The sequence below is a fragment of the Streptomyces cinerochromogenes genome (genome assembly GCF_014648635.1).
Classification (GTDB): domain Bacteria; phylum Actinomycetota; class Actinomycetes; order Streptomycetales; family Streptomycetaceae; genus Streptomyces; species Streptomyces cinerochromogenes.
On record NZ_BMRM01000004.1, the window covers coordinates 396,037 to 453,707 of the forward strand.

At 72.5% G+C, this 57,671-nt stretch carries 44 protein-coding genes, 6 tRNA genes and 1 riboswitch (2 of these 51 only partly in view); of the genes, 25 read left to right on the top strand and 25 right to left on the bottom strand.

Annotation, left to right across the window (positions count from 1 at the left end):
• Window positions 1-10, bottom strand: the beginning of a protein-coding gene (locus IEZ20_RS10880) for a histone-like nucleoid-structuring protein Lsr2 (RefSeq protein ID WP_189296896.1). It extends 308 nt beyond the left edge of the window; the window shows 10 of its 318 coding nt (coding positions 1-10); its start codon is at window positions 8-10; its stop codon lies off the left edge, out of view.
• A gap of 311 nt (window positions 11-321) precedes the next feature.
• Here IEZ20_RS10880 and purS point away from each other — a divergent pair, with 311 nt between their 5' ends.
• The 7 genes from purS (at window position 322) to purM (ending at window position 7,742) form a co-directional block, all read left to right on the top strand.
• Entirely contained in the window at window positions 322-585 is a 264-nt protein-coding gene (purS, locus tag IEZ20_RS10885; RefSeq protein ID WP_189296898.1) for a phosphoribosylformylglycinamidine synthase subunit PurS, read from the top strand.
• The gene (gene purQ / locus IEZ20_RS10890) at window positions 582-1,262 is read left to right on the top strand and encodes a phosphoribosylformylglycinamidine synthase subunit PurQ (RefSeq protein WP_189296900.1); all 681 of its coding nucleotides are present in this window, start codon (window positions 582-584) and stop codon (window positions 1,260-1,262) included. Before purS ends, purQ begins: the two co-directional genes overlap by 4 nt.
• On the top strand, window positions 1,259-3,517 hold the full coding sequence (gene purL / locus IEZ20_RS10895; RefSeq protein ID WP_189296902.1) for a phosphoribosylformylglycinamidine synthase subunit PurL: 2,259 nt from the start codon (window positions 1,259-1,261) through the stop codon (window positions 3,515-3,517). The genes purQ and purL overlap by 4 nt, the downstream gene beginning before the upstream one ends.
• A 107-nt stretch (window positions 3,518-3,624) precedes the next feature.
• Entirely contained in the window at window positions 3,625-4,422 is a 798-nt protein-coding gene (locus IEZ20_RS10900; RefSeq protein WP_189296904.1) for a maleylpyruvate isomerase family mycothiol-dependent enzyme, read from the top strand.
• 36 nt (window positions 4,423-4,458) lie between these two features.
• Window positions 4,459-4,911 carry an META domain-containing protein gene (locus IEZ20_RS10905; RefSeq protein WP_189296906.1) on the top strand — a complete coding sequence of 151 codons (453 nt, stop codon included), beginning with the start codon at window positions 4,459-4,461 and terminating at the stop codon, window positions 4,909-4,911.
• Between the two features lie 201 nt (window positions 4,912-5,112).
• A complete protein-coding gene (purF, locus tag IEZ20_RS10910; RefSeq protein ID WP_189296909.1) occupies window positions 5,113-6,642 on the top strand; it encodes an amidophosphoribosyltransferase in 1,530 nt (509 codons plus the stop codon).
• A gap of 32 nt (window positions 6,643-6,674) precedes the next feature.
• Window positions 6,675-7,742 carry a phosphoribosylformylglycinamidine cyclo-ligase gene (purM, locus tag IEZ20_RS10915; protein ID WP_189296911.1) on the top strand — a complete coding sequence of 356 codons (1,068 nt, stop codon included), beginning with the start codon at window positions 6,675-6,677 and terminating at the stop codon, window positions 7,740-7,742.
• A 75-nt stretch (window positions 7,743-7,817) separates the two neighbouring features.
• Here purM and IEZ20_RS10920 read toward each other — a convergent pair whose 3' ends face one another.
• Together IEZ20_RS10920 and IEZ20_RS10925 are read right to left on the bottom strand one after the other, a co-directional pair.
• The gene (locus IEZ20_RS10920) at window positions 7,818-8,069 is read right to left on the bottom strand and encodes a DUF3073 domain-containing protein (RefSeq protein WP_189296913.1); all 252 of its coding nucleotides are present in this window, start codon (window positions 8,067-8,069) and stop codon (window positions 7,818-7,820) included.
• A 290-nt stretch (window positions 8,070-8,359) separates the two neighbouring features.
• Window positions 8,360-9,466 carry a Leu/Phe/Val dehydrogenase gene (locus IEZ20_RS10925; RefSeq protein WP_189296915.1) on the bottom strand — a complete coding sequence of 369 codons (1,107 nt, stop codon included), beginning with the start codon at window positions 9,464-9,466 and terminating at the stop codon, window positions 8,360-8,362.
• A 201-nt stretch (window positions 9,467-9,667) separates the two neighbouring features.
• Here IEZ20_RS10925 and IEZ20_RS10930 point away from each other — a divergent pair, with 201 nt between their 5' ends.
• Entirely contained in the window at window positions 9,668-10,510 is an 843-nt protein-coding gene (locus tag IEZ20_RS10930; protein ID WP_189296917.1) for a DUF8083 family protein, read from the top strand.
• A gap of 518 nt (window positions 10,511-11,028) precedes the next feature.
• Window positions 11,029-11,235 (top strand): developmental transcriptional regulator BldC, encoded by a 207-nt coding sequence (gene bldC / locus IEZ20_RS10935; protein WP_003949541.1) that lies wholly within the window; start codon window positions 11,029-11,031, stop codon window positions 11,233-11,235.
• Between the two features lie 372 nt (window positions 11,236-11,607).
• Here bldC and IEZ20_RS10940 read toward each other — a convergent pair whose 3' ends face one another.
• The 3 genes from IEZ20_RS10940 to hrpA form a co-directional block, all read right to left on the bottom strand.
• A complete protein-coding gene (locus IEZ20_RS10940; protein ID WP_189296919.1) occupies window positions 11,608-11,826 on the bottom strand; it encodes a DUF6274 family protein in 219 nt (72 codons plus the stop codon).
• Between the two features lie 643 nt (window positions 11,827-12,469).
• Window positions 12,470-12,544: transfer RNA gene (locus IEZ20_RS10945), tRNA-Asp, on the bottom strand.
• 94 nt (window positions 12,545-12,638) lie between these two features.
• On the bottom strand, window positions 12,639-16,583 hold the full coding sequence (hrpA, locus tag IEZ20_RS10950; RefSeq protein WP_189296921.1) for an ATP-dependent RNA helicase HrpA: 3,945 nt from the start codon (window positions 16,581-16,583) through the stop codon (window positions 12,639-12,641).
• 88 nt (window positions 16,584-16,671) lie between these two features.
• On the opposite strand from hrpA, the gene IEZ20_RS10955 reads away from it, so the two are divergent.
• Complete coding sequence (locus IEZ20_RS10955) at window positions 16,672-17,748, top strand: ABC transporter permease (protein WP_189296923.1); 1,077 nt, start codon at window positions 16,672-16,674, stop codon at window positions 17,746-17,748.
• Here IEZ20_RS10955 and IEZ20_RS10960 read toward each other — a convergent pair.
• The 7 genes from IEZ20_RS10960 to IEZ20_RS10990 all read right to left on the bottom strand — a co-directional run bounded on the left by IEZ20_RS10960 (window position 17,745) and on the right by IEZ20_RS10990 (window position 22,622).
• On the bottom strand, window positions 17,745-18,068 hold the full coding sequence (locus tag IEZ20_RS10960; protein WP_189296925.1) for a hypothetical protein: 324 nt from the start codon (window positions 18,066-18,068) through the stop codon (window positions 17,745-17,747). The genes IEZ20_RS10955 and IEZ20_RS10960 overlap by 4 nt on opposite strands.
• Window positions 18,069-18,140: 72 nt before the next feature.
• Window positions 18,141-19,739 (bottom strand): hypothetical protein, encoded by a 1,599-nt coding sequence (locus IEZ20_RS10965; RefSeq protein WP_189296927.1) that lies wholly within the window; start codon window positions 19,737-19,739, stop codon window positions 18,141-18,143.
• Between the two features lie 185 nt (window positions 19,740-19,924).
• Entirely contained in the window at window positions 19,925-20,584 is a 660-nt protein-coding gene (locus IEZ20_RS10970) for a histone deacetylase (RefSeq protein ID WP_189296929.1), read from the bottom strand.
• A gap of 119 nt (window positions 20,585-20,703) precedes the next feature.
• Window positions 20,704-20,777 (bottom strand) — tRNA-Phe (locus IEZ20_RS10975).
• Between the two features lie 24 nt (window positions 20,778-20,801).
• Window positions 20,802-20,876 (bottom strand) — tRNA-Asp (locus IEZ20_RS10980).
• Window positions 20,877-20,912: 36 nt separating this feature from the next.
• Window positions 20,913-20,985: transfer RNA gene (locus IEZ20_RS10985), tRNA-Glu, on the bottom strand.
• An 80-nt stretch (window positions 20,986-21,065) separates the two neighbouring features.
• Window positions 21,066-22,622, bottom strand: coding sequence for a metallophosphoesterase family protein (locus IEZ20_RS10990; RefSeq protein ID WP_189296931.1), 1,557 nt, complete (start codon window positions 22,620-22,622; stop codon window positions 21,066-21,068).
• Between the two features lie 60 nt (window positions 22,623-22,682).
• On the opposite strand from IEZ20_RS10990, the gene IEZ20_RS10995 reads away from it, so the two are divergent.
• From IEZ20_RS10995 to IEZ20_RS11015, 5 genes are all read left to right on the top strand, one after another.
• Window positions 22,683-23,033, top strand: coding sequence for a metallopeptidase family protein (locus tag IEZ20_RS10995; protein WP_189296933.1), 351 nt, complete (start codon window positions 22,683-22,685; stop codon window positions 23,031-23,033).
• A 345-nt stretch (window positions 23,034-23,378) separates the two neighbouring features.
• Window positions 23,379-23,909: a hypothetical protein gene (locus tag IEZ20_RS11000; RefSeq protein ID WP_189296934.1), complete on the top strand. Its 531-nt coding sequence runs from the start codon at window positions 23,379-23,381 to the stop codon at window positions 23,907-23,909.
• Window positions 23,910-24,124: 215 nt separating this feature from the next.
• Window positions 24,125-26,314 carry a DEAD/DEAH box helicase gene (locus IEZ20_RS11005; RefSeq protein WP_189296936.1) on the top strand — a complete coding sequence of 730 codons (2,190 nt, stop codon included), beginning with the start codon at window positions 24,125-24,127 and terminating at the stop codon, window positions 26,312-26,314.
• 103 nt (window positions 26,315-26,417) lie between these two features.
• A complete protein-coding gene (locus tag IEZ20_RS11010) occupies window positions 26,418-27,923 on the top strand; it encodes an amino acid permease (protein ID WP_189296937.1) in 1,506 nt (501 codons plus the stop codon).
• 99 nt (window positions 27,924-28,022) lie between these two features.
• A tRNA-Lys gene (locus tag IEZ20_RS11015) sits at window positions 28,023-28,095 on the top strand.
• 16 nt (window positions 28,096-28,111) lie between these two features.
• On the opposite strand, the gene IEZ20_RS11020 is transcribed toward IEZ20_RS11015, so the two are convergent.
• Both IEZ20_RS11020 and IEZ20_RS11025 read right to left on the bottom strand, forming a co-directional pair.
• On the bottom strand, window positions 28,112-28,711 hold the full coding sequence (locus tag IEZ20_RS11020; protein WP_189296939.1) for a TetR/AcrR family transcriptional regulator: 600 nt from the start codon (window positions 28,709-28,711) through the stop codon (window positions 28,112-28,114).
• 68 nt (window positions 28,712-28,779) lie between these two features.
• Window positions 28,780-29,439, bottom strand: coding sequence for a TetR/AcrR family transcriptional regulator C-terminal domain-containing protein (locus tag IEZ20_RS11025; RefSeq protein WP_229896010.1), 660 nt, complete (start codon window positions 29,437-29,439; stop codon window positions 28,780-28,782).
• Window positions 29,440-29,594: 155 nt separating this feature from the next.
• Here IEZ20_RS11025 and IEZ20_RS11030 point away from each other — a divergent pair, with 155 nt between their 5' ends.
• The gene (locus IEZ20_RS11030) at window positions 29,595-30,221 is read left to right on the top strand and encodes an NADPH-dependent FMN reductase (protein WP_189297072.1); all 627 of its coding nucleotides are present in this window, start codon (window positions 29,595-29,597) and stop codon (window positions 30,219-30,221) included.
• 16 nt (window positions 30,222-30,237) lie between these two features.
• Window positions 30,238-31,656, top strand: coding sequence for a DHA2 family efflux MFS transporter permease subunit (locus tag IEZ20_RS11035; protein WP_189296941.1), 1,419 nt, complete (start codon window positions 30,238-30,240; stop codon window positions 31,654-31,656).
• Between the two features lie 100 nt (window positions 31,657-31,756).
• On the opposite strand, the gene IEZ20_RS11040 is transcribed toward IEZ20_RS11035, so the two are convergent.
• Together IEZ20_RS11040 and IEZ20_RS11045 are read right to left on the bottom strand one after the other, a co-directional pair.
• Window positions 31,757-32,383: a GTP cyclohydrolase II gene (locus IEZ20_RS11040; RefSeq protein ID WP_189296943.1), complete on the bottom strand. Its 627-nt coding sequence runs from the start codon at window positions 32,381-32,383 to the stop codon at window positions 31,757-31,759.
• Window positions 32,384-32,536: 153 nt separating this feature from the next.
• Window positions 32,537-33,067 carry a MarR family winged helix-turn-helix transcriptional regulator gene (locus IEZ20_RS11045; protein ID WP_189296945.1) on the bottom strand — a complete coding sequence of 177 codons (531 nt, stop codon included), beginning with the start codon at window positions 33,065-33,067 and terminating at the stop codon, window positions 32,537-32,539.
• Window positions 33,068-33,131: 64 nt separating this feature from the next.
• Between IEZ20_RS11045 and IEZ20_RS11050 the strand changes: the two genes are divergently transcribed.
• Window positions 33,132-34,262: a dihydrofolate reductase family protein gene (locus tag IEZ20_RS11050; protein ID WP_189296947.1), complete on the top strand. Its 1,131-nt coding sequence runs from the start codon at window positions 33,132-33,134 to the stop codon at window positions 34,260-34,262.
• Between the two features lie 167 nt (window positions 34,263-34,429).
• Here IEZ20_RS11050 and IEZ20_RS11055 read toward each other — a convergent pair.
• Window positions 34,430-34,503 (bottom strand) — tRNA-Met (locus IEZ20_RS11055).
• 124 nt (window positions 34,504-34,627) lie between these two features.
• Here IEZ20_RS11055 and IEZ20_RS11060 point away from each other — a divergent pair.
• From IEZ20_RS11060 to IEZ20_RS11070, 3 genes are all read left to right on the top strand, one after another.
• A complete protein-coding gene (locus IEZ20_RS11060; protein WP_189296949.1) occupies window positions 34,628-35,899 on the top strand; it encodes a PP2C family protein-serine/threonine phosphatase in 1,272 nt (423 codons plus the stop codon).
• 157 nt (window positions 35,900-36,056) lie between these two features.
• Window positions 36,057-36,223, top strand: a riboswitch (cyclic di-AMP (ydaO/yuaA leader).
• A gap of 9 nt (window positions 36,224-36,232) precedes the next feature.
• On the top strand, window positions 36,233-37,270 hold the full coding sequence (locus tag IEZ20_RS11065) for a M23 family metallopeptidase (protein WP_189296951.1): 1,038 nt from the start codon (window positions 36,233-36,235) through the stop codon (window positions 37,268-37,270).
• A 73-nt stretch (window positions 37,271-37,343) separates the two neighbouring features.
• On the top strand, window positions 37,344-38,288 hold the full coding sequence (locus IEZ20_RS11070; protein ID WP_189296953.1) for an aldo/keto reductase: 945 nt from the start codon (window positions 37,344-37,346) through the stop codon (window positions 38,286-38,288).
• A gap of 19 nt (window positions 38,289-38,307) precedes the next feature.
• On the opposite strand, the gene IEZ20_RS11075 is transcribed toward IEZ20_RS11070, so the two are convergent.
• The 4 genes from IEZ20_RS11075 to IEZ20_RS11090 all read right to left on the bottom strand — a co-directional run bounded on the left by IEZ20_RS11075 (window position 38,308) and on the right by IEZ20_RS11090 (window position 43,369).
• Window positions 38,308-39,624, bottom strand: a complete 1,317-nt coding sequence (locus IEZ20_RS11075) for a PrsW family intramembrane metalloprotease (RefSeq protein WP_189296955.1) — start codon at window positions 39,622-39,624, stop codon at window positions 38,308-38,310.
• Between the two features lie 42 nt (window positions 39,625-39,666).
• Window positions 39,667-40,503: a tRNA (guanosine(46)-N7)-methyltransferase TrmB gene (gene trmB, locus IEZ20_RS11080; RefSeq protein WP_189296957.1), complete on the bottom strand. Its 837-nt coding sequence runs from the start codon at window positions 40,501-40,503 to the stop codon at window positions 39,667-39,669.
• A 39-nt stretch (window positions 40,504-40,542) separates the two neighbouring features.
• Window positions 40,543-41,754 (bottom strand): L-2-hydroxyglutarate dehydrogenase, encoded by a 1,212-nt coding sequence (lhgD, locus tag IEZ20_RS11085; protein WP_189296959.1) that lies wholly within the window; start codon window positions 41,752-41,754, stop codon window positions 40,543-40,545.
• 190 nt (window positions 41,755-41,944) lie between these two features.
• The gene (locus tag IEZ20_RS11090) at window positions 41,945-43,369 is read right to left on the bottom strand and encodes an NsdA family TPR-like regulatory protein (protein WP_189296961.1); all 1,425 of its coding nucleotides are present in this window, start codon (window positions 43,367-43,369) and stop codon (window positions 41,945-41,947) included.
• A gap of 724 nt (window positions 43,370-44,093) precedes the next feature.
• Here IEZ20_RS11090 and IEZ20_RS11095 point away from each other — a divergent pair.
• Together IEZ20_RS11095 and IEZ20_RS11100 are read left to right on the top strand one after the other, a co-directional pair.
• The gene (locus IEZ20_RS11095; protein WP_189296963.1) at window positions 44,094-46,169 is read left to right on the top strand and encodes an asparagine synthase-related protein; all 2,076 of its coding nucleotides are present in this window, start codon (window positions 44,094-44,096) and stop codon (window positions 46,167-46,169) included.
• 178 nt (window positions 46,170-46,347) lie between these two features.
• The gene (locus IEZ20_RS11100) at window positions 46,348-49,773 is read left to right on the top strand and encodes an AfsR/SARP family transcriptional regulator (RefSeq protein ID WP_189296966.1); all 3,426 of its coding nucleotides are present in this window, start codon (window positions 46,348-46,350) and stop codon (window positions 49,771-49,773) included.
• Here the strand turns inward: IEZ20_RS11100 and IEZ20_RS11105 are convergent.
• The gene (locus IEZ20_RS11105; protein WP_189296968.1) at window positions 49,760-51,694 is read right to left on the bottom strand and encodes a sigma-70 family RNA polymerase sigma factor; all 1,935 of its coding nucleotides are present in this window, start codon (window positions 51,692-51,694) and stop codon (window positions 49,760-49,762) included. The genes IEZ20_RS11100 and IEZ20_RS11105 overlap by 14 nt on opposite strands.
• 413 nt (window positions 51,695-52,107) lie before the next feature.
• Window positions 52,108-52,893, bottom strand: a complete 786-nt coding sequence (locus IEZ20_RS11110; protein ID WP_189296970.1) for a TetR/AcrR family transcriptional regulator — start codon at window positions 52,891-52,893, stop codon at window positions 52,108-52,110.
• A 377-nt stretch (window positions 52,894-53,270) separates the two neighbouring features.
• On the opposite strand from IEZ20_RS11110, the gene IEZ20_RS11115 reads away from it, so the two are divergent.
• Complete coding sequence (locus tag IEZ20_RS11115; RefSeq protein WP_189296972.1) at window positions 53,271-54,647, top strand: NAD(P)/FAD-dependent oxidoreductase; 1,377 nt, start codon at window positions 53,271-53,273, stop codon at window positions 54,645-54,647.
• 132 nt (window positions 54,648-54,779) lie between these two features.
• Window positions 54,780-56,441 carry an ATP-binding SpoIIE family protein phosphatase gene (locus IEZ20_RS11120; RefSeq protein WP_189296974.1) on the top strand — a complete coding sequence of 554 codons (1,662 nt, stop codon included), beginning with the start codon at window positions 54,780-54,782 and terminating at the stop codon, window positions 56,439-56,441.
• A 120-nt stretch (window positions 56,442-56,561) separates the two neighbouring features.
• Here IEZ20_RS11120 and IEZ20_RS11125 read toward each other — a convergent pair whose 3' ends face one another.
• A protein-coding gene (locus IEZ20_RS11125; protein ID WP_229896011.1) for an MFS transporter crosses the window boundary here: on the bottom strand, window positions 56,562-57,671 show its 3' portion. Its footprint extends 180 nt past the window's final position; 1,110 of the gene's 1,290 nt are visible here — the last part of the coding sequence; its start codon lies beyond the right edge, outside the window; it ends in the stop codon at window positions 56,562-56,564.

The following is a 57,671-nucleotide window of genomic DNA, read 5'->3' on the forward strand; positions in this document are numbered from 1 at the left end:
TTTGCGCCACGAATATCGGTCCCTTCGTGCGGCACGTCGTTACAGCTCAGCGCCGTCGACATGCCGAGTATCGGCTATTGCCAATTCATTTGTACAGTGCCCGGCAATGCAAAGTGAAGCCCGACTAAATCCGTCCGCGTGTCCGGGCGCAATAGGTGCTGACGGGCGGACTGTGGAACTTTCCCAGAACTTTTCGCGGGCGCGCGGCTTCGACACCCGATCGTGATGCGCCTCACGTACTTTCCTCCAACTCTACTCGCGTAGAAATTTTGTGCGGGTAGTCTGAAGGGACCTGCTCAGCACCACACACCGGGAGTGCCAGTGGCACGCGTCGTAGTCGACGTCATGCTCAAGCCGGAGATCCTCGACCCCCAGGGCCAGGCGGTCCAGCGTGCGCTGCCGCGCCTGGGATTCGAAGGGATCTCGGACGTACGTCAGGGAAAGCGTTTCGAACTGGAAGTTGACGGGCCGGTCGACGATGCCGCGCTCGCCCGGATCCGCGATCTTGCGGAATCCTTCCTCGCCAACACCGTGATCGAGGACTTCACCGTCCGTATCGACGAAGTCGCGGAGGCGGCCAAGTGACCGCTCGTATTGGCGTCGTCACTTTCCCGGGCAGCCTGGACGACCGGGACAGCCAGCGGGCGATCCGTCTCGCGGGCGCCGAGCCGGTCGCCCTGTGGCACAAGGACAAGGACCTCAAGCAGGTCGACGCGGTCGTCCTGCCCGGCGGTTTCTCCTACGGCGACTATCTGCGGGCCGGTGCCATCTCCCGGTTCTCGCCGGTGATGGAGTCCGTGATCGAGCAGGCGAAGGCCGGACTGCCGGTCCTCGGCATCTGCAACGGCTTCCAGATCCTCACCGAGGCCCACCTCCTCCCGGGCGCGATGCTCGGCAACGACCACCTCCACTTCATCTGCCGCGACCAGAAGCTGCGGGTGGAGAACGCGGAGACCTCCTGGACCGGCGACTACCGCGCCGGCCAGGAGATCCACATCCCGCTGAAGAACATGGACGGCCGGTACGTCGCCGACGAGTACACGCTGGACAAGCTGGAGGCGGAGGGCCGCGTCGTCTTCCGGTACCTGGACTTCAACCCGAACGGCTCGCTGCGGGACATCGCCGGCATCACCAACGAGGCGGGCAACGTCGTCGGCCTGATGCCGCACCCCGAGCACGCCGTCGAGCCGCTGGTCGGTACGGGCCGTACCGACGGGCTCCCGTTCTTCACCTCGATCCTCAAGAAGCTGGTCAACGCATGAGCCGGACGCCTCTGGACACGGTCGAGCACGCGACCGCGACCCCCGACGTCGAGCTGCCCTGGGCCGAACTCGGCCTGAAGAAGGACGAGTACGAGCGGGTGGTGGAGATCCTCGGCCGCCGCCCGACCGGCGCCGAACTCGCCATGTACTCGGTCATGTGGTCCGAGCACTGCTCGTACAAGTCCTCCAAGGTCCACCTGCGCCAGTTCGGCGAGAAGGCGCCGCAGAGCGACGCCCTCCTCGTCGGCATCGGCGAGAACGCCGGTGTCGTGGACGTCGGCCAGGGCTACGCGGTCACCTTCAAGGTCGAGTCGCACAACCACCCGTCGTACGTCGAGCCCTACCAGGGCGCGGCCACGGGTGTCGGCGGCATCGTCCGCGACATCATCGCGATGGGCGCCCGCCCGGTGGCCGTGGTCGACCCCCTGCGCTTCGGCGCGGCCGACCACCCCGACACCAAGCGCGTCCTGCCGGGTGTCGTGGCGGGCATCGGCGGCTACGGCAACTGCCTGGGCCTGCCCAACATCGGCGGCGAGGTCGTCTTCGACGCCTGCTACCAGGGCAACCCGCTGGTCAACGCCGGTGCCATCGGTGTGATGCGGCACGAGGACATCCACCTCGCCAAGGCCTCCGGCGCGGGCAACAAGGTCATCCTCTACGGCGCCCGGACCGGCGGCGACGGCATCGGCGGCGCGTCCATCCTGGCGAGCGAGACCTTCGACGACGCCAAGCCGAGCAAGCGACCCGCCGTCCAGGTCGGCGACCCCTTCCAGGAGAAGCTCCTCATCGAGTGCACCCTGGAGGCGTTCCAGGAGAAGCTGGTCGTCGGCATCCAGGACCTGGGCGCGGCGGGCCTGTCCTGCGCCACCTCCGAGCTGGCCTCCAACGGCTCCGGCGGCATGCGCGTGACGCTGGACGACGTCCCGCTGCGCGACTCGACCCTGTCTCCTGAGGAGATCCTCATGAGCGAGTCGCAGGAGCGCATGTGCGCGGTCGTGGAGCCGGACAAGGTCGACCGCTTCCTGGAGATCTGCGAGAAGTGGGACGTCATCGCCACCGTCATCGGTGAGGTCACCGACGGCGACCGGCTGGAGATCTTCTGGCACGGCGAGAAGATCGTGGACGTCGACCCGCGCACGGTCGCCCACGAGGGCCCGACCTACGAGCGCCCGTACGCCCGCCCCGACTGGCAGGACGCCCTCCAGGCCGACGACGCCGGCAAGCTGCCCCGCCCGGAGACGGGCGAGGAGCTGAAGGACCAGGTCCTGAAGCTGGTGGGCTCGCCGAACCAGGCGTCGAAGAGCTGGATCACCTCCCAGTACGACCACCTCGTGCAGGGCAACACCGTCCTCGCCCAGCCGGAGGACTCCGGCATGATCCGCGTGGACGAGAAGACCGGTCTCGGCGTCGCGATCGCGACGGACGGCAACGGCCGCTACGCCAAGCTGGACCCGTACACCGGCGCCCAGCTGGCCCTGGCCGAGGCCTACCGGAACGTCGCGGCCACCGGCGCCAAGCCGCTCGCCGTCTCCGACTGCCTGAACTTCGGCTCCCCCGAGGACCCGGCGGTGATGTGGCAGTTCGCCGAGGCCGTGCGCGGTCTGGCCGACGGCTGCCAGCAGCTCGGCACCCCGGTGACCGGCGGCAACGTCTCGCTCTACAACCAGACCGGCGAGGCCGCCATCCACCCGACCCCGGTGGTGGCCGTGCTCGGCGTGATCGACGACGTCGCCCGCCGCACCCCGGTCGCCTTCCAGGAGGAGGGCCAGCTGATCTACCTCCTCGGCGACACCCGGGAGGAGTTCGGCGGCTCGGCCTGGTCCCAGGTGATCCACGACCACCTGGGCGGTCTGCCCCCGGCGGTGGACCTGGAGCGGGAGCGCCTGCTGGCCGAGATCCTGATCTCCGCCTCCCGCGACGGCATGATCGACTCCGCGCACGACCTGTCCGACGGCGGTCTGGTCCAGGCGGTCGTGGAGTCGGCGCTGCTCGGCGGCAAGGGCGCCCGTCTGGTCGTCCCGGACGGCCTGGACGCCTTCACCTTCCTGTTCTCCGAGTCGGCCGGCCGCGCCGTCGTCGCCGTGCCGCGCTCGGAGGAGGTCCGCTTCAACGACATGTGCGGAGCACGGGGCCTGCCGGTGACCCGCATCGGTGTCGTGGACGGCGACGCGCTGGAGGTCCAGGGCGAGTTCACCCTCTCCCTGGAGGAGCTGCGCAAGGCCCACGAGGAGACGATCCCGGCGCTGCTCGCGTAAGCGCCGTACGGTCCTACACCTGCGAAGGCCCTGCCCGGACACGTGTGTCCGGGCAGGGCCTTCGGTCCCCCGACGGCGCGGTCGCCGTCGGGCATAAGGTCGTCGGCATGCCACCGGCCAAGAAGCGTGCCCGCAGCTACGACCCCGCCAGGACCCGAGCCGCCGTCCTCGCCCAGCTCGCCCACGTCCGGGAGGCCGCCCGCGGCCTCGCCCCCGAGCAGCTCGCCCTGCCCACCCGGCTCGGCGACTGGACCGTACGGGACCTGATCGCGCACATCGGCATGGCGGTCACCGCCGTCCACCGGGCCCTGGAGCGGCCGGCCCCGCCCAAGCCGACCGTCACCGTGGCCGAGTGGCCCTTCTCCACCGGGCGGCACGCCGCCGACATCGACGCCTTCACCCGGGGCCTCACCGACGCCCACCCGGACCTCGACGCCTACCTCGCCGACGTCGACCACAGCCTGCGCGCCCTGCTGGAGGAGCACCCCGGCAGCCGGGTGCTGGACACCAGCGCGGGCGCCCTGCCGCTGGCCGACTACCTCGTCACCCGCGCCGTCGAACTCGTCGTCCACACCGACGACCTGAACGCCGCCGTCCCGGGCCTCGACGTGCCGTACGACCGGCAGGCCCTGGCCGCCGCCACCCGGCTGCTCGCCGACGCCCTCGCGGTGAAGGCACCCGGCGGCTCCACGGAGGTGCGTGTGCCGCCGTACGCCGTCGTGCAGTGCGTCGAGGGGCCCCGGCACACCCGCGGCACCCCGCCCAACGTCGTGGAGACCGACCCGCTCACCTGGATCCGGCTGGCCACCGGCCGGCTGGCCTGGCCGGACGCGCTGGCCGGGGCGAAGGCCAGCGCGAGCGGGGAGCGGGCGGACATCGGGGGGTTGCTGCCCGTCATGTCGTAGCCGGAACCCGGGTCCGCCGGGCTACGTCGAATCATCATGAACCGGTACAAGCAGCGCGCAATCCTGGCGGTGGCCGTCGTGCTCCTCCCCCTCGCGATGGCCTGTGGCAGCGGCAAGGGGGACAGTGGGACGGTGAGCGTCCAGCAGCCGGTGACCGGGGTCGACTGGCGGGTCGACGGCATCACCGTCGGCGGTACGACCCGGCACGCGCCCGCCGCCGCCCGCCTGCGCATCGAGGACGGCAGGGCGGCCGGCAACCTGGGCTGCAACCAGTTCAGCGCCCGGGCCACCGTGCTCGGCGACCGGATCACCGTCGGTGACCTGCGGACGACCAGGATGGCCTGCGGCGAGGAGCGCATGGACTTCGAGCGCGCCCTTGCCCGCATCCTCACCACCGGCACCCTCGTCGCGCGGACCGAGGCCGCCGGGCTGACGCTCACCGACGGCGACGGCGACCGCGTCCACCTCAGCCGTGGCGCCCCCGAATGATGTGCGACACCTCACTCACGGAAGCGGCAAAGACGTCCGTGACCGGCCCGTACCGGACGCCCGGGGGCGCCGCCAGTCGCTGATTCGCCGCTGTGACCTGCGCAAACACAGAATCCACCAAGGTGATCGACACCGGTCGGGCCGGGGCGGGCGCGCATCCCCAATTCGGACCAGTGGTCGACCTCGCCTACACTCGGTGGCGTGCCACGTGGTGACGGTCGACTCAATCACGATCTGCTTCCCGGCGAGAAGGGCCCCCAGGACGCTTGCGGCGTCTTCGGCGTCTGGGCTCCGGGTGAAGAGGTCGCAAAGCTCACGTACTTCGGGCTCTACGCCCTCCAGCACCGGGGTCAGGAATCCGCGGGAATCGCGGTCAGCAACGGCTCCCAGATCCTCGTCTTCAAGGACATGGGCCTGGTCTCCCAGGTCTTCGACGAGACCTCGCTCGGTTCGCTCCAGGGTCACATCGCGGTCGGACACGCCCGCTACTCGACCACCGGTGCCTCCGTGTGGGAGAACGCCCAGCCGACGTTCCGTGCCACCGCGCACGGCTCGATCGCGCTCGGCCACAACGGCAACCTGGTCAACACGGCGCAGCTCGCCGAGATGGTCGCCGCACTCCCGAACGACAACAACAGCCGCTCCGCCCGGGTCGCGGCCACCAACGACACCGACCTGCTGACGGCCCTGCTGGCCGCGCAGGTCGACGAGGACGGGAAGCCGCTCACCATCGAGCAGGCGGCCCACCAGGTCCTCCCGAAGGTCCGGGGCGCCTTCTCCCTCGTCTTCATGGACGAGCACACCCTCTACGCCGGCCGTGACCCGCAGGGCATCCGTCCGCTGGTCCTGGGCCGCCTGGAGCGCGGCTGGGTGGTCGCCTCCGAGTCCGCCGCCCTCGACATCGTCGGCGCCAGCTTCGTCCGGGAGATCGAGCCGGGCGAGTTCATCGCCGTCGACGAGAACGGCCTGCGCAGCTCGCGATTCGCGGAAGCGAAGCCCAAGGGCTGTGTCTTCGAGTACGTGTACCTGGCCCGCCCGGACACCGACATCGCCGGCCGGAACGTGTACCTCTCCCGCGTGGAGATGGGCCGCCGACTGGCCAAGGAAGCGCCCGTAGAGGCCGATCTGGTCATAGCGACCCCGGAGTCCGGCACCCCGGCCGCCATCGGTTACGCGGAGGCCTCCGGCATCCCGTTCGGCGCCGGCCTGGTGAAGAACGCCTACGTCGGCCGGACGTTCATCCAGCCCTCGCAGACCATCCGCCAGCTGGGCATCCGCCTGAAGCTGAACCCGCTGAAGGAAGTCATCAGGGGCAAGCGCCTGGTCGTCGTGGACGACTCGATCGTGCGCGGCAACACCCAGCGGGCCCTGGTCCGCATGCTCCGCGAGGCCGGCGCCGCCGAGGTCCACATCCGGATCTCCTCGCCGCCCGTGAAGTGGCCCTGTTTCTTCGGCATCGACTTCGCCACCCGCGCGGAACTGATCGCCAACGGCATGACCATCGAGGAGATCGGCACCAGCCTCGGCGCCGACTCGCTCGCCTACATCTCCCTCGACGGCATGATCGAGGCGACCACGATCGCCAAGCCGAACCTGTGCCGCGCCTGCTTCGACGGCGAGTACCCGATGGAGCTGCCGGACCCCGAGCTGCTCGGCAAGCAGCTCCTGGAGACCGAGCTGGCGGCCGGTCCGGCCGCGACCGCGGCGACCGACGCGATCCGCCGCCCGTAAGTTCTGCCGTACGACACGAAAGTTCTCACCCCATGTCTGAGACGACTGGTGCCAGCTACGCAGCCGCGGGCGTCGACATCGAAGCGGGAGACCGCGCCGTTGAACTGATGAAGGAGTGGGTGAAGAAGACCCAGCGCCCCGAGGTCCTCGGCGGCCTCGGCGGTTTCGCCGGGCTCTTCGACGCCTCCGCCCTCAAGCGCTACGAGCGCCCGCTGCTGGCCTCCGCCACCGACGGCGTCGGCACCAAGGTCGACATCGCACGCCGGATGGGTGTCTACGACACCATCGGCCACGACCTGGTCGCCATGGTCATGGACGACATCGTGGTGTGCGGTGCCGAGCCACTGTTCATGACCGACTACATCTGCGTCGGCAAGGTTCACCCCGAGCGCGTCGCCGCCATCGTCAAGGGCATCGCGGAAGGCTGTGTGCTGGCCGGATGCGCCCTGGTGGGCGGTGAGACGGCCGAGCACCCGGGTCTGCTGGGCGAGGACGACTTCGACGTCGCCGGGGCCGGTACGGGCGTCGTGGAGGCCGACCGGCTGCTGGGCGCCGATCGCATCCGCACGGGTGACACCGTGATCGCCATGGCGGCCTCCGGGCTTCACTCCAACGGGTACTCCCTGGTCCGGCACGTCCTGCTGGACCGCGCCGGGATGGCCCTGGAGACGGAGGTCGCCGAACTGGGCCGCACCCTCGGTGAGGAGCTGCTGGAGCCCACCAAGATCTACTCGCTGGACTGCCTCGCGCTGACCCGCACCGCCGAGGTGCACGCCTTCAGCCACATCACCGGTGGCGGTCTCGCCGCCAACCTGGCCCGGGTGATCCCGGACGGTCTGCACGCCGTGGTCGACCGGTCCACCTGGACCCCGGGCGCGGTCTTCGACCTGGTCGGCAGGACCGGCAGCGTGGAGCGCCTGGAGCTGGAGAAGACCCTCAACATGGGCGTCGGCATGATCGCCATCGTCCCGGAGGAGTCGACCGAGGTGGCGCTCGCGACCCTGGCCGACCGCGGGGTCGACGCGTGGGTCGCCGGTGAGATCACCGAGCGTGGCGAGAAGGCGACCGGTGCCGAGCTGGTGGGCGACTACGCGAGCTGAGGTCCCGCGGACCGTGCGGACAGCACAGAATCCGGTCGGTGGCAGTGCCACCGACCGGAACTGGTCAATGCAAGGTCAAGCGCCGCGACGGTGCTGCTGAGGACCCTCGTCCTCGTCCTCGTCGTCGTCCCCATAGAGGTCGGCGTAGCGAGAGTACAGATCGTCGTCGTCATGCTCATCGTCCTCGAAGCGGTCACCGTTCGGTGACTGGTTCGATGTCGATGCGCCCAGCTCCTCGGCCAGGCGTGAGAGGTCCGTCCCACCGCTGTTGTACTTCAGCTGGCGGGCGACCTTCGTCTGCTTGGCCTTGGCCCGGCCGCGCCCCATGGCTCGACCCCCTCAACGACGGGGCTCGACGGCCCCAGAGTCTGACACGCGTTCATGATCTGGAACGGACTCTCCATGGAGAGGCCGGTCCGTAGGGCTTCCACGGTACCTGAGCCCGCGCCCATACGGTACGTCGCCCGCAGCACGCGCGTCTGCCCAGGACCTTCGAGGCGCCCTGTCCTCGCTGGTCAGTGGCGATTTTAACCACTTATCGGGGAACGACCCGCCGGTGGAAGTGAGAGTTCTCTCGAAGTTCCCGCCGACGGGTACCGCTCATGTGTGCGATCGGCTCAGCGCGCGGCGCGGCTCGCGCGGGCGTCGGCCATCCGCTGCTCGGCGATCCGGTCGGCCGCCGCGGCCGGCGGAATACCGTCTTCCTTCGCACGTGCGAATATGGCCAGCGTGGTGTCGAAGATCCGCGCCGCCTTCGCCTTGCACCGGTCGAAGTCGAACCCGTGCAGCTCGTCGGCCACCTGGATCACCCCGCCCGCGTTCACCACGTAGTCCGGCGCGTAGAGGATCCCGCGGTCGGCGAGGTCCTTCTCCACACCCGGGTGGGCCAGCTGGTTGTTGGCCGCACCGCACACCACCTTGGCGGTGAGCACCGGCACGGTGTCGTCGTTCAGGGCGCCGCCGAGGGCGCAGGGGGCGTAGATGTCCAGCCCCTCGACCCGGATCAGCGCCTCGGTGTCGGCGACCGCGGTGACGCCCGCGGGGTACTGCTCCAGGATCCGCTGGACGGCGTCCGTGCGGACGTCCGTGACGACGACCTCGGCGCCCTCCTCGCGCAGGTGGCGCACCAGGTGGTGGCCGACCTTGCCGACGCCGGCGATGCCGACCTTGCGGCCGCGCAGCGAGGGGTCGCCCCACAGGGTCTGCGCGGAGGCGCGCATGCCCTGGTAGACACCGAAGGCGGTGAGCACGGAGGAGTCGCCGGCGCCGCCGTTCTCGGGGGAGCGGCCGGTGGTCCAGCGGCACTCGCGGGCCACGACGTCCATGTCGGCGACGTACGTGCCGACGTCGCACGCGGTCACGTAGCGACCGCCGAGCGAGGCGACCATGCGGCCGTAGGCGAGCAGCAGCTCCTCGGTCTTGTCGCGCTCCGGGTCGCCGATGATCACGGCCTTGCCGCCGCCGTGGTCGAGGCCGGCCATGGCGTTCTTGTACGACATGCCGCGCGCGAGGTTGAGGGCGTCGGCGACGGCCTCGGCCTCGGTCGCGTACGGGTAGAAGCGCGTGCCGCCGAGGGCCGGGCCCAGGGCGGTGGAGTGGATGGCGATCACGGCCTTGAGGCCGCTGGCCCGGTCCTGACAGAGCACGACCTGCTCATGGCCGCCCTGGTCCGAGTGGAACAGGGTGTGCAGGACATCAGCAGGCGCGCCGGTTACGTCGGTCACTGTGGTGACTCCTGTGTACATAGCGGCGAGTGGGGACGGTCCCCGTACGGGTGGCGGGGAGCCGTGGCATGAGCGTAGAGCCTCGGCCCACTCACCATCCGCGCAGTGTTCAGGATCACTCTCCCGGGCCCGCTGCGCACGCATGAGCGTGGCACGATTTGCAGTGGTTTCGTGCCAGGTCCGATGGGGAGGGGAGCAGGCGTGCCGAAGGTGTCCTCCGTGGTCGTCCCCTATGCCGCCTACCTGCGGGTGTACGAGCCGCTGGGCGCTTTCCCCGAGCCGGAGCGCAGCCACTGGGCGCGCTACGCCCACCGCCCCGACCGCCCCTCCTATCAGGACGAACTGCGCCGCTCCCTGGCGGACTTGCTGCCCACCCCGCCGGTCGCGGTGCCGGTGCACGAGAGCAGCGACGCCTTCGTGCTGGAGGTCGACGGGGTGGTCTGCGTGTGCCCCTGGCGGACCAGGCTGCGCGGCTGGCAGGCCCTGGACGAGCTGGCCGAGGAGCTGCCCCCGCCGGTGCTGGACGCGGTGCTGCCGCCGGTGGTGCGCCGCCAGGCCGCCCAGGACTACGAGCGCTGGCTCGCCCGCAACCCCGACGCCCGCCCGTGGATCCGCACGGCGACCTGGCAGGTGCCGCTGAACTGGTTCGTGCTGGTCTCGGACGAGGAGCGGCGGTACGACAAGGGGACCGCCGAGGTGCCCCCGGTGCTGCGCTACCGCACGCCGATGGTGCAGGCCCGGCGCCGGGTGGCGCGGGCGCTGCGCACGCTGCGGGACACCGTCGAGGAGGGGCCGCTGGTCGACGGCCTGACGGACGTCGGCCGCTGGCTGGAGGAGTTCCACCCGCGCGCGCTGGTGGAGCTGGACTACGGCGGTCTGGTGCACGTCCTGCCGGCGGGCGAGCTGGAGGGCGACCACTCGGCGGCGGACGTGGCGGCCGGCATCGAGGCGCTGCGGCGGGGGGACGGGACGGCCGCCGGGGAGGCGTACGGGCGGCTGGTGGAGCGGTGGCGCGCGGTGCGGGACAGACGTTCGGCGAACTGAGTGACGTACGTCACGGTCAAAACCGCCCCGAACGACGTACGTTCTACTCGCTTAGACCACCTGACGGGATGTTGGTCCCGATCTGGACTTTTGTCTCAAGGGTGATGGATGGCACTTACCCGGCCCTTGCGCCTCTTGCCATCCCTCGTGCCAAAATAGGACAAGGAGTCCGGGGAGGGCTCCGTCCGTCCAACTGTGTTCCATCATGGGCGGATTCTCAGCATTGCACGCTTTGGGGGGTCTGGTGACTCCTGATCGTCCTGTGACTGATCGTCACAGTGGCGTGACTGTCCGCTATGGCATGGTCCATCGGCTTCCGTCGCTGATGAACACCTGGGAGGGCAATTCCATCGGTTTGGCCGACCGGGCTGGACAGATGGTGTAGTTGTAGTGCCGAGGACAAGCCGTTCGTCCTATAACCGACTCGACTCGCGTCCGCCATTTCGGGCAACGCGGGTCAAGGTGCAGAATTTAGAGGAAAGAACCGAGAAGGTTCGGTTCTCCCGAGGAGGCCGCTCATGACCGCTCGCACCCCTGATGCCGAGCCGCTGCTGACCCCGGCTGAGGTCGCCACCATGTTCCGCGTCGACCCGAAGACGGTCACGCGGTGGGCGAAGGCCGGCAAGCTCACGTCCATCCGCACGCTCGGCGGGCACCGCCGCTACCGCGAGGCCGAGGTTCGCGCTCTGCTCGCGGGCATCCCGCAGCAGCGCAGCGAGGCCTGAACAACTCCATAACCGGGCAAGACGGTCGATCCCCCAATCGGCCGAGGCGCCCGGAACGCTAGCTCCAAGCGACGCGGGACCTGCCCCAACAGGCCCCTCGCCCAGGCCGAAGAGAACGTCATAGGCAAGCGACACAGGGTGCGTCGTCGATCGCGCTGGACTCCGCCGGGTCCAGCGCGATCTTTTTTGTGTGCCTGCTTGTCGGAGTCTGGGGAGGCCTGTCGGAACGGCTGTGAGCGAGCCGTGGGACCGGTGCAATTGCACATATTAAATTGACCCGTTGTATGACAGGGTTAAGTTCCGCAGTTTTAAAAACTCATGCGGTGACTCCCGTCACACGCCCCGACGCTTGTTGCCTGCGGCCCGTGTGGGCTAGGGAGTTGGGGCGGCGGAGTCGCACGCGGCCTCCCGGCGGCCGCTCTCCTCGCCGGCGTCCCGCTCGCCCTCCTGGTCCTGCGGTCCGGCGTCCATCGCCAGCCGCAGCAGGCGGTGACAGATGGGGCAGTGGCGGGTGAGATGCCGGTAGGACGAGGCGGCCGACAGATGCGCCCTCAGAAGCGCCCGCGTCTCATGCCTGACCGATGCCGTCATACGCCACCCCCAGGGTCCCCACGGGAGGAACGAGCTCTGCTCCCTGGGTACCGAGGGAATGTGACGCCGTCAAGACCGCGCGGGGCTCCGCCGGTTCGGCGGCGCCGTCAGCCACCGGCACCCGGACCGGCCCCCTGGGCCTGCGCGCCAGCCCCGCCCTCGCCCCTGCCGGGCCTCGCCCCCGAACGCCGGACGGTCGGTTTCACGCCGTTCACGGACACGACTGAGGCCCGTCGTCCTTGTCGGATGACGGGCCTCAGTGGTGATGCGGTCCTGACGGGATTTGCTGTGTTTGATTGCGGCTCCGCCGCGGGCGCGGCCTCCGCCGTCACCGGGGGCGGGGCATGACTGAGGCCCGTCGTCCTTGTCGGATGACGGGCCTCGATCGCGATGCGGTCCTGACGGGATTTGCTGTGTTTGATTGCGGCTCCGCCGCGGGCGCGGCCTCCGCCGTCGCCGGGGGCGGGACATGGCTGAGGCCCGTCGTCCTTGTCGGATGACGGGCCTCGATCGCGATGCGGTCCTGACGGGATTTGCTGTGTTTGATTGCGGCTCCGCCGCGGGCGCGGCCTCCCCCGTCACCGGGGGCGGGACATGACTGAGGCCCGTCGTCCTTGTCGGATGACGGGCCTCAGTCGCGATGCGGTCCTGACGGGATTTGAACCCGCGGCCTCCACCTTGACAGGGTGGCGAGCACTCCAAACTGCTCCACAGGACCTGGTTTCGCGGCGCTTGGTTGTGCGTTGCGCTGCGAGAAGAGACTTTACATGAGGTGCGGGGTCTGGTCGAACTCACCCTCTGTGCGGGGGCGGTTACGGGACAGCCGCGTCGATCGCCTTCACGATGCGCTTGTCCGAGACGGGGTACGCCGTGCCCAGCGCGTGGGCGAAGTAGCTGACCCGGAGCTCCTCGATCATCCAGCGGATGTCCAGGACCTGCTGCGGCACCGGCCGGCCCTGCGGGAGCTGTTCCAGGAGCCAGGCGTACTCGTCCTGCATCTCATGGACCTTCTCCATGCGCGTCGTGTCCCGCTGGACGTTCGTCGGCATCTGCTGCAGCCGGCGGTCCGCGGCCACCAGGTAGCGCATGACGTCGGGCAGCCGCCGTATGCCCGCCCACGTCACGAAACCGGGCTTCACGAGGGCGTCCAGCTGCTTGCGGACGTCCGTCAGGTTCGCGAGCAGCGCGGGGCTGCCGACGGCCTTCAGGCGGCGCTCACAGGCCTGCCAGGCCGCGAGGACCTGCTGCACCTGGGCGACCGTACGGACCGTGGTGTCCACGATCTCCGCGCGCACCTTGTCGTACAGCTTCCGGTACGACTCCTCGTCCCACACCGGCCCGCCGAAGTCCGCGATCAGCTTGTCCGCCGCGGCCATCGCGCAGTCGTCGAACAGTGCCTGGATCGAGCCGTGCGGATTGGCGGAGAGGGCGAGCTTCTGGGCGTTCGTCAGCTTCTCGGACGCGAACTTCGCCGGGTTCACCGGGATGTTCCGCAGGATCAGACGGCGGGTGCCCTTCCACATGGCCTCCGCCTGCTCCGCCTCCGTGTCGAAGAGGCGCACCGAGACCGTGTCGCCGTCGTCCACCAGCGCCGGGTACGCCTTGACCGGCTGGCCGGCCCGGCGCGTCTCGAAGACCCGGGTGAGCGAGCCGATCGTCCAGTCCGTCAGGCCCGTGCGCTCCAGGGACTCGCCGCCCTCGCGGGAGGCGGTCGCCGCCGCGGCCTGGGAGAGGGCCTTGCGCGCCTTCGGCTTCAGGCGCAGCTTCAGTGCCTCGAGGTCCTTGTCCTCGGCCAGCTTCCGGCGTCGCTCGTCGACGATCCGGAAGGTGATCTTGAGGTGGTCGGGGACCTTCGCCCAGTCGAAGTCCTCCGCCTCGAACGGCACGCCGACCATCCGCTTCAGCTCGCGGGCCATCGTCACCGTCAGCGGCTCCTGCAGGGGCACCGCCTTCTCCAGGAAGGCCTTCGCGTAGTTCGGCGCGGGGACGTAGTTGCGGCGGATCGGCTTCGGCAGGGAGCGGATCAGCTCCGTCACCACCTCCTCGCGCAGGCCCGGGATCTGCCAGTCGAAGCCCTCGTCCGTGACCTGGTTGAGGACCTGGAGCGGGATGTGGACCGTCACACCGTCGGCGTCCGCGCCCGGCTCGAACTGGTACGTCACCCGGAACGTGAGCTGCCCCTGTCGCCAGCTGTCGGGATAGTCGGCCTTGGTGACCGCCTCCGCCGACTCCCGGATGAGCATCTCCCGCTCGAAGTCCAGGAAGTCCGGCTGCTCGTGCCGCTTCCGCTTCCACCAGGAGTCGAAGTGCGCGCCGGAGACGACGTGTTCGGGTACCCGCTGGTCGTAGAAGTCGAACAGCGTCTCGTCGTCGACCACGATGTCCCGGCGCCGGGCGCGGTGCTCCAGCTCCTCGACCTCGCTGAGCAGCTTCCGGTTGTCGGCGAAGAACTTGTGGTGCGTGCGCCAGTCGCCCTCCACCAGCGCGTTGCGGATGAACAGCTCGCGACTCGTCTCCGGGTCGATCCGGCCGTAGTTCACCTTCCGCTGGGCGACGATCGGGACGCCGTACAGCGTCACCTTCTCGTACGCCATCACGGCCGCCTGGTCCTTCTCCCAGTGCGGTTCGCTGTACGTCCGCTTGAGCAGGTGCCCGGCCAGCGGCTCGACCCACTCCGGCTCGATCCTGGCGTTGACCCGCGCCCAGAGGCGGCTCGTCTCCACCAGTTCCGCCGACATCACGAACTTCGGCTGCTTCCTGAACAGCGCCGAGCCCGGGAAGATCGCGAACTTGGCGTTGCGGGCGCCCAGGTACTCGTTCTTGTTGCCGTCCTTCACGTCCTTCATCCCGATGTGGGAGAGCAGGCCGGCGAGGAGGGAGACGTGGACGCGGTCGGCGGGGGCGTCGTCCTCGTTGAGGTGGATGCCCATCTGCTTGGCGACCGTCCGCAGCTGGGTGTAGATGTCCTGCCACTCGCGGATGCGCAGGAAGTTCAGGTACTCCTGCTTGCACATCCGGCGGAAGGACGACGAGCCGCGCTCCTTCTGCTGTTCGCGGATGTAACGCCACAGGTTGAGGTAGGCGAGGAAGTCGCTGCTCTCGTCCTTGAAGCGGGCGTGCTGCTGGTCGGCCTGCGCCTGCTTCTCGGCGGGGCGCTCGCGCGGGTCCTGGATGGACAGCGCGGCGGCGATGACCATGACCTCGCGGACGCAGCCGTTCTTGTCGGCCTCCAGGACCATCCGGGCCAGCCGGGGGTCGACGGGCAGCTGGGCGAGCTTGCGGCCGGTGTCGGTGAGGCGCTTGCGCGGGTCCTTCTGGGCCGGGTCCAGCGCGCCCAGCTCCTGGAGGAGCTGCACGCCGTCGCGGATGTTGCGGTGGTCCGGCGGGTCGATGAAGGGGAACTTCTCGATGTCGCCGAGGCCGGCCGCGGTCATCTGCAGGATGACGGAGGCCAGGTTCGTACGGAGGATCTCCGCGTCCGTGAACTCCGGCCGGGCGAGGAAGTCCTCCTCGGCGTACAGGCGGATGCAGATGCCGTCGGACGTACGGCCGCAGCGGCCCTTGCGCTGGTTGGCGCTGGCCTGCGAGACCGGCTCGATCGGCAGGCGCTGCACCTTCGTGCGGTGGCTGTAGCGGCTGATGCGGGCGAAGCCGGGGTCGATGACGTACTTGATGCCCGGGACGGTCAGCGAGGTCTCGGCGACGTTGGTCGCCAGAACGATCCTGCGCCCGGTGTGCGGCTGGAAGACGCGGTGCTGCTCGGCGTGCGACAGCCGGGCGTAGAGGGGGAGCACCTCCGTGAAGCGGTACTTCTTCTTCTCCAGCGCGTCCGCCGTGTCCCGGATCTCCCGCTCGCCGGAGAGGAAGACGAGGATGTCGCCCGGACCCTCGGCCTGGAGTTCCTCGACGGCATCGCAGATGGCGGTGATCTGGTCCCGGTCGGCGTCCTCGGAGTCCTCCTCCAGGAGGGGGCGGTAACGGACCTCCACCGGGTACGTCCGCCCGCTGACCTCGACGATCGGCGCGTCGCCGAAGTGCCGGGAGAAGCGCTCGGGGTCGATGGTCGCCGAGGTGATGACGACCTTCAGGTCCGGGCGCTTGGGCAGCAGCTGGGCGAGGTAGCCCAGCAGGAAGTCGATGTTGAGGGACCGCTCGTGGGCCTCGTCGATGATGATCGTGTCGTAGGCGCGCAGCTCGCGGTCGGTCTGGATCTCGGCGAGCAGGATGCCGTCCGTCATCAGCTTGATGAAGGTGGCGTCCGGGTTCACCTGGTCGGTGAAGCGGACCTTCCAGCCGACGGACTCGCCGAGGGGCGTCCGCAGCTCCTCCGCGACCCGCTCGGCGACGGTCCGGGCGGCGATCCGGCGCGGCTGGGTGTGCCCGATCATGCCGCGCACGCCGCGGCCCAGCTCCAGACAGATCTTGGGGATCTGCGTGGTCTTGCCGGAACCGGTCTCACCGGCCACGATGACGACCTGGTGATCGCGGATGGCGGCCGCGATCTCGTCCTTCTTCTGGCTGACCGGCAGCTGTTCGGGATAGGTGACGGCCGGCACGCGGGAGCGGCGCTCGGCCATCCGGGCCTCGGCCCTGCCGATCTCGCCGTCGATCTCGGCGAGGACGGCGGCACGGGCCTCCGGCTTACGGATCTTGCGCGCGCCCTCCAGCCGCCGTCCGAGCCGGTGCGCGTCGCGCAGCGACAGCTCGGTCAGACGGGGGGCGAGGGTGCCGAGGGCGGGGGCGGGATGCGTAGACATACGCGATCCAGGATCTCACCTCGGCGGAAAATCATGCGAGCCATTTGACTCGGGGCGAGATGTCATGTGATGACCTAGCGTGGTCGCTATGTCCGATTCCCCGCACGGAGAGCACGGTCGCCCCCCGACCCGCGCGGAACGCTGGACGGCGTTCCGGGAGTCCCCCTTCCTGCCCGCCACCGTCCTCCTGGTCATCCTCGCCGCGGCGGCCGGCCTCTTCGCCGGGTCCTACACCTACGCCATGGCCAACCCCACCCCGCACAGCATCCCCGCGGCGGTGACCGGCGCCCCCGACCGGCCGGCGGCCCGGCGGTTCATCGACGCCATGGAACAGGTGCTGCACGCCTCCGTGAAGCTGCACCCGTACGGCAGCCGCCGGGAGGCGGTGCGTGCGGTGGACGAACAGCGGGAGTTCGCGGTGATCGACGCGCCCGCCGACGGCAGGACGATCACCCTGGAGGTGTCCGGGGCGTCCGGGGCGACCGTCGCCCAGCTGCTCGGCCAGGCGGCGCTGAAGGCCGGCAAGGCCACCGGCACCACCGTGGTGGTCCACGACCTCAAGCCGCTGCAGAAGGGCGACCCCAGAGGACTGGCGATCTTCTACATCTCCCTCGCCGCCGTGATCGTCGGGTTCGTCGGTGCCATCCAGCTCAGCGTGCACGCGTCGGCGCTGAACCCCCTGGAGCGGATCGCCTTCACCGTGGCCTACGCCGTGCTCGGCGGGTTCACGATCGCCGCGGTGGTGGACTGGCTGCTGGGCGCGCTGAGGCTGCCGTTCGTGGAGTCGTGGGCGATCCTCGCCTTCACCATGTTCACCACGGGCATGGTGTTCACGATGTTCAACACCCTGGTCGGGCGCTGGGCCATGCTGCCGACCTGGGGCCTGATGGTGCTGCTGGGCAACCCGTCGTCCGGCGGGGCCGTCTCCTGGCCGCTGCTGCCGTCGCCGCTCGGCACGATCGGCCGCTGGCTGCCGCCCGGCGCCTCGGTGAACGCCCAGCACACCGCGGTGTACTTCCGCGGTCACCAGCACGCCTTCCCGTTCCTGGTGCTGGCCGGCTGGGCGGTCGTGTCCTGCGCGGTCTTCCTGATCTGGCGCCATCGCCATCCCGGGGGCAGACCGACCGGTGCGGCGCACGCGGCCCAGGACCGGCGGCGGCCCTAGGGGGTGCGCTGGGCGGGCGGGGCCGGCGGGGCGGCCGGTTCGGGGTGCCTGCGGGAGGGGCCGTCCCCGAGCGCGATCGACCGCGCGGTGTTGGAGACGGCCTTGATGCCCAGGTAGGCCGTGGTCAGGCTGCTGACGGCGGTGAACGCGGCGGTGAGGACGCCGACGATCACCGCCTTGTCGCCGTCGAGCCGCCACACGCCGACGACCGCCACCGCGGCGATCGCGAGATTGCTGACGACGACCGCGAGCAGCCCGTACCGGGCCCGGTCCTTCTCCAGCTCGGTGTCCCGGATGGCTCCGGCCTCGTCCCGGCCCATGTCTCCCCCCGCCCCCGCGCACCACGCGCGGCCAGCCTGAACGTAGCGCCGGCCGGGCGCGGTGCCAAGGCGTCACCGGACGTCGACGTAGTCCTCGGTGCCGCTGCCGACGAAGTGCCTGCTGTCGGGGTACAGGAAGACGGGCACCCAGGTGCCGTCCTGCCGGGCCGTGAAGCCCTTGCTGAAGGACCCGCTGCTCTTCGTGGTGACCGTGGACATCAGGTACCAGCTCTTGGCGCCCTTGGGCCGGAAGAGGATCTGGACCTTCTTGCCGCCGTACGCCTTCCAGGTGCCGGAGCCGACCGGCCGCTCCTGGAGCACGCCCTTGACGGTGATGGTCCGGCCCTTGGTCACCGGCTCGGGGGAGGCGTTGGCGTCCTTGATCCGGGTGAGGGCGCGGTTGCGGCGCAGGCTGTTGCTGGTGGTGCCCTTGATGTCCTTGGTGGTGGAACCGGCGTACCGCAGCCGCCAGTAGCCGTCCGTGTAGCCGGGCACCTTGTCGGCGGTGAACTGGGAGCCGAAGCCGGCCTTCACGGTCTTCTCCGTGGTCCAGTTCGTCTTGCCGTTGGCCGAGTACTGGATGTCGACGCTCGCCTGGTCGTTGACGTCACGGCCGATCAGATCGAGCGTGCCGGTGACCTTGAGCTGCGCGTACTTGTCCAGCGAGGCGGTGAAGCCGGAGAACTTCGTCGTCGCCGTGACCGCCGCGGTGACGTCCGCCGTGCTGTGCTGGGCGAAGGGCGTGTACGACGTGAAGGCGATCTCGTAGACGCTCTTGCTGCCGTACGGGGTCCGCACGAAGGAGAAGCGGCCGTTCGCGTCGGTCGTGGTGTCGACCGGGCTGCAGGTGCTGCACTCCTTGTAGTCCATCTCCAGCGGGATGCCGGAGAGCGGCTTCCACTCCTCGCCGACCTGGTACTGGAGCGTGCCGGTGACCTTGATCTTCTCGCCGGTGGTGACGTGGAAGCTGCTCTGGTCCAGGACCATCCGGGTCGGCGCGGCCTTCGGCCGGACGTCGATCCAGGAGCTGGCGGCGAAGCCGAGGCCGCCGTTGTAGTCGGCGAAGACCCAGCCGGCCTGGGCCAGCTGGTGGGGGACGGCGAAGTGGCCGGCCTCGTCGGTGACGGCGGTCGCCTTCCCGCTGCCCCCGTCGAACGTGAGGTCCACGGAGGCACCGGGCAGCGGCTCGGTCTCCCGGGTGCTGGGGTCGCGGACGACCATGTCGCCGGCGGCCGTGATCGTCTGGTGCTCGATGTCCGGCTCGGCCGGCGTGACGGCGAAGCCGCTGAAGACGGGCTGCTTCTGGTAGTGCAGCGTGCCCGCGTCCTTCTGGACGGTGGTCTCGCCGGAGCCGTCCGTCGCCTCGACGTCGACGGTGTAGTCGCCGAGGGCGTCCAGGTGGATCGGCTGGGACGCCCAGACGGCGTCCCACGAGCTGGACTCGTACCGCTTCGTGAAGTCGGTGATCGTGGCCACCGGGGCGTCGGTCCCGCTGCTCCCGGCCGGGCGGAGCGTCGCGACGAGCTTGCTGACCTCGCCGCTGAAGTTCAGGCGCACGTCGAGGACGGACCAGTCGGCCTGGTCGCTGTAGGCGCTCTTCACCGTGGGTCCCGCGGCATGGGCGGTGCCGGGCAGGGCGAGCGAGGCGACCAGCACGGCGCCTGCCGTCACCAACCCTCTGGAGATCTGTCTCAAGTACACCCCTCAGGGTTCCAGGACGACGAGAACCCCCTCCTCCCCTTGAGCGGGAGCGGGGGTTCTCGCCAAAGTGGCCTGATCGTACTGGCCGGGGGTGGTCCGGACCAGAGGTGGGTGGGGTCCTGCCTGACGGCGTGCCCCGCCCCGGTGACCGGTCCCTAGTTGAGGAGAGCGGCGATCTCCTCCGGCGACCAGTGGTCGGTCGCGCCGGGGCAGGCCGCGACGTAGGAGGAGATCGCTTCCCTGTCCCATGCCCCGGCGGAGAGCAAGCCCGTGGCGAGGAAGCGGACGTAGGCGGCGGAGGGGGCGACCCACGGCACGTCGTTCATGCCCCACGGCGCTGTGAAGGTCAGCACCGGCAGGCCGTCGATCTGACCCGCGCAGACGAGCGTTTCGTAGCGGCCCTCGCCCAGGACGGCACGCCCCCGGCCGAGGACGTCCACCAGGTCCAGGTCCCTGCCCGGCGTCCGGTACATCTCCTGGGCGGCGATGTCGGCGAACTGGTCGGTGGTCACCAGGTGCGCCCGGGCCAGTACGCGCCCGTCCACCCCCGGGTCGTAGAAGGCACGTCCGCCTCCCCACACGCGGGACTCGGTGGCGAAGTACATCGCGCCGGTCAGCTCCACGGGGAGCGACCGGGCCGGCATGGCCGGGTTGCGGCAGCCCGGGTACTCCCTGGCCGCGCCGGGCGGGCGCCCGCCCTGGAGGTAGGCGGCGAGGCGGTCCAGGTGGGTGTTGGAGCCGTAGGAGGTGTACCAGACGCGCTCGGGGTGCCGGTCGAGCGGCAGGGCCGGGTCGATGCTCGGTAAGGCCTTCACCTGGGGGCTGCTCCGTCGGCGTACCGGGGGCGGGGCGGGGACGTGTCGGGGGCGGGCGGGTATGAAAGAGGCCCTCTCCACGATCGTGGAGAGGGCCTCTGCCCTGGTCAGGGCGGCTGTGGCTGGGGCCGGGGTCGAACCGGCGACCTTCCGCTTTTCAGGCGGACGCTCGTACCAACTGAGCTACCCAGCCACGGTGTTTCACGTGAAACACCAGCGGTCCTGACGGGATTTGAACCCGCGGCCTCCACCTTGACAGGGTGGCGAGCACTCCAAACTGCTCCACAGGACCAAGCGTGTGTGCAACAGTGTCGCACACGGTATTGCGTGCCCCCAACGGGATTCGAACCCGTGCTACCGCCTTGAAAGGGCGGCGTCCTAGGCCGCTAGACGATGAGGGCTATCGGCCCGCCTGGGCGCTTCTCAGCGCGTCGGGGACGTGAGAAGCATATGGGATGGCGAGGGGTATCGCCAAAACGGTTTACGGCGAGGTGGCGGGAGGGGTCGGCGAAGGGGAGTGCGAGGACCCGGTGCCCCCGGCGCCACCGGGCCGGTTCTCGTCCGCCAGATGGCGGCTGACCTCGGCCGTCGTCAGCCCCAGACCGCCGAGCTGGATCGCGTCCCAGGCCTGCAGCCGGCGGCTGTCCCGGTCGAAGTAGAGGATCGAGGCCTCGATCGGCGCCGGGTACTTGCGCTCCACGGCACGCAGCCCGCTGCCGCCGGTCGACCCCTCCATGCGCAGCCGGGTGCCGTACGGCAGCACCTCGGTCCCCTCGTGGTGCAGGTGCCCGCAGAGCACCAGCGGCACGGTGCCGTCGGTCTCCCGGGCGGCGGACGGCTCGTGCGCGACGGCCACGTCCACCGGGGTGCCGGCCGTCCGCTGGTCGCGCAGGGCGCTGGCCAGCCGGTCGCCCGCCAGCTGCTCGGCCGCGTCGCCGCCGGGCGCCACCGACCGGTCGGGGGTGAACTGCGGGTCACCCGTGCCCGCGAACCGCAGCCCCGCCACCGTCTGCGCCCGGCCCTCGTCCAGGACGTGCACGTTCTTCATGCGCTCCAGGTAGCGCTGGGTGGTCCGCGAGTCGTGGTTGCCGCGCACCCAGACGTACGGCACGCCCAGGTCCCGGATCGGGTCCAGGAAGCCGTTCTCCGCCGCCGTGCCGTGGTCCATCGTGTCTCCGGAGTCGACGACCACGTCCACCTTGTACTGGTCCACCAGGGAGCCGATGATCTTCCAGCTCGCCGGGTTGAGGTGGATGTCCGACACGTGCAGGACCCGGATGGTGGAGGGGTCCGGCCGGTAGGCGGGCAGGGTGGAGGTGACGTCGTAGAGCTTCGTCACGTTCGTCACCAGGCGGGCCAACTCGTGCTGGTAGACATCGAATTCCGTGACGATGCTGCGCGCGTTGCCCACCACCGACGGCGCCGAGCTGAGCAGCCCGGAGAACCTCGGTTCCAGGACCGACTTCGGATTCCAGGTGGCGTACGCCGACGCGCCCGAGGCGGCCAGCAGGGCCAGGGCCAGTCCGCCGGCGGCCAGGGCCCGGCGCGGCCGGCGGTAGACGGCGAGACCGAGGGCGGTGGCCCCGGAGACCACGGCGACGCAGGAGCGCACGGCCAGGTCCAGCGTGCCGTGCTCGACGTCCCGGGCGACCTCGTCCTGCAGCCCCGAGATCCGCTCCGGATGGTCGACCAGGGCCTGGGAGCGCTCGGGGTCCAGCTGGTCGATGTTCACGTCCAGGCGGACCGGGGCCACATGGCTGTCCAGGCTGAGAGCCCCCAGCGGCGAGATGTTGATCTTCGTGCCGCCGGTGACGGAGGGGCGCAGCGCCATCGTCGTGTCCATCGGGCCGACCGGGGCCCGGACGTTGCCGACGATCAGCAGGCCCAGCCAGGCGCCCACCAGGACGACCGCGGTGAGGCCGAGGGCGCGCAGCCACGGGCGGGGGCGGGCGGCGAGTTCGAGGGCGGGGAGCGGGCGGGTGCGGTTCGGTGTCCGGTTCAGCATGTGGTTCAGGGCTGCGACGGGGACGCGGGCCATTGGGCCCGTATGCCCAGGTGCCGTGGTGGATATGCGGCGTCGTTACCGGACAATGGCCGTGTGCTGGAGATGACGCGCGAGGAGTTCGAGGAACTGGTCGCCGAGGCGCTGGACCGGATCCCGCCGGAGCTGACGCGGCTCATGGACAACGTGGCCGTGTTCGTGGAGGACGAGCCGCCCGCCGACGACCCCGAGCTGCTCGGGCTCTACGAGGGGACGCCGCTCACCGAGCGGGGCGAGTGGTACGCCGGTGTCCTGCCGGACCGGATCACCGTCTACCGCGGGCCCACGCTGAGGATGTGCGAGAGCCGCGAGGACGTCGTCGCGGAGACCGAGGTGACCGTGGTGCACGAGGTCGCCCACCACTTCGGGATCGACGACGCCCGGCTGCACGCACTCGGGTACGGGTGAGGGCGGGGCCGGCGGAGGGCCGCGGGCGCGGTCGGTGGAGGGCCGGGGGCCGAGAGGGCTGGAGTGCGGTCCGAAGGAGTCCGGGGCGGTCCGGGCAGAGGCCAGGGCGCGACCGCATGCGGCCGGGCGCGTGATCGTGGCTGCGTGTGTGGCTGCGGTGGGGAAGGCCTGGCCGGGGCTGTGCGCGGCTGCGGTGGGGAGCACGTGATCGTGGTGAGCGTGCGGCCGCTGCCGGGAGCGCGTGACCGCGTGGCCGGGCGCTGATGCGCGCCGGGCGCGTGTCCTCTTGCGGGCGGGGGGAGTTGGGCAGGTGGACCCCTTTCCTTGTCCCCGGAGGTGGCCACCGTGCGCCCCTTGTACGTACCCGTCCGTCTCGCCGTCGCGGTCCTGGCCGTCACCGCCGCCGCCGGCTGCGTGAACGTGGGCGACGACGCGGGCCCGGCCCGGCCCTCCCACTCGGCGGACGGACCGCGCGGCGGTGCCGCGCCCGACGGCGGCCCGGGAGGCGGCGGGGGCGGGCTCGTGCACGGTGGTCCGGCGGGGGACGGCAAGCACGGGCACGGAGGCAAGGCGAAGCCCGGTGAGTCGGCCTCGGCCACGGCCACGCCGTCCGGCGGGGGCAGCACGTCGGCGCCGCCGGCGAAACCCGGTGAGCCCGGCAAGCCCGGCAGGACGCCCGGCCCCGGTGACCCGGCGCCGACCAACGCCCCGCCGACCCCGCCGGTGACCTCCGCCCCGCCCGAGCCCCCCGAGCCCACCCCGCCCCCGGCGACCTCGGAGCCGCCGTCGGCCGAGCCGTCCTCGTCGGCCCACGAGGAGCCGCAGCCGCAGCTCGTCCAGCGGGAGCCGGCGCCCCGGGCGGGGGTACCGGCATAGGGCGTGACCAGCGTCTCCCCGGGCCGGTTTGCCTTCAGGGGTGAGGGGTGCGTATGGTGGTAGATCGTTTGATCCCATTTGCCCGGCGCCACCACAGAGCGCGCCGTGTGGCGCGTACTCTCCTTTGCCGTGGCGGACCGCATTGAGGCGGTCGTGAGCGAACCACGGAGTTGACGGGCGCGTGCCGAAGAGACTCCGGAAGGTTTCGCATTCGCATGTCCGTGTCCAGTACTGACCAGATCGTCGTGTCCGAGAACGAGATCGACAACGAGATCGACAACGAACTCGTCGACGTGACGACCGAGGTCACCGAGGCCCCCGAGGCCGCTGACACCCCCCAGACCCCCCAGACCACCTTCGCCGACCTCGGCCTCCCCGAGGGCATCGTGCGCAAGCTCGCGCAGAACGGCGTGACGACCCCCTTCCCGATCCAGGCCGCGACCATCCCGGACGCCCTGGCCGGCAAGGACATCCTCGGCCGTGGCCGCACCGGCTCCGGCAAGACCCTCTCCTTCGGCCTGCCGACCCTGGCCCAGCTGGCCGGCGGCCGGACGCAGAAGCACAAGCCCCGCGCGGTCATCCTCACCCCGACCCGTGAGCTGGCCATGCAGGTCGCCGACGCCCTCCAGCCGTACGGCGACGTCCTCGGCCTGAAGATGAAGGTCGTCTGCGGCGGCACCTCCATGGGCAACCAGATCTACGCCCTGGAGCGCGGTGTCGACATCCTCGTCGCCACCCCGGGCCGCCTGCGCGACATCATCAACCGCGGCGCCTGCTCCCTGGAGGACGTGCAGATCGCCGTCCTGGACGAGGCCGACCAGATGTCCGACCTGGGCTTCCTGCCCGAGGTCACCGAGCTGCTCGACCAGGTGCCGGCCGGCGGCCAGCGCATGCTCTTCTCCGCCACGATGGAGAACGAGATCAAGACCCTGGTCGACCGCTACCTGAACGCGCCCGTCCTGCACGAGGTGGACGCGGCCCAGGGCGCGGTGACGACCATGTCGCACCACATCCTCATCGTGAAGCCCAAGGACAAGGCGCCGGTCACCGCCGCGATCGCCTCCCGCAAGGGCCGCACGATCATCTTCGTCCGCACCCAGCTGGGCGCCGACCGCGTCGCCGAGCAGCTGCGCGAGGCCGGCGTGAAGGCCGACGCGCTGCACGGCGGCATGACCCAGGGCGCGCGTACCCGCACCCTGGCCGACTTCAAGGACGGGTACGTCAACGTCCTGGTCGCCACCGACGTCGCCGCCCGCGGCATCCACGTCGACGGCATCGACCTGGTCCTGAACGTGGACCCGGCCGGCGACCACAAGGACTACCTGCACCGTGCGGGCCGTACCGCCCGGGCCGGCCGCACCGGCACGGTCGTCTCGCTCTCCCTGCCGCACCAGCGGCGCCAGATCTTCCGCCTCATGGAGGACGCCGGCGTCGACGCCGCCCGCCACATCATCCAGGGCGGCGCCGCCTTCGACCCGGAGGTCGCCGAGATCACCGGCGCCCGCTCCATGACCGAGGTCCAGGCCGAGTCCGCCGGCAACGCCGCCCAGCAGGCCGAGCGTGAGGTGGCCCAGCTCACCAAGCAGCTGGAGCGCGCCCAGCGCCGCGCGACGGAGCTGCGCGAGGAAGCCGACCGGCTGGTGGCCCGGGTCGCCCGCGAGCGCGGCGAGGACCCGGAGGCCGCGGTGGCCGAGGCCCAGGCGACGGCGGCGGAGCAGCTCACCGTGGCCGAGGAGCCGGCGCAGCGCGAGACCGAGCGCGAGGAGCGTCCGGCGGCGTCCGCGCCGTACGAGCGCCGGGAGCGGCGCGGTTCCGACCGTGACCGCGAGCGTGGTTTCGAGCGCCGTGACGACCGTCGTGACGACCGCGGTGGCCGTGGTTTCGAGCGCCGGGACGACCGTGGTGAGCGCCGTCCGTTCGACCGTGACCGCAACGACCGCGGTGGCCGTTCCTTCGAGCGACGCGAGGACCGGGGCGGCTTCGAGCGCCGGGACGACCGTGGTGAGCGCCGTCCGTTCGACCGTGACCGCAACGACCGTGGTGGCCGTTCCTTCGACCGCCGTGACGACCGTGGTGGCCGTTCCTTCGAGCGCCGTGAGGACCGGGGCGGCTTCGAGCGCCGGGACGACCGTGGTGAGCGCCGTCCGTTCGACCGTGACCGCAACGACCGCAACGACCGTGGTGGCCGTTCCTTCGAGCGCCGCGACGACCGGGGCGGCTTCCGCCGGGACGAGCGCGGCGGGCACCGGGGCAGCGACCGTCCGTTCAACCGTGACCGCCGCGACGACCGCCCGGGCTTCCGGTCCGGCGGCCACGAGCGCCCCTTCGGCCGTCGTGACGACCACCGCGGCAACGGCTCCTTCGGCCGCCGCGAGGACAAGCCGCGCTGGAAGCGCAACGGCTGACGCCGAGTGACCTGACAAGGGCCCGTACGACTCCGGTCGTACGGGCCCTTTTCGGTCATGTCGTGACGCATATCACACCCTCGGCGGGGGAATTGCTGGGGTCATGACAGATGACGCGAGAGCCGACGCTCCCTCGGACGAGGAACGGCTGGCCCAGCTCGGCTACACCCAGGTCCTCGCCCGCCGGATGTCGGCGTTCTCGAACTACGCCGTCTCCTTCACGATCATCTCCGTACTCTCCGGCTGCCTGACCCTCTACCTCTTCGGCATGACCACGGGCGGCCCCGCGGTGATCACCTGGGGCTGGGTCGCGGTCGGTCTGATGACCCTGTTCGTGGGCCTGTCGATGGCCGAGATCTGCTCGGCGTACCCGACCTCGGCCGGCCTGTACTTCTGGGCCCACCGCCTGGCACCCGCGCGCTCGGCGGCGGCCTGGGCGTGGTTCACCGGCTGGTTCAACGTGCTGGGCCAGGTGGCGGTGACCGCGGGCATCGACTTCGGCGCGGCCTCCTTCCTGGGCGCCTGGCTGAACCTCCAGTTCGGCTTCGGCGTGACCCCCGGCCGCACGGTGCTGCTCTTCGCGGCGATCCTCCTCCTGCACGGCCTGCTGAACACCTTCGGCGTCCGGATCGTCGCCTTCCTGAACAGTGTGAGCGTGTGGTGGCACGTCCTCGGGGTCGCGGTGATCACCGGCGCGCTCGCCCTGGTCCCCGACCACCACCGGTCGGCGTCCTTCGTCTTCACCCACTTCGTCAACGAGACCGGCTGGGGCAGCGGCCCGTACGTCGTCCTCCTGGGCCTCCTGATGGCCCAGTACACCTTCACCGGCTACGACGCCTCCGCCCACATGACCGAGGAGACCCGCGACGCGGCCACGGCGGGCCCGAAGGGCATCGTCCGCTCGATCTGGACGTCCTGGATCGCCGGCTTCGTCCTGCTCCTCGGCTTCACCTTCGCCATCCAGTCGTACGACCGGGAACTCACGTCCCCCACCGGCGCGCCGCCCGCCCAGATCCTCCTGGACGCGCTCGGCGCCACGACCGGCAAGCTCCTCCTCCTGGTGGTGATCGGCGCCCAGCTCTTCTGCGGCATGGCCTCCGTCACCGCCAACAGCCGCATGATCTATGCCTTTTCGCGGGACGGCGCGCTGCCCCTCTCCCGCGTCTGGCACACGGTCAGCCCGCGCACCCGGACCCCGGTGGCGGCCGTCTGGCTGGCCGCGCTCGGCGCGCTCGCGCTGGGCCTGCCGTACCTGATCAACACGACGGCCTACGCGGCGGTGACGTCCATCGCGGTCATCGGCCTCTACATCGCCTACGTCATCCCGACCTTCCTCCGCGTCCGCAAAGGCGGCGCGTTCACGCCCGGTCCCTGGCACCTGGGCCGCTGGTCGCGCCTCGTCGGAGTGGTCTCGGTGGGCTGGGTGCTCGCGATCACGGTCCTCTTCATGCTGCCCCAGGTCTCCCCGGTCACCTGGAAGACCTTCAACTACGCCCCCGTGGCCGTCCTGGTCGTCCTCGGCTCCGCCGCGGGGTGGTGGCTCGCCTCGGCCCGCCACTGGTTCCTCACCGGCCGCCCCGCGCCCGCCCCCGCCCCGGCCGAAAAGTGACCCTCCCCCCGCCCCCGCCACTCCCGACATGGCCGCGTCGCCGATACCCGATCGGCGACCCGGCCTCGTCCGGCTATGCTCGGACACGCAACATCGCGCGGGCCGTTAGCTCAATTGGCAGAGCAGGGGACTTTTAATCCCTTGGTTGTGGGTTCGAGTCCCACACGGCCTACCGACAGGACCCCAGGTCAGGGCTGGATCGACCTGGGGTCCTCCGCTGCCACGATCCGCTCCACCGCCGCCGTCACCAGTGCGTCCCGCTCCGCTTCCGTGAGGACCTCCGGGAGGGTGAGCTGTTCGACGATGAGCCAGTTCAGGGCGAGGTAGAGCAGTTTGACGGCGGTGCGGTCGCCGGGGAGGCCGCTGGACTCGTGGTAGGCGACGTTCGCTTCGAGGTCGGCCCGGACGCGTTCGGTGAGGACCGCGCGGAGTCCCGGGCGGCGGGTGGCTTCCAGGCGGAGTTCCAGCAGGGCGAGGTAGCCGGTGCGGAAGGAGGCCACGCGGCCCACCAGTTCGCGCATCAGCCGCGCGTAGGTCTCCCGGTCGCGGGCGGCGGTCCGATGGCGTTCGACGGTGGCCTCGTCGGGCTGGAGCCGCTCGTAGACGCGGGCGCCGGCCTGGGTGAGCAGGTCGTCCCGGCTGGAGAAGTAGTTCGACGCCGTGCCGGTGGGTACGCCGGCCTCGGCGTCCACCGCCCGGAAGGTCAGCCCTCGTGCGCCCTCCCGGGCCAGCACCTCGATCGCCGCGTCGACGAGTGCCGCGCGCCGCTGGTCGTTCCGTCTCACCATGGGTCTCGGCTCCGGGTGGGGTGGGATCCGGTCGTCACTCCGGGCAGAGTACTGCGTACGCAGTGCTTTCAGGGGTGCGCCGCGTACGCCCGCAGGAACGCACCCACCCCGGCCCTGAGCAGGCGGTCCGTCTCCGGTTCCGGCAGGGGCAGGACGCCGTAGTGGGTCGTCTGGACGATCCGGTGCGAGATCAGGGCCGTGAAGTGGCCCGCCGCCAGGCTCGCGTCACCGTGGAGGTCCAGCAGGCCGGCGTCTTCCAGACGGGCCATCGCCTCGGTGAGGGCTCGCCCGACCGGTTCCGGTCCGGCCTCGTGCCAGGCCCTGAGGACCTCCGGCGGTACGTGGTCGGCCTCCGCGTGGATGTGCCGGACCAGGGCGAAGTGGTTGGCGTAGTCGGTCATGAGCCCGTTGAAGGCGCGGGCCAGCGAGATCAGGTCGCGTTCCAGTTCGTCGGGTCGCGGCGGGCGCTCGGGGTGCAGTACGGCGTGCAGGCGCGCCAGTTGGGCGTCCCGGACCTCGCTGGACGTCCAGGTCACGACCGTCTGGAAGAGCTGCGCCTTGCCGCCGGGGAAGTGGTTGTAGAGCGTGCGCGTGGAGACGTCGGCCGCGGCGGCGAGCGCGTCCACCGAGGCGCGGGCGTACCCCTCGCGGCCGAAGACCGTGCAGGCCGCGCTCGCGATGGCCATCTGCTTCTGCAGCTTGCGCGGTGACTCGTTCGGCCGGCCCACGCCCGCCTCCTTCCCTCTGTGACCGGCAACTCTAGCCGACCTACAACGCCCGTTGTAATTTTTACAACGATCGTTGTACTTTGATGCGCGACAGAGCTGCACAGAAGAGTCCGCAGACGAGCTCACAGATGAGGGGGACAGCTGTGTCCGTCACCATGTCCGTCACCGACCCCGGCGCCCGTGCCGCCGAGGACCGCCCGCTCCGCGTCGCCGTCGTCCTCGGCAGCGTGCGCGAGGGGCGCCTCGGCCGGGCCGTCACCGACTGGTTCCTGACCACCGCCGCCGCCGTGGACCCGGACCTCGACCTCGACGTCGTCGATCTCGCCGAGGTGGACCTGCCGCTGGTGATGCCCGGCTGGGGCGGCGCGCCGAGCCCCGAGGCGGTCGCCGCGCTGAAGGAGGTCTCACCGCGGCTGGCCGCCGCCGACGCGTTCGTCGTCGTCACCCCGGAGTACAACCACAGCTTCCCGGCGGCCCTGAAGAACCTCATCGACTGGCACCACCCGGAGTGGCAGGCCAAGCCGGTCGGTTTCGTGTCGTACGGCGGTCTCGGCGGCGGGCTGCGCGCCGTCGAGCAGCTCCGGCTGGTCTTCGCCGAACTGCACGCCGTGACCGTGCGCGACTCGGTCAGCCTGCACGGCCCCTGGTCCGGGCTCGGCGAGGACGGCGTCCCGCGCGACGCCGAGGTCTGCGCCGGCGCCGCCAAGGGCATGCTCGGCCAGCTCGCCTGGTGGGGCCGGGCACTGCGGGACGCGCGGGCCGAGCGCCCGTACACCGGCTGAGCGCGGGGTGGGGAAGATGCGTACGACCGACCCCGCCGTGGCGCCGGCCCGCCCGGTACCGGGCCCGTCCACGGCCCTGAACCGCACTCTGGCCGTCACCGTCATCGGCACCGTGATGGCGGTGCTGGACATGACGATCGTCAACGTCGCGCTGCGCCGGCTCGCGCAGTCCTTCGACGCCTCGCTGGAGACCATCCAGTGGACCGCCACCGCGTACACGCTCGCACTGGCCGCCGTCATCCCGACCGCCGCCTGGGCCATGGCCTGGATCGGCGCCAAGCGCACCTATCTGACCGCGCTCACCCTCTTCACCCTCGGTTCGCTGCTCGCCGCGTGCGCCTGGGACGCGGGCAGCCTCATCGCCTTCCGGGCGGTGCAGGGGCTCGGCGGCGGGCTGCTGCAGCCGGTCGGCATGGCGATGGTGATGGGCGCGGCCGACCGCAGCCGGCTCGGCCGGGCGATGGCCGTCGGGGGACTGCCCGTCCTGGTCGGGCCGGTCGCCGGGCCGGTGCTCGGCGGCTGGCTGCTCGACGCGGCCTCCTGGCACTGGATCTTCCTGGTGAACCTGCCGGTCGGCGTCCTCGCCCTGGCCCTCGCGCTCCGGCTGCTCCCGGCGGACGCGCCGTCGGCGGAGCCCGGCCGGACCGCTCCCCGCCTGGACCTCCCCGGCCTGCTGATGCTCTCGCCCGGCCTCGCCCTGCTCCTGTACGGCCTGGCCCGGGGCGGCGAACGCGGGGACTTCACCGCGCCCGGCGCCCTCGTTCCGGCGCTCGTCGGTGCGGCCCTCGCGGCGGCCTTCGTCCGACGGGCGCTCACCGTCGCCGCACCGCTGCTGGACCTGCGGCTGCTGCGCGACCGCTCCTTCGCCGCCGGCGCCGGCACGATCGCCCTGTTCACCTGCGGCTACTTCGGCTCCATGCTGCTGGGCCCGCTGTACTGGCAGCAGGAGCGGGGCCTGAGCGCCACGGCGACCGGGCTGCTGGGCGCGCCGGTCGGCCTTGTCGTCGGTACGACGATGCAGATCGTGGCGCGGAGGGTCGACCGGGTGGCCCCGCGCCGGCTCATCCCGCCCGGCATCGTGGTGGCCGCCCTCGGGATGGCGCTGACGGCCTGGCAGTCGGGGGTGCCCGGGATCGCGCCCTGGCGGATGGTCGTGTCGGCCATGGTGATGGGCGCCGGCACCGGCATGGTGCTGATGCCGACGATGGCCACCGCGAGCCGCGAGCTGCCCCGGGAGCGGCTGCCCGCGGCGAGCACCGCCCTGAGCATCACGTCCCAGCTGGCCGCCTCGACCGGCACGGCCACCCTCTCCCTGATCCTCGCGGCAGTACCCCCCGGCCTGACGGCCTTCCGCACGTCGTACACGGCGGCGGCCGCCCTCCTCGCCCTGGCCGCTCTCCCCGCCCTCCTCCTCCCCGGCGCCCCCCGACGGTGAGTGGCAGGTCTGTTCCACAGTCCCGATGCGAACCCGCAGGTCGGAAGGGGGGAGCAGCCGGACGGGGTGGAACGGATCTGCCCGTCCGGGCCGGGACGGGTCAGCCGACGCTGAGTTCCGGCAGGGGGAGGGTGTGGTGGGTCTGGAGGGCCTTCGCCCGGAGGTAGTGGACGTTGTGGGGGGTGGTGAAGAGGCCGGTCGGGATCCGGTCGCGCACCGTGAGGCCTCGCGAGCGCAGCTGCCCGGCCTTGTCGGGGTTGTTGGACAGCAGGTCCAGCTCGGTGATGCCGAGGGCGGTGAGCATCTGCGCGGCGGCCGTGTAGTCGCGGGCGTCCTCCGGGAGGCCGAGGGCGGCGTTCGCCTCGTACGTGTCGAGGCCCTGGTCCTGGAGGGCGTAGGCGTCCAGCTTGTTGTAGAGACCGATGCCCCGGCCCTCCTGGCGGAGGTAGAGCAGGACGCCGCCGCGGCCGGCGATGCGCTCGACCGCCTCGCGCAGCTGGGGGCCGCAGTCGCAGCGGGCCGAGCCGAAGACGTCACCGGTCAGGCACTCGGAGTGCAGCCGGACCAGCGGGACGGGGCCCGGGTCGCCGAGGACGAGGGCGAGGTGCTCCTGGCCGTCGGTGAGGCCGTGGAAGGTGACGAGTTCCGCGTCGGCGGCGTAGCCGTCGGCGAAGCGCAGCGGTACCCGGACGCGGGCGCGCGGGGTGGCGGCGGGGAAGTCGGGCATGCGGGTCCCTCCGGGGCTGTGCTTCAGATTTGAAGCAGTGGTTCGAGCGGGACCCTACCCCTGCTTAAAAGTTAAAGCAATCAACCGGCGGTCGGGTGGCGGTCAGGGGTGCCGCACAGGGCGACGCTCAGGGATTGGTCGGGCGAAGCGTGCTCAGGAAGGCGTGGGCGGTGAGGAGGGGCAGGACGAGCGGCGCCGCCAGGGCACGTCGTCGGCGCCGGACTCGGTGGCCTCGCCCTGGAGGCCGCGCGCGATCCCCGTGCAGATCTCCTCCAGCTGCCCCACCTGCTCCGGGGTCAGCCGGTCGAACAGCAGGGAACGGACCGTCTCGACGTGCCCGGGTGCCGTACGCTCCAGTACGGCCATCCCCTCGTCCGTCAGCACCGCGAGCGAGCTGCGCTTGTCCCGGCGGCAGTCCTCCCGGCGCACCAGGCCGTCCCGCTCCAGCCGGGTCACCACGTACGTCAGCCGGCTGCGCGTGATCTTGAGCGTCTCGGCGAGATCGGTCATGCGCAGCCGGCGCTCGGGTGCGTCGGAGAGGTTGGCCAGCACCGAGTAGAACAGGTGCGGCATGCCGCCCTCCTGCTGGAGCTGCCGGTCGATCGCGTCCTCCAGGAGGCGGGAGGCGGCGATGTAGGCGCGCCAGGCGCGTTGCTCCTCGGGGGTGAGCCAGCGGGTCGTCATGCCGCCAGTGTAGGTTTGTTTAAAAGTTGAACCAAGCCGTCCGCCTCCGGAAGAGAGGGCGCCGATGCCCCTGCCGTACGTGCTGCTGTCCGCCGCCGTCTCCCTCGACGGCTACCTGGACGACACCGGCCCCGAGCGGCTCCTGCTGTCCAGCCCGGCCGACTTCGACCGGGTCGACGCGGTACGGGCCTCCGTCGACGCCATCCTCGTCGGCGCCGGCACGATCCGCGCCGACAACCCCCGCCTGCTGGTCAACTCCGCCGAGCGGCGCGCGGCCCGGGTGGCGGAGGGCAGGCCGGAGTACCCGCTGAAGGTCACCGTCACGGCCACCGGCGACCTCGACCCGGAGGCCAACTTCTGGCACACCGGCGGCGAGAAGCTCGTCTACACCACCGACCGGGGCGCCGAGCGGGCCGCCCGTCTCCTCGGGCGCACCGCGGACGTCGTCCCGCTCGGCCCCGACCTGGACTGGCGGGCCCTGCTGGAGCACCTGCACGGTGAGCGCGGCGTCGGGCGCCTGATGGTCGAGGGCGGCGGCACGGTCCACACCCAGCTCCTCCACCAGGGCCTCGCCGACGAGCTGCAGCTGGTCCTCGCCCCGCTGTTCGTCGGCGACCCGGCGGCCCCGCGCCTGTTCGGACCCGGCGGATACCAAGGGGGACGCCTGCGCCTGCTCGACACGCGCCGGATCGAGGACGTCGTCCTCATGCGGTACGCGCCCACCGCCCCCGGTACCGGCCCGCTGCCCACCGCCGCCGACCGCCACTGGCTGCGCACCGCCTGCGAACTCGCCGCGCTGTGTCCGCCCTCAAAGACGGCGTTCAGCGTCGGCGCGGTCGTGGTCGCCGCCGACGGTACGGAGCTGGCCCGCGGGTATTCGCGGGAGGGCGCCGACCCCGTGGTCCACGCGGAGGAGGCGGCCCTCGCCAAGATCGATCCGGCCGAACCCCGGCTGTCCGCCGCCACCGTGTACAGCAGCCTGGAGCCGTGCGCCCGCCGTGCGTCGCGTCCGGCGCCGTGTGCCGAGCTGATCCTGCGGGCGGGGGTGCGCCGGGTGGTCACCGCCTGGCGCGAACCCGACACGTTCGTCACCTCGGCCGACGGCACGGGGGTGCTGGCCGCCGCGGGCGCGCGGGTCGTCGTACTCCCCGAGCTGGAGGATCTCGCCAAGGCGCCGAACGCCCACCTGCTGTGAGCGGCCCTCCCGTGTGCCGTCGGCCGGCTTGTGGGCGGCTGCGGTCCGTCCCGGCTGGTCGCGCGTTCCCCGCGCCCCTGATGGGGCGCCGCGGGGGGCGGTAGAACACTGGCCGGTAAAACACTCAGGGCCCGGAATCCTTGGGATTCCGGGCCCTGAGCCTTCAGTAGCGGGGACAGGATTTGAACCTGCGACCTCTGGGTTATGAGCCCAGCGAGCTACCGAGCTGCTCCACCCCGCGTCGTTGTGACTCCAGTGTACGTCATCCGCGGGACCGCTCGCACACCCCTTTCGGCCCACAGCGGTAGCCGCCCGCTCCGGGGCCCGGAAACCTGGAGACACGTCGGACATGTGGGAGACACGGAGTGCGCCCTGGAAAGGTGGAGGAGAGCCCGTACGCCAGGGCGGGAGGCCGGATCCCCGGTGACCCCGTGCCCGTCCCGGACCCCGGCGGCGGGCCGGTGCCGGTACGGGCCCGCCGCCGGCCGAGCCCGCGTGCGCAGGCCCGCGCGCTGCCCGCCCTCCTGATCGCCTGCGGGATCGGCTACGGCCTGCTCGCCCCGCAGCAGTTCACCGCCGTACCGTTCTTCACCGCGGCCCCGCTGATCGCCGCGCCCCTCTCCTCGCTGCGCACCACCGTCCTCACCGGTCTCGCCGCCCTCGCCGCCGCCTACGCCGTGCACACCGACGCGGGGGTCCATCCGGCCGTGGGCACGCTCACCGACGTGGTCACCGTGGCCACCGTCGCCCTGCTGGCCGTCGCCATCAACCGGGTCGTCCGCCGCGGCGACCGGAAGCTCGCCTCCGCCCGGGAGATCGCCGAGGCCGCGCAGCGGGCCGTCCTGCCGGAGCCGGACGCCCGGATCGGCGGCTTCGAGATCGCCGCCCGTTACGAGGCGGCACGGCAGGACGCGTTCATCGGCGGCGACCTGTACGCGGTGCAGGACACCCCGCACGGCGTCCGGCTGGTCGTCGGGGACGTGCGCGGCAAGGGCATGGGCGCGGTCGCCGCCGTCGCCGTGGTGATCGGCGCGTTCCGGGAGGCGGCCGAGCAGGAGGCCACCCTGGAGGAGGTGGCCGAGCGGCTGGAGCGGGCGCTGGCCCGCGAGGGCACCCGGCGCGACGGGATCGACGCCTTCGAGGGGTTCACCACGGCGGTCCTCGCCGAACTCCCGCACGGCGACGGAATCGTACGGATCGTCAACCGCGGCCACCCGCCGCCGCTGCTGCTGCACGCCGACGGCACCCTGCGCGCCCTGACCCCGGGCGAGCCCGCGCTGCCGCTCGGCATGGCGGGGCTGGGCCGGTGGCCGGACCGGGCCACCGAGGCCGGCTTCCCCGGCGGCGCCACCCTGCTCCTGTACACCGACGGTCTGTCCGAGGCCCGGGACGCCCACGGCCGCTTCTACGACCCCGAGCGGCGGCTCGCCGGGCGCGCCTTCTCCGGCCCGGCCGCGCTGCTCGACCGGCTCGCCGCAGAGGTGCGCCGGCACTCCGGCGGCGGCATGACCGACGACATGGCGCTGCTCGCCGTACGGCGCCCCCTGCGGGACGTCACCGACGGTGAGCGCGTGAGCGCCGTCCGCATAACATCTGAGTCACCATCAAAACCCGAAGTGACTCCTGAACGCTGCTGAAGCCCGGTCAACTCGCCCGGTTTGGCGGGGTAATGGGTGATAGATGTGCCGGTAAAGACCTTAACGATCAAGCCGAACGGCTTGGAAAGTGACTGTCAGGTCTATTAACGTTCGATAACGCAGCGCGGTCGTCCCAAGCCGTCACAAGAGACGGCTCCGTGCGCACGCGCCTAATCCCGCAAGGGAGCCGGGGAACCACCATTCTGGGGTGAATCACGCGGATACCGCCGTGAACTCACGGAGTCCACGACCGGTATACGCGCGTAGGAGACCTTCCTGCTCCGAACCCGTCAGCTAACCCGGTAGGCGGAGGAAGGAAAGGAGCACGCCCGCGTGGCGTCCAACCGGCCTGTCCCCGAAGCCCCGTTCATACCGGCACAGCGCGACGACGAGACCTTCGGCTACGTCGCCTACCGCGCCGAAGAGGGCCCGTGGGAGGAGTGGAACCCGACCGAGGACTCCGTCGCCCCGGTCCGCGGCCGGCACCGCGTCGCCAAGCAGCGCGGCGGCTTCGCGCGCAGCTCCACCGTCCTCGGCGTCGGCGTCATCGCCGCGGTCGGCGCGGGCGGCATGGCCAGCGCCAACACCGGCAAGCCGCCGGTCTCCATCTCCCTGCCCGACCTGCCCTCCGTCGGCTCCCTCTTCGACGACGGCTCCGCCGGCACCCAGGCCGCCGAGGCCGGTACCACCGCGCTGAGCAGCGTCGGCGTGACCACCGCCGACGGCGAGGACAGCACCGACGCGGGCGAGGCCCTGCGCAACCGGATCATGGCCCAGGCCGAGCAGCAGCAGGGCCAGGCCGAGAGCAAGGCCACCGCCGTCGCCCTCGCCACCGCCGAGAAGCAGGCCGCCGACGCCGCCGCCCGCGCCGAGAAGCAGGCCGCCGCCAAGGCCGCCGAGGCCAAGGAGAAGGCGGAGGCCGCCGCCGCGAAGAAGGCCGAGGAGGAGCGGCTGGCCAAGCTGGCCAAGCAGTACACGCTGCCGACCTCCTCGTACACGATCACCTCGACCTTCGGCCAGGCCGGTTCGATGTGGTCCTCCGGCTACCACACCGGCCTCGACTTCGCCGCCCCCACCGGCACCCTGATCAAGGCCGTCCACAGCGGCACGATCACCGAGGCGGGCTGGGCCGGCGCCTACGGCTACCGCACGATCCTCACCCTCGACGACGGCACCGAGCTGTGGTTCTGCCACCAGTCCTCGATCAGCGTCAAGGCCGGCCAGAAGGTCTCCACCGGCGAGGTCATCGGCCGCGTCGGCGCCACCGGCAACGTCACCGGCCCGCACCTGCACCTGGAGGTCCACCCCGGCGGCCAGCCCACCGGCATCGACCCGATGGCGTGGCTGCGCGGCAAGGGCCTCACCCCCTGAGCCACCCGCCTTCGCGCGAAACCCGGCGCCGGCGGCGGAATGCGATCATCCGTCGTCGGCGTTGACATGACGTATGACGTCACTACGCAAACTCGGCCCCTCCGACCTCGAAGTCTTCCCGCTCTCCCTCGGCGGCAACGTCTTCGGCTGGACCGCCGACGAGGACACCTCCTTCGCCGTCCTGGACGCCTACACGGCGGCCGGCGGCAACTTCATCGACACCGCCGACGCCTACTCCGCCTGGATCGAGGGCAACAAGGGCGGCGAGTCCGAGACGATCATCGGCAAGTGGGTCAAGGCCCGCGGCAACCGCTCCGACGTCGTGATCGCCACCAAGGTCAGCCAGCACCCCGAGTACCAGGGGCTGTCCGCCGCCAACATCAAGGCCGCCGCCGACGCCTCCCTGCGCCGCCTGGGCACCGACTACATCGACCTCTACTACACCCACTTCGACCAGCCCGAGGTGCCGGTCGAGGAGATCATCGGCGCACTGGACGAGCTGGTGAGGGCCGGCAAGGTCCGGCACATCGCCGCCTCCAACATCGGCGCCGACCGCCTGAAGGCCTCCCTGGACTTCTCCGACCGCGAGGGCCTCGCCCGCTACGTCGCCCTCCAGCCCCACTACAACCTGGTCTCCCGCGACACCTACGAGGGCCCGCTGCAGGACCTCGCGGCCCGGGAGGGTCTCGCCGCCGTCCCGTACTTCGCCCTGGCCTCGGGCTTCCTCACCGGCAAGTACCGGCCCGGTACGACCGTGGACAGCGCCCGCGCCGGCCGGGTCCAGGAGTACGCCGGCTCCGAGCGCGGCCGGCGGGTCCTGGCGGCCCTGGACGAGGTCGCCGCGGCCCACGACGCCCCGGTCGCCACGGTCGCCCTGGCCTGGCTCGCCGCCCAGCCGACGGTCACCGCCCCCATCGCCTCGGCGCGCACGGTGGAACAGCTTCCGGCGCTGCTCGGGGTGGCGGAGCTGAAGCTGACGGAGGCCGAGGTGGCGAAGCTGACGGAGGCGTCGGCGTAGTCCGGAGGAGCCCGGAGGTCTACGACCGGTAAGGGTTGTACGCGGGGTACGGAGCCGCCGGACGGCCGTAGCCGTACCCGTACCCGTAAGGCACCGGCCCCGCGTACACCGGCCGTACCGGCACCGCCGCGCGCGCCGCGTACTCCAGCGCCGGCCGGGCCAGGTGCCGCCGCTTCCACAGCTCGTCCAGCAGCTCCCGCTCCCGGACGACGAAGTCGGCGCCGGACTTCCCGCTGCGCCCCCGGTGCCGGAGGAACGCGAGCGAGGTGGCGTACCCCTCGTACCGCGCGACCTCCCGCGCCGCCGTGCGCCCGTGGTGGTGCCGGGTGTAGTCGCGGGCCATCCGCCGCGCCCGCATCGATCCGAGCGCGAACGGCTCGGCCGGCCCCAGCCAGCCGGCCAGCACATAGGCCGGGAGCTCCGCCCGCACGGTCCGCAGCTCCCGCTGCCGGGTCCAGATCGCGAGCCAGGTGAGCAGCGCGAACGCGGGCACCATGAAGGCGCCGTAGACGGCGAAGAAGCCGTACTCGCCGAAGGTGGAGGAGCCGTTCCAGAAGGCGTGCATGCCCATCGCGAGCAGCAGCCCGCAGACCGGCAGCAGGGCCCGCCGCACGTGCTGCCGCTCGGCGGACAGCGCGGCGAAGCCGAAGCCGATGCCGGTGAGGACGGTGAACAGGGGGTGCGCGAACGGGGACATCACGATGCGCACGAAGAAGGTGGCGGCGGTGACGGAGGCGATGCCGCGGTCGCCGGTGAGCTGGTCGGTCCCGAAGGCCGTACCCAGGTAGAGGATGTTCTCGGTGAACGCGAACCCGGTGGCGGTGACGCCCGCTATCACCACGCCGTCCACGACCCCGGTGAAGTCGCGTCGGCGGAAGAGGAAGACCAGCAGCACGGCGGCGGCCTTCGCGGACTCCTCCACGATCGGGGCTATCACGGTGGCGCCCAGGGTGTCGGCGCTCGCCGGGTCCGCGGTGGAGGTGGCTATCCACTTGGTCGCGAAGCTGTTCGCCACGATGGCTATGAGCGCCGCCGCGCAGGCGCCCCAGGCGAAGGAGAAGACCAGGTTCCGCCAGGGGCCCGGTTCCACCCGGTCCAGCCACCGGAAGGCGGCTATCAGCCAGGGCACGGGCAGGACGGCCAGGCCCAGCCCGACGAGGAAGCCCTCGGTGCCGGTCTGCCGCCGTACGAGGGCGAGGATGACCAGCCCGGACAGGGCCAGCAGGCTGCTCAGCGCCCCGTACCGCACCCACCTGCGCTGCCACCAGTGAGGGTGGCGGAGCACACCGTCGCCGGAGCTCGGGGGACGCGTCGGAAACGGGGGACTGGTGGCCACGGCATCGACCCTAACGGGGACGGTACGAGGGGCTGGAGCGGATTACCGGTCCTGCTCGGCGGTCCTGTGCGGTACGCGCCGGAACAACAGATCGTTCACCACATGTCCCTTGTCCAGTCCCTGCCCCTCGAAACGGGTCAGCGGACGGAACGCGGGACGCGGGGAGAAACCGCCGTCCGGCCGGGTGTTCTCGAAGTCCGGATGCGCGGTGAGCACGTCCAGCATCTGCTCGGCGTACGGCTCCCAGTCCGTCGCGCAGTGCACGATCGCGCCGGGCCTCAGCCGGGTCGCGGCGAGCGTCAGGAACTCGGGCTGGATGAGCCGCCGCTTGTGGTGCCGCTTCTTGGGCCAGGGGTCGGGGAAGTAGACGCGCAGCCCGTCCAGCGCGTCCGGGCGGAGCATCTCCCGGAGCAGGATGATCGCGTCGCCGTTGGCGACCCGGACGTTGGACAGGCCGTTCCGCTCGGCGAGGCCCAGCAGGTTTCCCTGGCCGGGGGTGTGCACGTCGACGGCGAGGATGTTGGTGTCCGGGTCGCCCGCGGCCATCTGCGCGGTGGCCTCACCCATACCGAACCCGATCTCCAGCACCACGGGACGGTCGTTCCCGAACAGCTCGGCGAGGTCGATCACCCGCTGCCCGTCGATGTCCAGCCCCCACTTCGGCCACAGCCGCTGCAGCGCGTCGGCCTGCCCGGCCGTCACCCGGCTCCGGCGCGGCTGGAAGCTCCGGATCCGCCGCTCGAAGTGCGACCCGGCGGGATCCGCCTTGGGCCCGTCCGGGAAACGCGGCTCTCCCTTGGCCCGGGTGTGCCGGACGGGGGCACCGGGGGAGTGGGGGGCCGGCGAGGCGGCTTCGGGGGCGTTGAGAAAGTCAGACACAGTACGACAGATTTTACGGCGCTCTCCGCGGGAACCCGCTCAGCCGAGGTTCCCGAGCATCTCCAGCGCCCGGCGCCCGACCTCCCGCCCGATCGGCAGGGACGCCGTGGCCGCCGGGGACGGCGCGTTGAGCACGTGCACCGCCCGCGCCCCCTCCCGGATGAGGAAGTCGTCCACCAGCGTCCCGTCCCGCAGCACCGCCTGCGCCCGCACCCCGGCGGGGGCCGGCACCAGGTCCCCGGCCTCCACGCCGGGCAGCAGTCTGCGCACGGCCTCCAGGAACGCCCCCTGGGACACCGACCGCCGCAGCTCCCCCGCCCCGTACCGCCAGTGCCGCCGGGCGATCGCCCAGGACCCCGGCCACGCCAGCGTCCCGGCCAGCTCCCGGGGCCGTACGACCCCCCAGCCGTACCCCTCCCGGGCCAGCGCCGGCACCGCGTTGGGCCCGATGTGCACGCCGCCGTCGATGCCGCGGGTCAGGTGCACGCCGAGGAACGGGAACGCCGGGTCCGGCACCGGATACACCAGCCCCCGCACCAGCTCCGGCCGCGCCAGCTCGTAGTACTCCCCGCGGAACGGCACGATCCGCACCTCGGGATCGTCGCCGGTCAGCCGGGCGACCTCGTCGCAGTACAGCCCGGCGCAGTTCACCAGCACGCGCGCGCGGACGACGTCCCCGGCCGCGGTGAGCACGGCCACGCCCCGCTCCGGCCGCCGGTCCGCCCGGACCACCTGGGCGCCGTAGCGGATCTCCGCCCCGGAGGCCCGCGCCAGCTCCCGGGCGACGCCCACGAAGTCGCACACCCCGGTCGTCCCGACGTGTATCGCGGCGAGGCCGCGCACCTCCGGTTCGTACTCGGTGATCTGCGCGGGCCCCAGCTCGCGCACCGGGATGCCGTTCTCCCGGCCGCGCTGCACGAGCGCGTGCAGCCGGGGCAGCTCCTCCCGGTCGGTGGCGACGATCAGCTTGCCGGTGACGGCGTGCGCGATGCCGTACTCGGCGCAGAACTTCACCATCTCGGCGGCGCCCCGCACCGCGTACCGCGCTTTGAGCGAGCCCGGGCGGTAGTAGATCCCGCTGTGGATCACCCCGCTGTTCCGCCCCGTCTGGTGCCGGGCGGGCCCGGCCTCCTTCTCCAGCACGGTCACGCGCGTGCCGGGCGCGGCACGCGTGATCGCATACGCCGTCGACAGCCCGACGATGCCCCCACCGATCACGAGCACATCACAGTCGTACGCCCCGGCCCGCACCGAGCACCACCTCCACTCCCGATAGTGCACTGCGCCACTGACAGTGGCTTCAAACACCGGTGCACGGCGGTACCGCTCAGGGGCGCGGGACCGTGTCGACCTGCGGCTCCACCGCGTGGGCGCGGCAAGCCACGGACCGTCCGCGGTCGCCTGGTCACATCGGCCCGGCATGCGCCGAAGCGGCGCGGCACTACGCCGGAGCCATCAGGAGCGGACGGGCCCGCTCCCGCAGCTCCACCACCCGCGGCTCGTCCCCGTACGGCTCCAGCCGGTGCAGAAGATCCTTCACGTACTCCGTCGTCCGCGCCGACGAGATCCGCCCGGCCACCTCCACGGCCCGCACTCCCTGCTCGCAGGCGGCGTCGAGATTCCCGGACTCCAGCTCGGCGACCGCGGAGACCACCAGCCGCAGCCCGTGCGACCGCACGAACTCCTCCGTCGGCTTCGACAGCGCCTGCTCGGTGAACCGCCGCACCTGCCGCGGCGCCTTCAGATCGCGGTAGCACTCCGCGGCGTCCGCGGCGAACCGGTCGTAGCCGTAGAAACCCAGCCAGGAGGGGTCGTTGTCGCCGGGACGGGACCGTTCCAGCCAGCCCTCCGCCGCCTTCAGCGCCGCGCCGGCCGCCTGCGCGTCTCCCGCGCGCGCGTGGGCCCGCGCCTCGACCAGCCGGAAGAAGCTCATCGTCCGCGCGGTCGCCAGCCCCCGGTTGCGCTCCAGGGCCGCCTGCGCGAGATCCACGCCCTCGTCGCCGAAGCCCCGGTAGGTGGCCTGCAACGACATGGAGGCGAGGACGTACCCCCCGAGAGGGACGTCCGCCGCCGCGCGCGCGAGCCGGAGCGCCTGGATGTAGTACCGCTGCGCGGCCTCCTGCTGCCCGGTGTCGAAGGCCATCCAGCCGGCGAGCCGGGTGAGTTCGGCGGACGCGCCGAACAGGGCGCGGCCCACTTCGTCGGAGTAGGAGCCGAGCAGCAGCGGTGCCGCCTCCACCCGCAGGCACTCCGGCACCATCGACGAACGCCAGTCCCCGCCGCCGTACTTGGAGTCCCACCGCCGGGCGTCCTCGGCGGCCTCGCGCAGTTTCTGCACATCGCTGTGGCCGACTTTGATCGGTGCGCCGGACCCCTCCGCGGAGCCCGCCTCCCGCGCGACCGAGCTGTCGGCGGGGGTTATCAGCCACCGTGAGGCGGGCGTTGCGTATGCGCTCACTGCGAACGACCCGGCGAGGGACTGCCAGATGCCGCCGGAGCCGGCCCGGCGGCCGGCGAGGTCGAGGCGGTACAGCTCCGTGGCCGACTTGACCGCCTGTCCCACGTCCCGGGGGAAGGCGAGGCCCACCTCGGGCGCGGGATCCGCGTCCGCCAGGCCGATCTCGTGGAGCGGCACCGGGCGGCCGAGCTTCTGGCCGATGGCGGCCGCGATGAGGTGTGGCGCCGCACCCTGCGGCACCATGCCCTTCGACACCCAGCGCGCCACGGACGTCTTGTCGTAGCGAAGCGTCAACCCGCGTTGCGCGCCAAGGTCGTTGACGCGGCGGGCGAGTCCCGCGTTGCTGATTCCCGCGAGGGCGAGAACGGTGCCGAGCTTTTCGTTCGGCCCGCGTTGCTCCCTGGACATGCGCCACCCCTCGACACAGACGGCTGCCGCACTGGCATAACCACGCGGCATTCGTAAACCCAGCGTAGTTCGCCGCATCCCAAGCGTTAAGGGGCATTGTTCCGGATGGCGGGATTGTGGTCCGTACGGCAGTGCGGCCCTGTACGCACCGTGCACGGGCTGTCGCCGCGTGCCCCCGCCCGTGTGGCCGTGCGCCCGTCCGTGCGCTCTTCTCCGGCCACCGGGGGAGCGGTTCCATGGCTCTTGCGTGGGTCGGCCCGCTGTACTGGATCCAGTGGGCTGGGGGACACCGCCACCTTCATCCCCGCGGGTGGCGGACCGGTCCGGGAGGCGATGCCCGCCTCCCGGACCGTGCGCGCGTGTGCGCCGCCGCGCGCTCCGCAGTCCTGTACGGAGCGTGCTCAAACCCCGGACACCGTCTTTTATTTGGCCGAAAACCGACCCCTGCCCGATGGGGCCAACTGCCGCCGCGACCACCCAACTTGAGGGCGCTAAGGGCGGTTTGGGGGAGCGCACAGGGGGCGCATTCGCGCCGCGCCGACCGGACGCCACCCCGGTGCCGACCGGCCGGCACCCGCTCTTTGCCGGTCAACTCCCCTGGCCCGCCGCACGAACTTCCCCCGATCGAAGGCGGTGCCGCCGACCGCCTCCGGTGCGCCCTTCGTGGCAGCATGGGGTCCAGTTCGTACGGTGCACTGGTTGTCCACAGCCTGTGGAGGCGTCCATGCGGTGGTTGGTGGGGTGGAGCAGCGCCGCCGCGGGCACCGCCGGGATCGGATCCGCGGGCGCCATCGGGTACGACGGCGAGACCCTGCACCCGGTCGGCTCCCAACTCCTGTGGGGCGACCCGGATCCGCTGTGGGCCGTGGGCGACTGGCGCCCCGACGAGGTGCGCGTGGTCCACGCCGACGCGCAGCACCGGATCGCCGTGCTCGGCATCTGCGGCGCCACCGACGAGGAACTGCGGCGCGGCCTCGTCACCGCGCGCGGGGGCGCGGTGCGCCACCTGACCACCTGGCCCGGCAGCTACACGGCCGTCGTCCAGGCCGGCCGCCGCATCACCGTCTGCGGCGACCTCGCGGGCGCCCGGCCGGTGTTCCACACCCCGTGGGCCGGCGGCACCGCCTACGCCACCGCCGCGCTGCCCCTCGCCGACCTCATCGAGGCCAACCTCGACTTCACCCACCTCGCCGCCCTGCTGGCCGCCCCGGACGTCCCGGCAGCCCTGCGCGACACCACCCCGTACGACGGCGTACGGCGACTTCCGCCGGGGCACGCCCTGGTGCTGCGCGCCGGAGCGCGGGAGATCGCCGGGTACGAGCCGGTCGCCTCGCTCGCCGTCTCCGCGCCGCCGGCCGATCCCGACCGCGCCGTGGACGCCGTACGCGACGCACTCGTGGAAGCGGTCCGCACCCGGCTGGCGGCACCCCGGCACGTGCCCGACCTGGACCCCGGGCCGGTACCCGGCATGGGACCGGCCGAGCGGCGGGCCGCGCGCGGGATGCCGGTCCCCGGCGTCGGCGCCGACCTCTCCGGCGGCCCCGCCTCCGGCACCCTCGCGCTGCTGGCCGCCGGGCTGCCCGGCAGACCCGGCACGCTGCTGGGCCACGGCACGGGCGCGGGGGAACGCCTCCTCGCCGTCACGTTCAACGATCTGACGGTGGCCGGCCGCGAGGCCGAACTGGAACGCGCCGGCGCCCTGGCCGCGAGTCCCCGGCTGCACCACGTCGTGGTCACCGGCGGCGAGGAGACCCTGCCGTACGCCGACCTCGACGGCCCCCTGACCGACGAGCCCGGACCCTCCCTGGTGCTGGCGGCCCGGCACCGCGCGCGGCTCGCCGCCGGCAGCGCCGACCACTTCACCGGGCACGGCGCCCGCCAGGTCCTGGACGCCCACCCCGCCCGCCTCGCCGACCTCCTGGTCGACCGCCGGCGGCGCCACCTGGTCCGGCCGGTCGCCGCGCTCGCGCGCGCGGACGGCTCGGTGCTGGTCCCCGCGCGCGTGTACGGCGCGGCCCGGCGCCTCGCCCGCACCCCCTACCGGGCGGGCCTGGAGGTGCTGGCCGAGCGGCTGATGCGGCGGCGGTTCGACGAACCCAAGGGGGCGGTCGGTGCGTCCCTCGCCGCGCTGACCTGGGCCAGACCCGGGCCCGCGGCCCGCTGGCTGACGGGGGAGGCATTGGCTGAAGTATCGGTTCTGCTGCAGGCGGAGGCGGACCGCTCCGGCACCGGCGCACAGCGCCCCGGCGACTACCGCGCGCGTGCGGCACTCGCCCGGCACGCGGCCGATCTGCGCGTCCTGGAACAGGCCGCGCAGATCCGCTCCCAGCGCCTGCACGCGCCGTTCCTCGACAATCAGGTCGTCCGGGCCTGCCGCGACCTCCCCGAGGCCCTGCGCGTCCAGCCGGGCGCCCGCGCCGCCATCCTGCGTACGGTCCTGGAAGGCGCCGGCATCACCGACCTCCCGCCCGGCTGGGGCGCCCCCTCCCACGCCCCGACGGCGGCGGCCGCGCGCGCGGGGCTGCGGCTCGCGGCCGACCCCCTCCTGGACCTCTTCTCCACCCCCCTGCTGGCCGACGCCGGCCTGGTCGAGGCCCGCGTCGTCCGCAAGGCCGTCCGCTCCGCCGCGGCGGGCGAGCCCCTCCCGCTGGACGGCCTGGCCGACCTCGTCTCCCTCGAACTCTGGCTCCGCCGCCTCCTCTCCCGCCGCGGCACGTGCTGGACGGGCACGCCGACACGCTCCCGTGCGGTCCCTTCGGGGATCCAGCCGCGCAGAAGCGCGCTGACGCCGGGGGCGTGAGCGGTCCGGGGCCCGCGCCCCTCGTCGGGCCACGGGACCGCCATGGCTGATCACGCAGTTCCCGGTGCCCCTGGGGACCCGCGGTTCCGTCGTCCGTGGGGTGCCGCCGGCTGCGCGGTTCCGCCCCGACACGGAAACCCCCGTGCCCCATCCCCCGCACCCCCGCCACAATGACCAGGTGCGGTACAGAATCCTGGGCGTAACCCAAGCAGCAGACGACCAGGGCACCCCCGTACCCATCGGCGGCCAACGCCTGCGCACGCTCCTGGCCGCCCTCGCCCTCCGCCCCGGCCGCACCGCCGCGCCCGAGATCCTCGTCGACGAGGTCTGGGCGGACGACCCGCCCCAGGACGCCCACGCCGCCCTCCAGGCCCTCGTCGGCCGTCTCCGCCGTGCCCTCGGCAGGCACACCATCGCCTCCGGCCCGGGCGGCTACCGCCTCGAAGCGACCGAGGACGACGTGGACCTGCACGTCTTCGAACGCCTCACCCGCACCGGCACCCAGGCCCTCACCGCCGGCGACCCGGCCACCGCCCACCGCACCCTCACCGAGGCCCTCGCGCTCTGGTACGGCCCGGCCCTCGCCGACCTCCCCGACCGCACCGCCGCCGCCCGCCCCGACGCCCTGCGGCTGGAGGCGACCCGCGCCCGCGCCGCCGCGGCCCTCGCCCTCGGCCGTGCCCAGGAGGCCGTACCCGAGCTGCGGGAACTGACCGCCGCCCACCCCTACGACGAGCCGCTGCACGTCCTCCTCATCCGCGCCCTGCGCGACTCGGGCCGCCCGGCCGACGCCCTCGCCGCCTACGAGTCCGCCCGCCGCACCCTCGCCGACACCCTCGGCACCGACCCCGGCCCGGAACTGAAGGCCCTGCACGCGTCGTTGCTGAGACAGGAGCACTCAGGGCACCCGGGGCACCGGGAGCACCCCGGACATCCGGAGCACCCGGGGTATCCGGGGCACCCGGAGCACTCCGCACACCCGCAGCACCCCGAGCACCCGTGGCGCCAGGCGGCGCGGCCTCCCGCCCAGCCGCCCGAGCGCACCGGGAACCTCCGCCCCCGCCTGACGTCCTTCGTCGGGCGGGAACCAGAACTCGACGCCATTCGTTCCGACTTGCGCAGGGCCCGCCTCGTCACCCTCACCGGGCCGGGCGGCTCCGGAAAGACCCGCCTCGCCGAGGAGGCCGCCGCCCCGCTCGACTCGGCCTGGCTGGTCGAGCTGGCCCCGCTCGACCGGCCGGAGGCGGTGCCCGGCGCGGTGGTCAGCGCGCTCGGCCTGCGCGAGACCGTGCTGCTGACGGGCGACCTGGCGACCCCGCAGGCCGACCCCACGGCCCTGCTGATCGAGTACTGCGCACCGCGCAGCCACCTCCTGATCCTTGACAACTGCGAGCACGTCATCGGCGCGGCAGCCGCCCTCGCCGAGACCCTCCTCACCCGCTGCCCCGGGCTCACGATCCTCGCGACCAGCCGTGAACCCCTCGGCGTCCCCGGTGAGTCGGTGCGCCCGGTCGAGCCCCTCGTCCCCGAGCAGGCGCGCCGCCTCTTCGCCGAGCGCGCGAAGGCCGTCCGTCCCGACGCCGACGCGGTGCTCGGCGACACCGAGGCCGTGGCGGAGATCTGCCGCCGCCTGGACGGGCTGCCGCTCGCCATCGAGCTGGCCGCCGCACGGCTCAGGCTGCTGACCCCCCGGCAGATCGCCGACCGCCTGGACGACCGCTTCCGGCTGCTCACCTCCGGAAGCCGCACGGTCCTGCCCCGCCAGCAGACCCTGCGCGCGGTCGTCGACTGGTCCTGGGATCTGCTGGACGAGCGGGAGCGGACGGTCCTGTGCGAGGTGTCGGTGTTCGCCGGCGGCTGGGACCTCGCGGCGGCCGAGGCCGTGTGCACCGGCCCGGCGGCCGACCTGATCGGCGCGCTGGTCGACAAGTCCCTCGTCGTCGCCGCCCCGCACGACCCGGACGGCACCGGCTCCGGGACCGGCATGCGCTACCGCATGCTGGAGACCATCCACGACTACGCCACCGAACGCGCGGCCGAGGTTCCCGGACTGCGCGCGGCGGCCGAGCGGCGCCACCGCGCCTGGGTGCGGGCGCTGGTGGAGGAGGCCGAGCCGCAGCTGCGGTCGGCGGCCCAGCTCCCCTGGATCTCCCGCCTGGAGACCGAGCTGGACAACATCCGCGCGGCCCTGGACCGGGCGGTGCGCGCGGGCGACGAGGCGGAGGCCGGCGCCATCGTCCTCGCCATCGGCTGGTTCTGGTGGCTGCGCAACCACCGCCAGGAGGCGGTGGCCTGGGTACGGCAGGTGCTCCGCCTGGGCGCCGCCCTGGACGCCCTGCCCCCGGGCACGCCGGCCGGCGAGGCGATGGCCCGGGCGGAGTCCGCGGACCCGGTCGGCGCCTTCCTCGCCTCCCCCGACGGCGAGGCCGGGCACCCGCTGCGCGAGCTGCGGATGGACCTGCGGATGCTCGACCTGTTCCTCACCTCGGAGACGGACGCGGAGAACCTCGCGGCCGACGACCGTGCCGTGGAGTACCTCGCGCGCGTGCGGGCGGCCTACGAGGCCGGCGGCCCCCCGGCCGCCCGCCTCCCGGGCGTCGTCTGGCCGCTGACCGCCTACTACCTGGGCGGCCCGGTGGACCTCCGCCCGGACCTGACCGCGGCGCTCGACAACTGCCGTCGTCACGGCGGCGACTGGGAGGTCGCGGTCGCCCTGATGTACCGCGCCCACGTCACCGTCGACTCGCCGGGCAACCTGCACGGCGTCGACGAGGACCTGGCCGAGCTGCGGATGCTCGGCGGGCGCGTCGGCGACCGCTGGGTGCGGGCGCAGGTGTGCAGCGCGGCCGGCGAGGCGGCCATGGCCCGCGGCAGGTACGACGAGGCGCGCGACGAGTACGAGGAGGCGCTGCGACTCGCCCACGAGGTGGGCGCGCACGCCGAGTCGCCGTTCCTGATCGCCCGGCTCGCCGAGATCTCCTACCGCTCCGGTGACCGGGAGGCCGCCCTGGCCGCCCTGGACGAGGCGGGGGCGGCCGCGGACCGGTACGCGCTGCCGGAGTCCCGGGCCTTCGTCCTGCTGATGCGCGCCCACATCGCCCTGCACGACGGACAGCCGGTCCTCGCACGCGAGCTGTACGACGCGACGTGCGCGCTGATCGGGGACGGCGCCCCGCCCCCGCAGTTCGTGGCCGACCTGCGGAAGACCGAGGCGCTGCTCGTGGCGGCCGAGTCGGGAGCGGCGCAGGGGCTGCCGATCCTGGCGGACGCCCTGCGGCGGGCCGTGGCCGACCGGTGCGCGGAGTCGATCACAGCCGGTCTGGTGGACGTGGCGGCCGGGCTGCTGGCCCGGCTGGGCGATCTCCCGGGCGCGCTGCGGCTGTTCGCCGCCGCGGATCACTGGCGGGACGGCCGCGGGCGTCCCGAGCCGGAGCGCAGCGAGGCCGCCCGGGTGCGCGCCGGCGCCCGCGCGGCGCTCCCGGCCGACCGGTACGCCGCCGAGTGCGCCCGGGGCGCGACCCTGGGCGTGACGGACGTCCTGGAGGAGCTGGGCGCCGTGACGGCGACAGCCGCGGGCCGCCCGGGCCCGGCTACCGGCAGGTGAACCGGGACTCGGCCCAGTCCGCCGGCGCCGCCTCGTCGAAGGCGTTGCCGTGCGGCTGCACCACGAGCCGTACGGTCCTGCGCCCGGTGAGGTCCACATGGACGGGCACGGCCTGGTCGCGGCCCCTGACCACGCCGGACCGCCACAGCGGGACCCCGTCGGCGTAGACCGAGAAGAAGACCTTGCCGAGGCCGAGTGTCATGTCGTCGACGCCGGCCAGTGCGTCGTAGGCGGTGCACTGCCGGTTGAGGGCGATGGTGACGGAGGACTCGCCGTGCACGGTGACCCCGCGCGCGTACTGCCTGCCGCCGATCGACATGCCGTACCGCTGCCACACCCAGCTGCTCTCGCCCAGCGCGATCTCGGGCCGGGTGCCGTCGCCGGTGACGTCGAAGCGCAGGTCGCTCAGCTCGTAGACGGCGGGGGCGGGCGGCGGAGTGGGCGTCGGCGTCGGCGTCGGTCTCGGTGCCGGTCTCGGCCTGGGCTTCGGGGTGGGAGTGGGCGTGGGCGTGGGCGTGGGCGTGGGCGTGGGCGTCGGGGTGGGCGTGGGGGTGGGCGTCGGCGGTGCGGGGGCGAGGACCGCGGGCCGGGCCGGGGACTCGGTCGCCGGCGTGGGCGAGGGGGCTGGTGTCCTCGGCGGTGCGGGCGGGGGTGTCCCGGGGCGGACGACGGTGGCGGACGGCGCGGGCCGGGCGACCTCCTTCGCCGGACGGCTGTCGTTCACCAGGGCCAGCGCGACCGCGGCGGCGGCCACCGCGACGACACCGGCCGCGATCCCGGCCTTGACCGGTGCCCCGAGCCCCTCGGAGGCCGCGGCCCCACCCGCGCCGGACGCGCCGCCGGACGACCCTCCGGCCGCGGCGGCGGCCCCGGCCGCCCCGGCCCCGGCGCTGCCGGCCACGATCCCGAGGGCCTTGGCGTACCCGGCGGTCCCGAACCAGCCGATGACCGCGACCGGTACGACACCGGGGATGCCGCTCGCGACCTCTTCGATCTGGGCCGCCGCCAGCCGGCACCTGGCGCACTCCTCCAGGTGCTTGCGCAGGCCCCGCTCGGCCCGGACGCGCAGCTTGCGGCGGGCGTAGGTGCCCAGCTGGTCGGCGTAGCGGGCGCACTCCTCGTCATGGGTGAGGGTGGCGCTGACGTGGGCCTGGAGATAGGCCTGCTTCAGCCCCTCGCGCGCGCGGCTGGCGAGCACCCGGGTGCCGTTGGCGTCCAGCCCGAACAGGACGGCCACCTCGCTCGGGGACTCGTCCTCCACCTCCGTGTGCCACAGCACGGCCTGCCAGCGTTCGGGCAGCGAGCGGAAGGCCCGCAGGGCCATGGACTGCTCGGCCTCGTGCAGGGCGCGGACGTCGGCTCCGAGATCGAGACCCGCTTCGGAGCCGATGAACGCGGTGCCGGCGGACGCCTCCGGGGTCCGGGCGGCCTGCTGGGCGAAGACGGCGAAGTCGTCGACGAGCTGCTCGCGCCGGGCGGATCTGGTCCAGTGGGCGGCGACGCGCCGCACCGAGGTCAGCAGATAGGCCCGTACGGCGTGTTCGGGCCCGGATCCGCCGCGCACCGCCTGCAGCATCCGGGCGAACACCTCGGCGGTGAGGTCGTCGGCGGTGTGACCGTCCCGGCAGCAGGTGCGCGCGTACCGCCGGACCGCATCCGCGTGCCTGCGGTACAGCTCCTCGTAGGCGGAGTCGTCACCGCCGCGCATCCGCTCGATCAGCTCGCCGTCGGCGGGCGGCATCTCCCGGGGCGGCGGCAGCACGCTGCCCTCACGCTGCGCCGGCACGCTTCCGCCGCCGCGACCGGGGGCGGCGGAGGAAGCAGGGCGGTCGCCTTGGTTCGGTACGTGGGGTGAGGCCAGTCCGGGGCTCTCCGCGCCCCCGTCGTCACCGTGCGACTCGTCCCATCCGTCAACGCTCATCGCCGACAGCCCCCGACACCGGCCAAGCCCAACCCGTCACCGGCTCAGAGTGCCACAACGGCTTCTCCCGGCCCCCCTGCCGCACACCCCATCCACTCATCCGAGCGGACTTCCCCCGGAACTCCGAACGCCCCTCGAACACGCCCGGGGAAGGCCTGCCGCCGCAGCAGCCGGCCAGGACGTCACGGCGCCCCCGGGGAAGGCTCGGCCGACGGCCGGTACACCCCTCGGCACCACCGGGGCCACCCGCACCACCCCACTGCGATGACCGCGCGGGTGGTACGGGTGGTACAGGTGGTACGGGCAGCACCTGAGGTACCAGGGGTACTGCGGTACGCGCGGTACTCGGTACCCGCGGTACTGGTGGGAACCAGGTGAACCCCGCCGCCGGCGCGGCCCGACGCCCCCCTGACCTACGCCGGCCGGGACCGCAGCCCCTCCAGCAGGATGTCCAGCAGCCGCGCCGACGCGGCGGCCTGCTGTGCCGCATCCGGCAGGGACGGCGCCGCCGTGGCGATCACCAGCAGCACGTCACCCACGGACACGTCCGTCCGCAGTTCACCGGCCGCCCGAGCCCGGTCCACCAACTGCCCGACCACATCGAGCAGCGCCCCGGCCCCCGCGTCGTCGGCCACCACCGCGGCCTCCTCCGCCACGAGCCGCAGCTCGGGCCCGCCCGGCTGCACCCGCTGCTGAGGCACCCGGGCCTCGACCGGCCCGGCTGAACCAGCCGACCCGGCACCGACGGACTCGGCCGGACCGGCCGAGCCGACCCGCAGCACGTGCGGCGGCAGCAGCCGTCCCGCCCCGGACGCCACCGACGTCCGCAGGAACCGCGACAGCGCCGACCACGGCTCGTCCTCCTGCCCGAGCGCCGCCCGGGCCTGCTCGGTCAGCCGTGCCGTCTCCTCCTCGGCGATCCGCCGGACCAGCACGTCCTTGCTGGGAAAGCGCCGGTACACCGTGCCGACCCCGACCCGGGCGCGCCGCGCCACGTCCTCCATCGGCGCGCCGTACCCCAGCTCGCCGAACACCTCACGCGCCGCACGCAGCACGTGCTCCAGATTGCGCTGTGCGTCCACCCGCAGCGGAGTGGTGCGCGCCCCGTCCGCGCGCCCGTTGCCCCCCGCCGCGGTCATCGCCTTGCCACCGGCCGCGATGGCGGCTGCGGATGCCCAATGCGTGTCCTGAACATGCATGTGTTTCCCCCGGTAATGACGTCTCCCCCGGAGACTCTCCCCGCCACTGAATCCGAAGTGCGCGGAAGTGGCATCGGTCCCGACCGGACCCACCCGTCGCGGACCCGTTCGACCACATTCCCTACACCTCGTCGACACACGAACATAGTTGAGAGGAAGTCAATTCAGAAGGGGCAGGTTCCGCACAATGCGCCCCTCGATCGGAGTACGGGGCGTGTACGTCCCGATTCCCACCCTTCGTACCCTGTGCTCCGCCCCTGCTGACCTGCTCCCTTTCGTCCCGCACGGGCACCGCGGCCGCCCCTGCGTACACCCGGCCGCCGGTCACACAAATTGCCGGGGCTGTGGACAAACACCAGCGTCGGGTGCGTCATGGGATGGTGAAGGAACGTGCGCGCATTCTGGTTGTCGGCGGCGGCTACGTCGGGATGTACACGGCCCTGCGCCTCCAGCGGAAGCTGAAGGCCGAGCTGAGGCGGGGCGAGGTGGAGATCACCGTCGTCACTCCCGACCCCTACATGACGTACCAGCCGTTCCTCCCCGAGGCCGCGGCGGGCTCGATCTCCCCGCGCCACGTCGTCGTACCGCTGCGCCGGGTCCTCGACCACTGCCATGTCGTCGTCGGCGAGGTCACCTCCATCGACCACGGTGTACGCACCGCCGCCGTCACCACCCTCGCCACCGCCGAGGAGGGCGCCAGCGAACTCCTCGGCTACGACGAACTCGTGCTCGCCCCCGGCTCGGTCTCCCGCGCCCTGCCCATCCCCGGCCTCGCCGAGTACGGCATCGGGTTCAAGACCGTCGAGGAGGCCATCGGCCTGCGCAACCACGTCATCGAGCAGATGGACATCGCGTCCTCCACCCGCGACCCCGCGATCCGCGACGCCGCCCTCACCTTCGTCTTCGTCGGCGGCGGCTACGCGGGCGTGGAGGCCCTCGCGGAACTGGAGGACATGGCCCGCTACACCGCGCGGTACTACCACAACCTCCGCCGCGAGGACATGAAGTGGATCCTCGTGGAGGCCACCGACCGCATCCTCCCGGAGGTCGGCCCCGAGATGGGCCGTTACACCGTCACCGAGCTGCGCCGCCGCAACATCCAGGTGCTGCTGGAGACCCGCCTGGAGTCCTGCGCCGACCGTGTCGCCGTCCTCAGCGACGGCCAGCGCTTCCCGACCCGCACGGTCGTCTGGACGGCCGGCGTCAAACCGCACCCGCTGATCGCCGCCACCGGTCTGCCGCGCACCGACCGCGGCCGGCTCCGCTGCACCGCCCAGCTCACCGTCGACGGCACCGAACACGCCTGGGCCGCGGGCGACGCCGCCGCCGTACCCGACGTCACCGCCGCCGAACCCGGCGCCGAGACCGCCCCCAACGCCCAGCACGCGGTCCGCCAGGCCAAGGTCCTCGGCGACAACATCGTCCACTCCCTGCGCGGCGAACCCCTTCAGACGTACGCGCACGCGTACGTCGGCTCGGTCGCCTCCCTCGGCCTGCACAAAGGCGTCGCGCAGGTCTACGGGCGCAAGCTGAAGGGCTACCCTGCCTGGTTCATGCACCGCGCGTACCACCTCAGCAGGGTGCCCACCGTCAACCGCAAGGCCCGCGTGCTCGCCGAGTGGACCCTCGCCGGACTCTTCAAACGGGAGATCGTCTCGCTCGGTTCACTCGAACACCCCCGTGCGGAGTTCGAACTCGCGGCCGGTGGAAAGCCTCCTCACAGCCCCTCCGACGACCCGAAGGGGTCGTCCTGACCGGACCCAGGAACTCCACGGCCCGCCCCGGCGTCTGACGGTTGTCGCCCGCCGCGGCCCGCTCCCTGCCAGACTGCCCTACGACGTCGGACGGGCACCCGCCCGCCCTAGCACCCATGAGGCTTTCCCCAAGTGAACTTCACGCGCTGGAGCGCCCGGCTCCCCGGAACGCAGCGCCGCGCCGCCGCGCGGACCGAGACGGCGGTCTCCCCGGAGAGACGGGGGGAGGGCTCCGTGCCCGCGGCCCGCGCCGAACAGCCCGCCGACGGCACATCCCCGGTGCCCGCCGTCGACGAACTGCCCGCGCGTGACGTCCTGGACCGCGTCCCGGCCCTCGTCGCCCTCGTCCACGGCCCCGACCACCGCATCGCCTACGTCAACGACGCCTACGCGACGGCCTTCGGCACCCGCCCCACCGGCGCCCCCGCCCGCGAGGCCCTGCCCGAACTCGCCGAGCTGGGCCTGCTCCCGCTCCTCGACCAGGTGCTGCGCAGCGGCAAGCCCCGCACCCTGAAGTCCCGCAAGGCCGTCGACGGCCGCTCGTACACCTTCACCTGCACCCCCGTCGCCGAGGACGGCGACCACGACGCCGGCGGCGGCGCCGTTCTCGTGTTCGCCACGGACGTCACCGACCACGCCGAGGCCGCCGAACGGCTGCGCGCCAGCGAGCGCCGCCAGCGCGAGACCGCCGTCACCCTCCAGCGCTCCCTGCTCCCACAGGAACTGGAACAGCCCGACGACCTGCGCATCGCCGCCACCTACCAGCCCGGCGGCACCGAGGCCGCGGTCGGCGGCGACTGGTACGACGTGATCACCCTCGGCGGCGGCCGCACCGCCCTGGTCATCGGCGACGTCATGGGCCGCGGGGTGCGGGCGGCCGCCGTCATGGGCCAGCTCCGCACCGCCGTCCGCGCCTACGCCCGTCTCGACCTGCCCCCGCACGAGGTGCTCCAGCTCCTCGACGGCCTCGCCGCCGAGATCGACGCCAACCAGATCGCCACCTGCGTCTACGCCGTCCACGACCCCAACGAGGGCCGCCTGGTGTACGCCTCCGCCGGCCACCTGCCGATCCTGGTCCGCGACGAGAACGGCACGGTCTCCCGCGCCGACGAACCCACCGGCCCACCGCTCGGCACCGGCGGCTGGATCCACGCCTCCGGCTCCATCGCCCTCGGCCCCGGCTCCACCGCCGTCCTCTACACCGACGGGCTGGTGGAGCGCCGCGACGCCGACCTGGACGAGGGCATCGCCGCGCTCGAAGCCGCTCTCGCCGGCGCGACCGGCACCCCGCAGGTCGTCTGCGACCGCCTGGTCCGCTCGGCCGGCGTCACCGCCGACCACGACGACGACGTCGCCGTCCTCGTCCTCCAGCACCCGGCGCGCACGGGGCCCGACGGCGACCTGTTCCGCAACGCGGGCCTGGAACTCCTCGGCGGTGTCGAAGCGGCCCCCCGCGCGCGTGCCTTCGCCTCCGGCGTCCTCACCAGCTGGCGCTTCCCCGCCGAACTCCACGACCTCGGTGTCCTCGCCACCAGCGAACTGGTCGCCAACAGCCTCCAGCACGGCACCCCGCCGATGCGGCTCAGACTCCGCCGCACCGACCGTCGCCTCATCGTCGAGGTCACCGACGGCGACGACCACCTGCCGAGGCGCCGCCGCGCCGAACCGGGCGACGAGTCGGGCCGGGGCATCGCGATCGTGGCGACGATCGCCTCCAGCTGGGGCTGCCGCCGCACCCCCGGCGGCGGAAAGGCGGTGTGGTGCGAGTTCGTCCTGCCGGAGCCAAAACCCTGACCGGGGGCCGTACCGCCCCGCGCGGCATACGGCGAGGCGGTCCCGACGACCCCGCGGCGGTCCCGACGAGGGCGACCCGTTGACCGGCGACCCTCCTGGTGCGTCCGAAGAGGCGGGTGCCTACGCCTCCGCGCCCACCGGCTCCGCGGGTGCCCCACCGCGCGTGACCACCCGGGTCCCGCGCGCCAGCCACGGCCGGTCCTGTACGGGGGTGAGCTGCCGGCCCAGCCGCAGCGCCAGGAAGGTGATCCCCAGCGAGAACAGCAGGAAGGTCACGATGTACGGCCCGTGCAGCGAGGCCCCGAGCGGACCCCCCACCGCCGGACCGACGGCCAGTGCCAGCTGCTTGACCAGCGCGAACGCCGAGTTGTACTGACCGGCCATGCCCTCCGGCGCCAGATCGGCGACCAGCGGCGCGACCGTCGGCGACAGCATCGCCTCGCCCAGCCCGAACAGCGCGTACGTCGACACGAACGCGGCCGTGGCCATCTCCTGACTGCCGTGTCCCAGCCCCGCGAACCCGGCGGCCAGCCAGGCCACCGACCAGATCAGACCGACCACCGCGATGACCCGGGACCGGCGCCGCCGCTCCACGAGCTTCAGCACGGCGAACTGGGCGACCACGATCATCAGGGTGTTCGCGGCCAGCGCCGTCCCCAGAGCGGACGTGGATATCCCGGCCGCCTCCACGCCGTACGCGCTCAGCCCCGACTCGAACTGCCCGTAGCAGGCGAAGAAGAGCACGAAGCCCAGCACGGACAGCTGCACCATCGCCCGGTTCCCGAGCAACTGCTTCCAGCCGCCCTTCGCCGACCGCGCGGGCGCGTCCGCCAGGCGCGGCGAGTGCGGCATCCGCACGGTGGCCAGCACGCCGACCAGCAGCAGGAACATCGCCGCCTCGATCGCGAACAGCAGCGTGAAGGAGGACACGCGCGTGGTGTCGACCAGGTGGCCGCCGATGAGGCCGCCGACACCCAGCCCCAGGTTCTGCAGGAAGAACTGCATCGCGAACGCACGCGAGCGCGTGTCCGCGGAGGAGCAGTCCACGATCATCGTGGCCAGCGCCGGCTGCATCACGGCCTGCCCCGCGCCGAGCGCCGCCGCGGACAGCAGCACGGTCGCGGCGGACCCCGCCAGACCGAGGCTCAGCGCCCCCAGGGCGGCGGTCACCAGGGCGGCGAGCAGAACCGGCAGCGGGCCGCGGCGCACGATCGCCCGGCCGGCGAACGG

Excerpts from the sequence above, each read along its gene's own strand:
- IEZ20_RS11110 (WP_189296970.1), bottom strand. The coding sequence starts at position 52,893 with ATGCATGTTCAGGACACGCATTGGGCATCCGCAGCCGCCATCGCGGCC.
- IEZ20_RS11020 (WP_189296939.1), bottom strand. The coding sequence starts at position 28,711 with ATGGTGAGACGGAACGACCAGCGGCGCGCGGCACTCGTCGACGCGGCG.
- IEZ20_RS11070 (WP_189296953.1), top strand. The coding sequence starts at position 37,344 with ATGACGTCACTACGCAAACTCGGCCCCTCCGACCTCGAAGTCTTCCCG.
- IEZ20_RS11090 (WP_189296961.1), bottom strand. The coding sequence starts at position 43,369 with ATGTCCAGGGAGCAACGCGGGCCGAACGAAAAGCTCGGCACCGTTCTC.
- purM (WP_189296911.1), top strand. The coding sequence starts at position 6,675 with ATGTCTGAGACGACTGGTGCCAGCTACGCAGCCGCGGGCGTCGACATC.
- hrpA (WP_189296921.1), bottom strand. The coding sequence starts at position 16,583 with ATGTCTACGCATCCCGCCCCCGCCCTCGGCACCCTCGCCCCCCGTCTG.
- IEZ20_RS10900 (WP_189296904.1), top strand. The coding sequence starts at position 3,625 with ATGCCACCGGCCAAGAAGCGTGCCCGCAGCTACGACCCCGCCAGGACC.
- IEZ20_RS11105 (WP_189296968.1), bottom strand. The coding sequence starts at position 51,694 with ATGAGCGTTGACGGATGGGACGAGTCGCACGGTGACGACGGGGGCGCG.
- IEZ20_RS11010 (WP_189296937.1), top strand. The coding sequence starts at position 26,418 with ATGACAGATGACGCGAGAGCCGACGCTCCCTCGGACGAGGAACGGCTG.
- IEZ20_RS11040 (WP_189296943.1), bottom strand. The coding sequence starts at position 32,383 with ATGCCCGACTTCCCCGCCGCCACCCCGCGCGCCCGCGTCCGGGTACCG.
- IEZ20_RS11050 (WP_189296947.1), top strand. The coding sequence starts at position 33,132 with ATGCCCCTGCCGTACGTGCTGCTGTCCGCCGCCGTCTCCCTCGACGGC.
- IEZ20_RS10905 (WP_189296906.1), top strand. The coding sequence starts at position 4,459 with ATGAACCGGTACAAGCAGCGCGCAATCCTGGCGGTGGCCGTCGTGCTC.
- purL (WP_189296902.1), top strand. The coding sequence starts at position 1,259 with ATGAGCCGGACGCCTCTGGACACGGTCGAGCACGCGACCGCGACCCCC.
- IEZ20_RS11030 (WP_189297072.1), top strand. The coding sequence starts at position 29,595 with ATGTCCGTCACCGACCCCGGCGCCCGTGCCGCCGAGGACCGCCCGCTC.
- IEZ20_RS11035 (WP_189296941.1), top strand. The coding sequence starts at position 30,238 with ATGCGTACGACCGACCCCGCCGTGGCGCCGGCCCGCCCGGTACCGGGC.
- IEZ20_RS10990 (WP_189296931.1), bottom strand. The coding sequence starts at position 22,622 with ATGGCCCGCGTCCCCGTCGCAGCCCTGAACCACATGCTGAACCGGACA.
- IEZ20_RS10955 (WP_189296923.1), top strand. The coding sequence starts at position 16,672 with ATGTCCGATTCCCCGCACGGAGAGCACGGTCGCCCCCCGACCCGCGCG.
- IEZ20_RS10960 (WP_189296925.1), bottom strand. The coding sequence starts at position 18,068 with ATGGGCCGGGACGAGGCCGGAGCCATCCGGGACACCGAGCTGGAGAAG.
- IEZ20_RS11115 (WP_189296972.1), top strand. The coding sequence starts at position 53,271 with ATGGTGAAGGAACGTGCGCGCATTCTGGTTGTCGGCGGCGGCTACGTC.
- IEZ20_RS11005 (WP_189296936.1), top strand. The coding sequence starts at position 24,125 with ATGTCCGTGTCCAGTACTGACCAGATCGTCGTGTCCGAGAACGAGATC.
- IEZ20_RS10920 (WP_189296913.1), bottom strand. The coding sequence starts at position 8,069 with ATGGGGCGCGGCCGGGCCAAGGCCAAGCAGACGAAGGTCGCCCGCCAG.
- IEZ20_RS10940 (WP_189296919.1), bottom strand. The coding sequence starts at position 11,826 with ATGACGGCATCGGTCAGGCATGAGACGCGGGCGCTTCTGAGGGCGCAT.
- IEZ20_RS11045 (WP_189296945.1), bottom strand. The coding sequence starts at position 33,067 with ATGACGACCCGCTGGCTCACCCCCGAGGAGCAACGCGCCTGGCGCGCC.
- bldC (WP_003949541.1), top strand. The coding sequence starts at position 11,029 with ATGACCGCTCGCACCCCTGATGCCGAGCCGCTGCTGACCCCGGCTGAG.
- IEZ20_RS11095 (WP_189296963.1), top strand. The coding sequence starts at position 44,094 with ATGCGGTGGTTGGTGGGGTGGAGCAGCGCCGCCGCGGGCACCGCCGGG.